The organism is Rugamonas rubra, from assembly GCF_900114705.1.
Taxonomy (GTDB): domain Bacteria; phylum Pseudomonadota; class Gammaproteobacteria; order Burkholderiales; family Burkholderiaceae_D; genus Rugamonas; species Rugamonas rubra.
The window spans coordinates 224,923-281,103 of sequence record NZ_FOTW01000007.1 but is presented as its reverse complement, the minus strand read 5'-3'; the positions used below and the strand labels follow the sequence as shown (position 1 = coordinate 281,103).

Genomic DNA, 56,181 nt, shown 5'->3' with positions numbered 1-56,181 from the left:
GCATGGCAACCAAAAAACTTAAAGGCCTGGGTCGCGGCCTCGACGCGCTGCTCGGCGGCGACGGCGACCTGAACAATCCGGCGCTCGGCACCCCGTCCGAACTGCCGGTGTCGCAGATGCAGGCCGGCAAATACCAGCCGCGCACCCGCATGGACGAGGGCGGCCTGCAGGAGCTGGCCGCCTCGATCAAAACCCAGGGCATCATGCAACCGATCCTGGTGCGCCCGATCGGCAGCGACACGCTGACCGGCGCCGTCAAGTACGAGATCATCGCCGGCGAGCGCCGCTTCCGCGCCGCCCAGTTGGCCGGCCTGGACAAGCTGCCGGTGCTGGTGCGCGACGTCGACGACCAGGCCGCCGCCGCCATGGCGCTGATCGAGAACATCCAGCGCGAGGACCTCAACCCGCTGGAGGAGGCGCAGGGCATCCACCGCCTGATCACCGACTTCAGCTTCACCCACGAGCAGGCCGCCAACGCGGTGGGCCGTTCGCGCAGCGCCGTCTCCAACCTGTTGCGCCTGATGAACCTGGCCGGCGCGGTGCAAACCATGCTGATGGCCGGCGACATCGACATGGGCCACGCCCGCGCCTTGTTGGCGGTCGACGCCGCCAGCCAGATCAACCTGGCCAACACCGTCGTCGCCAAGCGCCTGTCGGTGCGCGAGACGGAAAAGCTGGTGCAGCGGACCATGGAGGAGCTGAACAATCCAGTTTCCGCAAAGCAAAAGGAAAAGTCGGGCGACATCGTCCGCCTGGAGGAGGAGTTGTCCGACGCGCTGGCCACGCCGGTGGTGTTCAAGATGGGCAGCAAGGGCCGTGGTCAAATGATCATCGACTTCGCCGACCTCGACATCCTCGACGGCGTGCTGGCCCGCCTGCGCGCCTGAGGCAAGCGGGCAGCGACCGACTTCGGTCGCCGCCCGGCCACCCCGTGTTGACAGAGCGTCAACACCACCTCAAGCCGAAGGGCTTGTCATTCCGGCAAGCCCCGATCCCCGCCGCCACCCGGCCTTGCCATCCTGGCAAACCGTGCGATATAACCACAGATGATAAGTCTCGGCCCGCCGACAGCCCCGCGTAAGTAATACTGCGTATCATTACGGCACGTCTGAAGCACACTTGTCGGAAAATCCACCCTGCCACAAAATGGTGCAAGTATTAGGGATTGGGCTCTAAAAGCGTGTCATTCGTGCAGCATTTGCTCTGCTGCAGTGCAGCAATGTTTGACTGGAGTCAGTAAACACACTTATAATCCCGTGTCTTTGGGTATATCGGCTTTTCTGGGAACTTGGCAAGTGAGTGATAAAACACAAAGTATCGCCCAGCCAGTCTTTCGAGTCGTTGCCCTCCAGTTCGCCATCGTCACTGGATTTGCGTTGCTTGCATGGAATATCGGCGACGCGAATAAAGCCTGGTCAGCCGCCTATGGCGGAGCGATCGCAGTCATCGGGAGTCTGATGTACGCGATTATTGTCGCGGGCGGAACAAATGACGCCAAAAAAGCGTTCCGGACGCATGTGCGCGCCGAAATGTTAAAAATATTTATCACGGTAGTGCTGTTCGTGTTGGCACTAGCGCTGTTTCAGTCGGCCGCATGGTTATGGCTGATCTTGGGTTTCGCGGTGGCAACCTTGGCATATTGGTTCTCACTGCTCGCAGTTTAATCACCAAAATCTAAAACTTTTATGACCATAGAAAACGCTGTTGAGGCGGCCCACGAGGCGCCGACTTCCATCGAGTACATCCAGCACCACTTGAGCCACCTGCGCAATGCGGAGAACACCGTCAACCTGGACACGTTCTGGGTTTCGGCGATTCTGGGCCTGATTTTCCTCGGTGTGTTCTACATGGCCTCGCGCCGCGCCACCGCCGGCGTGCCCGGCAAGCTGCAAAACTTCGTCGAAGCCGTCATGGAGCTGGTCAACGAGGTGGTCAATTCGGCCTTCCACGCCAAGAGCAAGGTGATCGCGCCGCTGGCCATCACCATCTTCTGCTGGGTTTGGCTGATGAACGCGATGGACTTCCTGCCCGTCGACCTGCTGCCAAAACTGCTCAGCTACGTCGGCGTGCACAAGCTGCGCGTCGTGCCTACCGCCGACGTCAACCACACTTTCGGCATGTCCTTCGGCGTCATGCTCTGCATTATTGGTTTCTCGATCAAAGCCAAGGGTCTCGGCGGCTGGGGTAAAGAGTTGCTGACCGCGCCGTTCCACGCCCATGGCTTCATGGCCATCGTGCTGGCGCCGGTCAACTTCGCCTTCCAGATGATCGAGTTGCTGGCCAAGCCACTGTCGCTGTCGCTGCGTTTGTTCGGCAATATGTACGCCGGCGAACTGCTGTTTATTCTGATCGCTCTGCTGCCTTGGTGGGCGCAGTGGCTGCTGGGTGGTCCTTGGGTTATCTTCCACATCCTGGTGGTGACCCTGCAAGCGTTTGTGTTTATGGCGTTGACTGTCGTGTACCTGAGCCTCGCGGTTGAGAAGCACTAAGCAACATTGGTTTTACTTTTTTAGTATCTGTAGTCTTTTTAAAATCTTAGGAGAAATATATGCAAGCTCTGATCGCACAAGTACAAGGCATGACCGTTCTGGCCGCAGCAATCATCATCGGCCTGGCAGCCATCGGCACCGCACTCGGTTTCGCAATTCTGGGCGGCAAATTCCTGGAAGCGTCGGCACGTCAACCTGAACTGATGCCACAACTGCAAACCAAACTGTTCGTTATCGCCGGTCTGCTGGATGCGATCTCGATGATCGGCGTCGGCGTTGCCCTGCTGTACACCTTCAGCAACCCGTTCCTGGCTGCTGTTATCGCTGCTGCTGGTAAGTAATTCGCTCCCTTCTAGGAGAAACTTTTAGTTAGGAGCAAAGGTATGGACATCAATATGTCTCTCATCGGTCAGATGATCACCTTCGCGGTGTTGGTCTGGGTTTCGATGAAGTTCGTATTTCCATCGCTGAATGCAGCGTTGGATGAGCGTGCCAAGCGTATCGCTGACGGTCTGGCCGCGGCCGACCAGGGCCAGGCCGCGATGGTCGTCGCTGAAAAGCGCGCCGCCGAGGCGCTGAGCGGTGCACGCGAAGAAGCTTCGCAACGTGTTGCCGACGCTGAAAAGCGCGCGCAATTGGTCGCTGAAGAAATCAAAGCAAATGCACAAGCCGAAGCCGACCGCATCATTGCGCAAGCCAAGGCAGACGCCGATCAGCAAGTGGCCAAGGCTCGCGAAGCACTGCGCGCTCAGGTGGCTGACCTGGCTGTGAAGGGCGCCGAGCAAATTCTGAAGCGCGAAGTTTCCGCAGCGGCACACGCCGACCTGCTGTCGCGCCTCGCTGTCGAGCTGTAATCATGGCAGAAAACGCAACCGTCGCCCGTCCCTACGCGGAAGCTTTGTTCCGCGTAGCCCAAGCAGGTAAGGAATCGTTCAACCTCGCGGCGTGGTCCGAACTGGTGTCAGAATTGGCCCAGATCGGTAGCCACCCCGAGGTGCAAGCGTTCGCACGCAATCCGAAGGCCTCGGAATCCGACGTCGCCGCCGCCATCTTGGCGCTGGTCAAGTCGCCGCTCAACGCGGAAGCCAAAAACTTCCTGGCGATGCTGATCGAAAACGGTCGCATCAGCCTGCTGCCGGAAATCGGCGCCCAATTCCACACCCTGAAAAACAGTGTGGAAGGCGCCGCCGACGCAGACATCTCGAGCGCGTTCGAACTGAGCGCGGCCCAAGTGGCCGAGCTGGTCGCTACGCTGGAAAAGAAATTCAGCCGCAAGTTGAAGCCGGCCGTGACCGTCGATCCTACGTTGATCGGCGGCGTGCGCGTGGTGGTTGGCGATGAGGTGCTCGACACCTCGGTACGCGCCAAGCTGCAGCAAATGCGTGTGGCTTTGGTCGCCTGAGTCCCCGTCGGACTTCGGCCACCGCCTGCTTAGAACAGATTCTTCCCCTCGCGCAAGCTGAGAGAAACACTTTTAGGAGTTAGTATGCAACTCAACCCATCTGAAATCAGCGAGTTGATCAAGAGCCGGATCCAAGGTCTTGACGGCGGCGCTGAAGTGCGTAACCAAGGCACGGTTATTTCCGTCGCCGACGGTATCTGCCGCATCCACGGTCTGTCCGACGTGATGCAAGGCGAGATGCTGGAATTCCCGGGCAACACCTTCGGCCTGGCAATGAATCTGGAGCGCGACTCGGTCGGCTCCGTGATCCTGGGTGCCTACGAGCACATCTCCGAAGGCGACACGGTCAAGTGCACCGGCCGCATTCTGGAAGTGCCGGTCGGTCCCGAGCTGCGTGGCCGTGTGGTCAACGCGCTGGGCCAGCCGATCGACGGCAAAGGCGCCATCGACGCCAAGATGACCTCGGCGATCGAAAAAATCGCCCCGGGCGTGATCGCCCGCGAGTCCGTCTCGCAGCCGATGCAAACCGGCCTGAAGTCGATCGACGCGATGGTACCAATCGGCCGCGGTCAACGCGAACTGATCATTGGTGACCGTCAAACCGGTAAGTCCGCCGTAGCGGTTGATGCGATCATCAACCAAAAAGGTCAGGGCATGACCTGCATCTACGTCGCGATCGGTCAGAAAGCCTCGACCATCAAGAACATCGTGCGTTCGCTGGAACAGCACGGCGCGATGGAGTACACCATTGTTGTCGCCGCTTCGGCCGCCGAATCGGCCGCCATGCAGTACATCTCGGCCTACTCCGGTTGCACCATGGGCGAATACTTCCGCGACCGCGGTGAAGACGCCCTGATCGTCTACGACGATCTGTCCAAGCAAGCCGTTGCCTACCGTCAGATTTCCCTGCTGCTGCGCCGCCCACCAGGCCGCGAAGCCTACCCAGGCGACGTGTTCTACCTGCACAGCCGTCTGCTGGAACGCGCAGCCCGCGTCAACGCCGACTACGTCGAAGCCTTCACCGGCGGCGCAGTCAAAGGCAAGACCGGTTCGCTGACCGCACTGCCGATCATCGAAACCCAGGCTGGCGACGTCTCGGCCTTCGTGCCGACCAACGTGATTTCGATCACCGACGGCCAGATCTTCCTGGAAACCTCGCTGTTCAACTCGGGTGTCCGTCCCGCGATCAACGCCGGTATCTCGGTGTCGCGCGTCGGTGGCGCCGCTCAGACCAAGGTCATCAAAAACCTGTCGGGCGGTATCCGTACCGACTTGGCCCAGTACCGTGAGCTGGCCGCGTTCGCGCAGTTCGCCTCCGACCTGGACGAGTCGACCCGCAAGCAGCTGGACCGTGGCGCCCGCGTCACCGAGCTGCTCAAGCAAGCCCAGTACTCGCCACTGTCGATCTCCCTGATGGCCGCCTCGCTGTTCGCAGTGAACAAAGGCTTCCTCGACGATATCGCGGTCAAGAAGGTACTGCCATTCGAGGCCGGCCTGCACGCTTACTTGAAAACCAAGCAAGCTGCGCTGCTGAGCAAGATCGAAGAGACCAAGCAACTGGACAAAGACGGCGAAGCAGCGCTGTCGGCCGCCATTGCTGACTTCAAGAAATCCGGCGCATTTTAAGCGACACGGCGGTCCCGGCGGCAACGCGGCGGACCGCCACAACGCGCAGAAGGAGTAAGGACTCATGGCAGTAGGCAAAGAGATACGTGGCAAGATCAAGAGCGTAGAGAATACGAAGAAGATCACCAAGGCGATGGAAATGGTCGCCGCATCCAAAATGCGCAAGGCGCAGGACCGGATGCGCGCCGCCCGTCCCTACAGTGACAAGATTCGGAACATCGCCGCCAATCTGGCAAGCGCCAATCCGGAATACACCCACCCGTTCCTGGCCGAAGAAGCCAGCAACGCGGCCAAGGCAGTTGGCTTCATCGTGGTCACGACCGACAAGGGTCTGTGCGGCGGTTTGAACACCAACGTGCTGCGGATGGTGACGGCCAAGTCGCGCGAAGTCGAAGCGGCCGGCAGCAAGGTGCAAGCGGTTGCCATCGGTAACAAGGGTTTGGGATTCTTAAACCGCGTCGGCGTTCCCGTCGTCGCGCATGTAACGCAGATCGGCGACACGCCGCACCTGGAAAAGCTCATCGGACCGGTCAAGGTCATGCTCGAGAAGTTCCAGAACGGCGAGATCGACGCAGTCTATCTGTGCTACACCAAGTTCATCAACACGATGAAGCAGGAGCCGATGGTGGAGCAGTTGCTGCCGCTGCCGGCCGCCAAGAAGCAGGCCGACAAGGGTAATCACAGCTGGGATTACATCTACGAGCCGGATGCCGCTTCCGTGATCGATGAGCTGTTAGAGCGCTATATCGAAGCGCTGGTGTACCAGGCTGTGGCGGAAAACCTGGCGTCCGAGCAATCGGCGCGCATGGTCGCGATGAAGGCAGCAAGTGACAACGCCGGGAGTGTGATCGGCGAACTCAAGCTGATCTACAACAAGACCCGCCAAGCTGCGATTACCAAAGAACTCTCCGAAATCGTCGCCGGTGCGGCTGCGGTTTAAACGAATTTAACTATATTTGAAGGAACGAACATGGCTGATGGCAAAATCGTTCAGTGTATCGGCGCTGTGGTGGACGTTGAGTTTCCCCGCAACGCGATGCCTAAGGTATTCGATGCCTTGAAAATGGCCGGCTCCGAGCTGACCCTGGAAGTACAACAACAGTTGGGCGACGGCGTGGTGCGTACCATTGCCCTGGGCTCGTCCGACGGCCTGCGCCGCGGAATGATGATCCAGAACACCGGCAAGCCTATCATGGTGCCGGTCGGTAAAGCGACCCTGGGTCGCATCATGGACGTGCTGGGCAACCCGATCGACGAATGCGGTCCTGTCTCGCACGAACACGTCGCCTCGATCCACCGCGCGCCTCCTGCCTACGACGAACTGTCGCCATCGCAAGAGCTGCTGGAAACCGGCATCAAGGTGATCGACTTGGTTTGCCCGTTCGCCAAAGGCGGTAAAGTCGGCCTGTTCGGCGGCGCCGGCGTCGGCAAGACCGTCAACATGATGGAACTGATCAACAACATCGCCAAGGCGCACTCGGGTGTTTCCGTGTTCGCCGGTGTGGGTGAGCGTACCCGCGAAGGTAACGACTTCTACCACGAGATGGCCGATGCCAAAGTGGTCGATCTGGAAAACCCAGAGAACTCCAAGGTCGCCATGGTCTACGGCCAGATGAATGAACCGCCGGGCAACCGTCTGCGCGTCGCGCTGACCGGTCTGACCATCGCGGAATCGTTCCGTGACGAAGGCAAGGACGTTCTGTTCTTCGTCGACAACATCTACCGCTTCACCCTGGCCGGTACCGAAGTGTCCGCACTGCTGGGCCGTATGCCTTCCGCCGTGGGTTACCAGCCTACCCTGGCCGAAGAGATGGGCCGTCTGCAAGAGCGCATCACCTCGACCAAGACCGGTTCGATCACCTCGATCCAGGCCGTCTACGTGCCTGCCGATGATTACACCGATCCATCGCCAGCGACCACCTTCGGCCACTTGGATTCGACCGTCGCCCTGTCGCGTGACATCGCCTCGCTGGGTATCTACCCTGCGGTCGATCCACTCGACTCGACCTCGCGCCAGCTGGACCCGCTGGTCGTCGGCCAGGAACACTACGACACCGCCCGTGCCGTACAGATGACCCTGCAACGCTACAAGGAACTGCGCGACATTATCGCCATTCTGGGTATGGACGAGCTGGCACCGGAAGACAAACTGCTGGTTGCGCGCGCACGTAAGATGCAGCGTTTCCTGTCGCAGCCGTTCCACGTCGCTGAAGTGTTTACCGGTTCGCCAGGTAAATACGTTTCGCTGAAAGACACGATCAAGGGCTTCAAAATGATCGCTTCCGGCGAACTCGATCACCTGCCAGAGCAAGCGTTCTACATGGTTGGCACGATCGAAGAAGCCATCGAAAAAGCCAAAAAACTCAACTAATCGTTGAGTTTGGCGCGGCCCCGCCTGCTGGCGGGGCCGCTCAAAACCGATAGGACACACATGGCAAATACTATTCACGTTGACGTGGTTTCCGCCGAGGAGTTGATCTACTCCGGCGAAGCCGAATTCGTCGCGTTGCCGGGCGAGCAGGGCGAGCTGGGGATCTATCCCAAGCACACCCCGCTGATCACCCGCATCCGTCCGGGCGCGGTGCGCATCCAGATTCCAGGTCAAGCGGAAGAAGAGTTTGTCTTCGTCGCCGGCGGCCTGCTGGAAGTGCAGCCGAACTCCGTGACCGTGCTGGCCGACACCGCGGTTCGCGGCAAGGATCTGGACGAGGTCAAGGCGACCGCCGCGAAAAAACGCGCGGAAGAGAACCTGGCCAACAACAGCTCGGGCATCGACTACGCCAAGGCGCAAGCCGAACTGGCGGCGGCGATCGGCCAACTGGCCGCCATCGCCAAGCTGCGCGCGAAGCACTAAGCAAGATCGAGCAGGACAGCAGCAATGCGAAGAAAGGCAGCCTCGGCTGCCTTTTTTTACGCCTGCTGGTATTGGTCCGCCGGGCCCGCCGCGCGGACCTTACGTGTCAATCGCGCCCCTGCATGGCGCGCTTGCGCGGCGCGCGCATGATCGCCTTCCACTTGGCCCGCTCGGCGATGCGTTCGAGCGGGGTTTGCTCGACCAGGCGGGCCTGGCGCAGCAGCTTGTGGTAGTTGCGCAGGCGGTCGGCGTCGACCGCGCCGCGCACCGCGCAGCCGGGCTCGCCGTCGTGGCGGCAGTCGCGGAACTGGCAGCGCGCCGCCAGCGCGGCGATGTCGTCGAAGCTTGCCGCCAGCGTTTGCTCGTCGGCGTCCGGCTGCCAGCTGCGCAGGCCCGGCGTGTCGATGATGCAGGCGCCGCCTGCGCAGCGGTGCAGCGAGCGCGCGGTGGTCGTGTGGCGGCCGCGGCCGTCGTCGGCGCGCACTGCGCCAGTCGCCTGCGTCGCATGGCACAGGGTGTTGGTCAGCGTCGACTTGCCGGCGCCGGACGAGCCCAGCAGCACCAGCGTTTGGCCGGCGCCCAGCCAGGGCGCCAGCTGGGCGGCGGCGTCGCCGCTCAGGCCGTTGAGGGCGAGCAGCGGCAGATGCGCCGGCAGGCGTTGGCGCAGCTGCTGCATGCGCGCCGCCACGTCGACGCCGATGTCGGCCTTGCTCATCACCACCACCGGCGCCACGCCGGCGGCGTGCACCATGCTCAGGTAGCGTTCCAGCCGGCGCGGGTTGAAGTCGTGGTCCAGGCCCATCACCAGCAAGGCGGTGTCGACATTGCTGGCGATGGCCTGGCGCTGGCCGGCGCTGTCGCGGCGGGCGAGGTGGCTGAGCGGTTCAAGCCGGCGGGTGATCCATTGTTCGCCGTCGGCGCGGCCGTCGACCAGCACCCAGTCGCCGACGGCCAGCGCCAGGCCCCGCAGTTGTAGCTCCTTGAGCAGGGCGGGCAGGACGCGCGCGCTGCTCTCGTCGTGGCCGTCGTGGACGCCGAGGCGGTCGCGCTGGACGGCGCTGACGCGCAGCAGCCTGGCGTCGGGCGGCGGGTTGTCGAGCAGGTGGAGCTGGCTGGCGATGCTGTGGTTCAGTCCGATCAGGCGCAGGCTGGCGAAATCGATGTTAGTCATGATGTGTGTGTTCCTGGTTGCGGTATCGAAGGCGCGCCGTATAGGCGCGCGCGAACACCGTCAGTCGCGCGGCGGCGACGGACGGGAGGCAAACGGAAGTCGGCGGCGCGATGATTCGCGCGTCAACACATCAGGCTGGTGTAGCGGTCGGCGAGTAGTGCTGCCGGGATGGTGACGAGGAAATCAGGCGGCCGACAAGGGGGCAAGGTCCAGCTGGCGCATAGTGTGATCTCCTTAATATAGTGTGATTGGCAAGTGTGGCATTTCAAGCCGCACAGGTCAACGATTGTTTGCCGCTTGGCAGCTGCGGCGGTAGTCGGCCGGCGGCTTGCCGACCAGCTTTTCAAAGTCGGAGGTGAAGTGGGCCTGGTCGAAGTAGCCCAGCGCCTGCGCCAGCTTAGCCAGGTCGGGCTCGTCGCCCTTGGCCAGGCGGTCGGCGGCGTCCTGCAGGCGGTTGCGGCGGATCGCCCATTTCGGGCTGACGCCGACATAGTCCATGAACAATTGCTGCAGGCTGCGCAGGCCGAGGCCGGCCTGCTCGGCCAGCTGCTCGGCGCGGGTGATGTCCGGCCGCGCCCGCAGCAGGGCCAGGATGGCGTCGATACGCTCGACCTGGGCGTCGGCCGGCGGCAGCGCGCGGCGCAGCACGGCGCCGGCGGCGGCCAGCATGGCGGCGTCGTCGACCGCGTCGAGTACGGCGCGCTCGTCGGCCGCGCCGTCGCCGCCGAACAGGGGCGCCAGCGGCATGGTGCGGTCGGTCAAGGTTTTCAGTTTGTCGCCGAGGAAGCCGCGAAAGCCGCCGGCGCGGAAGCGCAGGCCGAGCACCTTGCCGCTGCCCTGCAAGGTGTAGTCGAAGGCGCCGGTGACGACGCCGAACACGGCAGTGCGCTCGCGGTCGAACACCAGGTTGACGCAGGGGTGGGGCAGGGTGCGTTGCACGTGCGTGACGCCCTCGGGCAGGCGCCATTCGACCAGCCAGAAGAAGTCGAGGAAGGGGGCCAGGTCGGCCTCCGGTAGATAGCGTTCCAGGCGGAAGGCCTGTTGCGCAGCGGCCGGGTTGACCACGCCTTTGGGCGCTTCGGTGAGTGCGTGCAAGGTGCTCATGGCGATGTGCGGTGCGGTGCAATTTTTTCTGCGCCGCCTTCGTGTTTTTACAAGACCGCCATCATAGCAAGAGTTAATATGGTCGTCTTGACAACGCAACGGAGACCAGCGTGACACCAGCCCTGACCCTGTTCCACACCCCCTACTCGCGCTCCAGCGGCACGCTGGCCTTGCTGGAGGAACTGCACGCCGAATACGCACTGCATCTGGTGAACCAGAAGAAGGGCGAGCAGCGCCAGCCCGAGTATCTGGCGGTCAATCCGATGGGCAAGGTGCCGGCCCTGTTGCACGGCGAGGCGCTGGTGACCGAACAGGTCGCCATCTTCATCTATTTGGCCGACCTGTATCCGCAGGCCAAGCTGGCGCCGGCCATCGGCGATCCGCTGCGCGGTCCCTATCTGCGCTGGATGGCCTTCTACGGTTCCTGCTTCGAGCCGGCGGTCTGCGACTTCTCGCTCAAGCGCGAACCGGCGCCGCAGTCTGGTTGCCCCTACGGCGACTACCAGACCACGCTCGACACCTTGACCGCGCAACTGGCCAAGGGGCCGTATCTGCTGGGCGACACCTTCAGCGCCGCCGACGTGCTGTGGGCCAGCTCGCTGTCCTGGATCGTCGCCTTCAAGATGGTGCCGGAACTGCCGCTGATCACCGCCTACATCGAGCGCGTCAACCAGCGCCCGGCGATGCAAAAGGCGGCCGCCAAGGACGCCAAGCTGTACGCAGCCCAAGCCCCGGCGTAAGCAGGCACCACAGGGGCGGCTAGGCTGACCTGCCAGCCGCCTCCGCCCGCAGGTCCCAGCCCGGAATGTTCGGATAGTATCTGGTCGAACGGCCGTTGCCTGCGCGCAGCAACAAACCCCAGTCCTCCAGTTCGCTCAGGTCGCGCGACGCACTCGCCCGCGAGGTGCCGGTGAGGCTTTCATACTTCTTGGTGCTCATGCCGCCTTCAAAGCCGCCGGGGCCGGCATCGAGCAGCACGTTGAGCACTTTGCGTTGGCGTGGCGACAGTTCCTTGTCGCCGTGGGTACGCCAGAAGCGGCCCTTCGCCATTGCCTCGTCAATGATCAGCGCGGCCTGCTCGCAGGCCGCGCGGACTTGGGTGACGAACCAGACGACCCAGGCCGTCACATCCAAGCCGCCGCTCTGCGCACGTTCCAGCTCGATGTAATAGTCTTCTCGCTTTGCCAGCAGACCTTGCGAGATGCGCATCAGTCGGCTGGTCTCGCCGCTGTCCCGCGCCAGCACCAGATCGATGATGACGCGGCCGACGCGGCCGTTGCCGTCCTCGAAAGGGTGCACGGTCTCAAACCACAGATGGGCAAGCGCCGCCCGCACCAGGCTGTCGCCGTTGCCGTCGTGGTTGAACCAGTCCAGCATGGACTCCATCTCCGCCGCCACCATGGAGGAGGGCGGCGCTTCGTAGTGCACTTTTTCGTGGCCGATGCGGCCGCTGACGATTTGCATCGGCTCGGTATGCTCGCGATAGGCGCCAACGCGGATTTTGCTCATGCCGGAGTAACCGGTTGGAAACAACGCGGCCTGCCAGGCGTGCAAACGTTCATGGCTGAGTGGTGCTGCGGCCAGGTTGACGGCGTCGTCCATGATGTCGAGCAGGCCATCGATATGTCGCGGGACACTCGGTCCCGGTTGACTGGCAACACCCAGGCGCCGGGCGACGGACGAGCGAACCGCCAACAAGTCCAGACGCTCGCCCTCGATGGCGGCTGTTGCCACCGCCTCCTGGCTCCAGGCCTCGGCCGCGAGCGTACGGCGCTGATCGAAGCCGAGCGCGCTCAGCTTTCCTTCGACCACGCCCTGGGCGCGCCGGGCGAGCGCGACTTCGGCGCCGACCACGGCGCCGTCGTAGCGCATGGCTGGCCAGTCCGGGTCCTGCCAGATGAAGTGGGGGGCGTCCATCAATTGCTCTTGAAGGGGGAGGTGAGGCGAATATAGCACATAATCGACTCATATTTTGAGTCGATTATGTCGGTCGAACGCCTCACACCTGCACCGGTTCCCTCAAGTCCTGAGGCGGTTTGACGGGCCAAGCGGCACCGTCGCGTCGCGCCTATTTGTTCTTGTTGAACACGTCGACGCAGACGGCCGCCAGCAGCACCAAGCCCTTGATGACCTGCTGGTAGTCGATGCCGATGCCCATGATGGACATGCCGTTGTTCATCACGCCCATGATGAAGGCGCCGATCACCGCGCCCATCACCTTGCCGACCCCGCCCGAGGCCGAGGCGCCGCCGATGAAGCAGGCGGCGATCACGTCCAGCTCGAAGCCGACGCCGGCCTTCGGCGTGGCGGTGTTGAGCCGGGCGGCGAAGACCAGGCCGGCGACGGCGGCCAGCACGCCCATGTTGACGAAGGTGTAGAAGCTGACCCGCTCGGTGCGGATGCCCGACAGCCGCGCCGCCTTCTCGTTGCCGCCGACGGCGTAGACGCGGCGCCCAGGCACGGTGCGCTGGCTGACGAAGGTGTAGGCCAGGATCAGCAGGGCCATCAGCGCCAGCACGTTGGGGATGCCCTTGTACGAGGCCAGCAGGTAGCTGAAGTAGACCAGCGTGGCGCCGAACACGGCCAGCTTGGCCAGGAAGAAGCCGTAGGGTTCCGTGTCCATGCCGTGGCGCTGCTGGCCGGCGCGGCCGCGCAGTTGCAGCACGAGCATCAGCACGGCGCCGGCGACGCCCAGCAGCAGCGAGCCCAGGCGCAGGTCGGCGTGGCCGAAGGGGTCGGGCAGGAAACCCGAGCTGAGCAGCTGGAAGCCGTCCGGGAAGGGGCCGAGCGACTGGCCCTCCAGCACGGCCAGGGTCAGGCCCTTGAACACCAGCATACCGGCCAGGGTGACGATGAAGGAGGGGATCTTCAGGAAGGCGACGAAATAGCCCTGGGCGGCGCCGATCAGGGCGCCGGCCAACAGGCACAGCACGCTGGCGGCGACGAAGTGCAGCTGGAACTTGACGATCAGCACCGCCGCCAGCGCGCCGACGAAGCCGACCACCGAGCCGACCGACAGGTCGATGTGGCCGGCGACGATGACCAGCAGCATGCCCAGCGCCATGATGACGACGTAGCTGTTCTGCAGCACCAGGTTGGTCAGGTTGAGCGGCTGCAGCAGGGTGCCGTCGGTCATCACCTGGAAGAAGGCCATGATGGCCACCAGCGACAGCAGCATGCCGTAGTCGCGCATATTGTTTTTCAGGAAGCCCTGGTGGCGCCGCGCCGGCGCGTCGGGGTCGTTGGCCGGCTGGCCGTGGCCACCGGCCGGGCCGGCGTCGCGGCCGGAATTGTTGCCGGAATTGTGACCGGGCTCGGCGGCCGGCGTCGCGGCCGGCGCAGCGGCCTCCGCCGGCGCGGCGGCCGGCGGCGTGCCGACCAGTTTTAAATCGAGTTGCTTACCCATCTCATTCTCCATGATTGACGATCGCGTGCATGATCTTTTCCTGCGTCGCCTCGGCCGCGTCCATTTCGGCCGCGAAACGGCCCTCGTTCATCACATAGATCCGGTCGCACATGCCGAGCAGCTCGGGCAGTTCCGACGAGATCATGATGATGCTTTTGCCCTCGGCCACCAGGGCGTTGATGATGCTGTAGATTTCGTACTTGGCGCCGACGTCGATGCCCCGGCTCGGCTCGTCCAAAATCAGCACGTCCGGCGCCGAGAACAGCCACTTGGCCAGCACCACCTTCTGCTGGTTGCCGCCGGACAGGTGCAGCGTCTTCTGCCGCACGCCCGAGCAACGGATGCGCAGGCGCTGGCGGTAGCCGTCGGCCACCTTGTACTGGCGGGCGCGGTCGATCACCTGGCGCGCCGCCACGCCGGCCAGGTTGGCCAGGCTGATGTTGCTCTGGATATCCTCCTCGAGCAGCAGGCCGAGCGCCTTGCGGTCCTCCGTCACGTAGGCCAGGCCGTGGCTGATCGCCTTGCTGACGCTGCTGACGTCGATCTCCACGCCGTTCTTGCGCACGCTGCCGCTGATGCGCCGGCCGTAGGAACGGCCGAAGATGCTCATCGCCAGCTCGGTGCGGCCGGCGCCCATCAGGCCGGCGATGCCGACCACCTCGCCCCGGCGCGCGTGCAGGCTGACCTGCTTGACCACCGCGCGGTCGCTCTGCTCGGGGTGGAACACCTGCCAGTCGCGCACCTCGAAGACGGTGGCGCCCGGTTGCCGCGGCCGCGCCGGGTAGCGCTCGGCCATCTGCCGGCCCACCATGTGCTCGATGATGCGGCTCTCGCTGATGGTGCCGAGGCGGCAGTCGTAGCTGTGCACGGTGTTGCCGTCGCGCAGCACGGTGATGGCGTCGGCGACGCGCGAGATCTCGTTGAGCTTGTGCGAGATCAGGATCGCCGCGATGCCCTGGCGCTGCAGCTCCAGCAACAGGTTGAGCAGGGCGTCGCTGTCGCTCTCGTTGAGGCTGGCGGTGGGCTCGTCGAGGATCAGCAGCTTGACCTCCTTGCACAGCGCCTTGGCGATCTCGACCAGCTGCTGCTGGCCGACGCCGAGTTGGTTGACCGGCGTCTCCGGCGACACGGCCAGGCCGACCCGGCGCAGCAGCTCGCCGCTGCGGCGGCGCATCTGCTCGCGGTCGATCACGCCGAAGCGGGTCGGCTCGTTGCCCAGGAACAGGTTCTCGGCCACCGACAGCAGCGGCACCAGGGCCAGCTCCTGGTGGATGATGATGATGCCCTGGCGCTCGCTGTCGCGGATGTCGCGGAACTCGCGCAGGCGGCCGAGGAACTCGATGTCGCCGCTGTAGCTGCCGTAGGGATACACGCCGCTGAGCACCTTCATCAGGGTCGACTTGCCGGCGCCGTTCTCGCCGACGATGGCGTGGATCTCGCCGGCGCGCACCGTCAGGTCGACGTGGTCGAGGGCGACCACGCCGGGGAAGGTCTTGCGGATGCCCCGCATTTGCAACAGTGCGTCCATGTCAGCGGATCTGCGCGTCGGTGTAGTAGCCGCTGTTGGTGACCAGCACCTCCTTCCAGTTCGACTTGTCGACCGTCACCGGTTTGAGCAGGTAGGACGGCACCACCTTGACGCCGTTGTTGTAGGTCTTGCTGTCGTTCACCTCGGGCACCTTGCCGCTGAGGATGGCGTCGACCATGTTGACGGTGACCTTGGCCAGCTCGCGGGTGTCCTTGAACACGGTGGCGCGCTGCTCGCCGCGCAGGATCGACTTGACCGAGGGGATCTCGGCGTCCTGGCCGGTGACCACCGGCATCGGCAGCGCCGGCGTGCCGTAGCCCACCCCCTTCAGCGAGGACAGGATGCCGATGCTCAGGCCGTCGTACGGCGACAGCACGGCGTCGACCCGCTCCTTGCCGTAGTAGGCGCTGAGCAGGTTGTCCATGCGCGCCTGGGCCACCGCGCCGTCCCAGCGCAGGGTGGCGACCTTCTCCATGCCGAGCTGCTTGCTGCGCACCACCAGCTTGCCCTGGTCCATATACGGCTTGAGCACCGACAGGGCGCCGTTGTAGAAGAAGTGGGCGTTGTTGTCGTCGGCCGAGCCGCCGAACAGCTCGACGTTGAACGGCCCCTTGGCGTGTTTCAGGTCGAGCGCCTTCTCGATGTAGGCGGCCTGCTGCACGCCGACCTGGAAGTTGTCGAAGGTGGCGTAGTAGTCGACGTTCTTCGAGCCACGGATCAGGCGGTCGTAGGCGATCACCTTGATGCCCTTGTCGGCCGCCTTCTGCAGCACGCCGGACAGGGTGGTGCCGTCGATGGCGGCGATCACCAGCACCTTGGCGCCCTTGGTGATCATGTTCTCCAGCTGGGCCAGCTGGTTGGGGATGTCGTCGTCGGCGTATTGCAGGTCGGTCTTGTAGCCGCGTTCCTTGAACACCTTGACCATGTTGTCGCCGTCGGCGATCCAGCGCGACGAGGTCTTGGTCGGCATCGAGATGCCGATCGGGCCCTTGGCTTGCGCCGCCGCGAGCGGCGCGGCGAGGGTGGCGGCGCCCAGCAGGGCGCCGGCGAGCAGGAATTTGAATCGGGTCATTATTGTCTCCGTATTGTTTTATTGGACTGCAGAGACGATGATAGGTATTTCATAAACTTAATCTAATAACTTTTTTGATGGAAGTGATATCCATTTCGGTATCACCCGCCCTCCATAGGGCGAAAACACCTATGGCGGCGGGGAAAACCGCGCGTCCAGGTTATCGCTTTTGGAAAAGAATTCATTACTTGTATATCACTGGAAAGGCCTGCCATGACCGTTCGGGAACAATTTAGAGTCGCCAGGGACGTCAAGCTGCGCGAACAGGACGCCGGCGACTTCCGTTTGTCGAGCCGCGTCGACGACGCCAAGCTGGGCAAGGCCGAGGCCAAGGCGCAGGACCGCGCCAAGACCGCCGGCCTGATCGCCCGCATCGCCGAGTTGCAGGTGATGCTGTACGCGCAGCGCCGACAAAAAGTCCTGCTGTTGTTGCAGGGAATGGACACTTCGGGCAAGGACGGCACCGTGCGCGCCATGTTCAGCCAGATCAGCCCGATGGGCATCCGCGCCGTCGGCTTCAAGGCGCCGACCGACATCGAGCTGGCCCACGACTACCTGTGGCGGGTGCACCAGAAGGTGCCGGTGAAGGGCGAGGTGGCGATCTTCAACCGCAGCCACTACGAGGACGTGCTGATCACCAAGGTGCAGGGCATGATCGACGCCAAGGAATGCAAGCGCCGCTACGCGCAGATCTGCGACTTCGAGCGCATGCTCGCCGAGACGGGCACCACCATCGTCAAGGTGTTCCTGCACATTTCCAAGGACGAGCAGCGCGAGCGCCTGCAGGAGCGCCTGGCCGACCCGGACAAGCAATGGAAGTTCGACCCGAACGACGTGGTGCAGCGGCAGAGGTGGGACGACTACCAGCGCGCCTACGAGCAGGCGCTGGCCGCCACCGACTGCGACCACGCGCCCTGGTACGTGGTGCCGGCCAACTCCAAGACCCAGCGCGACCTGGTGGTGGCCTCGATCCTGCTCGAAACGCTGGAGGGCATGAAGCTGGCCTTCCCGCCGGCCGACCCGAAGTTGACGGCGACGGTGGTCGAGTAGCGCCGCGCTAGGCGGCGCCCCGGCGCGCCGGCGCGGCCTAGCGCGGCTTGACGCCCATGTCGCGGCACAGCTTGTCGTAGGCTTCCGGGGCGCTCTCCTTGAGGCGGCGCATGTACTCTGCCGCCGCCCGCGCGCCGGCCATCCCATCGACGTTCAGGGGCAGCTGCCGATCACGTAGAAGTTCGGTCCAGTGCGCTTCAGTGTAGTGCGAATGTAAATATTGTCCAGCCCCATACTCTGGTTCGAGCCGTTGGCCAGCGCCGTGAAGAACTTGTCGTGGGCGCGGCCGGCGCGCACGTGGTCGTAGTTGCTCGCCGTCACGCAGGTGCCGTCGGGCGGAGGCGGCGGCGGCGGCGCGCCGGTCAGCCGGTCGACCATCAGCTTGATCGCCGCCATCTGCCGCCCGCCCTTCTGGGCGTACTTGGCGTCGTCGTAGTTGAACCAGTCCCAGCAGGCGTTCGGGTTGGCCAGCGGGTTGATCGGCGCCGTCTGCGGGTACAGCAGCACGATGCGGTTGCTGTCGGCCCAGCGGTTGTAGCCGGTGTTCTTGACGTACTTGTCGCCGATGTTGGTCGGGTCCTGCAGGCAGCCGTGCAGCACCACGTGCAGCCGGCAACCCTGGCCGGCGTTGCCGTCGCAGCCGGGCGGCACGTAGAGGAAGCCGCTGGCGGCCATGCCGTGGCTGGTCGGGTCGGCCAGGAAGGCGGTCTGGTCGAACTCGATGAACTTGCCGGCCGGCGTGGCGCCGCCGCGCGGGTTGAGCGGCGTCGGCTTGCCGTAGATCCATTGCAGCAGGGCGCCGGCGGCGTCGAAGGCGCAGTTGTTGATGTAGGGGGAACCGAGCTTGTCGCAGGCGTTGCCGAAGTCGTCGGTGGGCATCGCGTGCTGGGCCGCCAGGTCCTTCTTGTATGAGATGTTCGCGCTATTGATGTAGTGGAGGTAATAGCTTTCCAGATCGGTCATCACGGCCTGGGGCACCAGGGTGTCGGCGCTGCCGGACAGCATCCAGATGCGCTGGCGGGCCAGCCCGGCGACGGGGTCGACCGTGCCGTTGCCGGCGTTCTGGTCGGTGATGGCGATCAGTTCGCTCACCTTGGTGCCGCCCGCCTTGACCTGGCACAGGAAGGGGCTGCCGGTGCAGCTGCACACGTTGGTGGCGGTGTTGACGTTGCCGCGCGAGCAGTAGTAGGGGCCGCCGGCGATCACGCCGACACCGTCGACGCTGGCCGAGAAGGCGACGCCGTACTGCACCGCCATGTAGCCGCCCGAGGACAGGCCGGACACCGACACCTGGCCGGCCTTCATGGCCGGCAGGGGCACCACCTGCTGCGCCATGGCCGGCGCGGCGAACACCGCGAGCATGCCGAGCGCGCGCGCCAGGAGAATTCGACAATGCAATGACATGGCAGGCTCCCGTCGGTGATATTCGAGCTGCCATTTTGCGGTAACTCAGCGACAGAGGCTTAATCTGGCTCAATCGGACCGGGGTTCGCCGTCCCGCGCCATGCGCCGCCGCGCGGATAGCGGGACAGCGCCGGCACGCGCGCGCCGGCTTTGGCTTAGAATGGATTTTCTATCCATTTTCCGGCCGCCACCATGACCAACCATTTCGCCAAGCTGAGCCTTGTTTCCGCGCTGACCATGCTGGGCGCCGCGCCCGCGCTGGCGCAGACTCCCGCCGCGCCCGCCGCCCCGGCGGCGGCCCCGGCCGGCAGCTGCCCGGCCATCCTCAAGCACAGCTTCAAGCGTCTGCAGGACGAGGCGCCGCAGGACCTGTGCCAGTACGCCGGCAAGGTCGTGCTGGTGGTCAACACGGCCAGCTATTGCGGCTTCACCAACCAGTACGAGGGCCTGGAGGCGATGTACGCCAAGTACGGCAGCAAGGGCCTGGTGGTGCTGGGCTTCCCCTCGAACGACTTCGGCAAGCAGGAGCCGGGCAACGGCAAGGAGATCGCCGACTTCTGCTACAACACCTACGGCGTCAAGTTCCCGATGTTCGCCAAGTCGGTGGTGTCGGGGCCGAACCCGAATCCGCTGTACGTCAACCTGATCAAGAGCACCGGCAAGACGCCGGCCTGGAACTTCCACAAGTACCTGATCGACCGCAACGGCAAGATCCTCGCAAGCTTCCCGAGCAAGGTCGCGCCGACCGACCCGCAACTGGTCGGCGCGGTGGAAAAGGCGCTGGCGATGTAGGGTGCGCTGCCTTCCGCTCCCCCCGCCACCGCCGCAGGGGGAGCGTGCCGTTCCCTTCCACCCGTCCCGCCTCTCTGCGCCGCCGTTCCCACGGCACGGCGCCGCGCCGCGTACCTTGCCGGCACCTCCCGCTTGTCCCCAGAACTTGTGACCAGTCCATTTGGATTGTTCCAATGCAATTGAAAGCGGGTTACACTCGCCCGATATTATTGCTGGATAAGACATGTTGCCCCACGCTCAAGCCCATACCTGCGCCTACTTTACCGCGCTGCTGAACCAACATTTCCAGCTGCCGGGCAGCGAAGGCGTGGTGCTGCAACTGATCGCGGCCGAGCCGCGCGGCGCCGCCCTGCCGGGCCGCGAGGCGTTCTCCCTGCTGTTCAGCGGTCCGCAACCGCCGTTGCCGCAGCAGATCTACACGCTGCGCTCCGAGGCCGCCGGCACACTGGAGATCTTCCTGGTGCCGGTGGCCGGCGTCGGCGCCGCTATCCATTACGAAGCGGTGTTCAGTTGAGCCGCCGCGCCCGTCCGTCATTTTCCAGGAGGCCAGCATGGAACCGTTCATAGGCGAGATCCGTATCAGCTCGATTCCCTACGCACCGAAAGGTTGGGCGTTCTGCCACGGACAATTATTGTCGATCAACCAAAACCAGGCATTGTTTTCGCTGATGGGGACCACCTACGGCGGCAACGGCCAGACCAGTTTCGCGCTGCCGGATCTGCGCGGCCGCTGCCCCATCAGTTACGGCTCAGGCGCAGGCGAATACTATTCTCTGGGACAAATCGGTGGCGAGTTTGAGCACCGCTTGTCCATTGCCGAGCTGCCGAGCCACAACCACGGCCTGGCCGTCAGCTCGGCGCTGGCCACCAGCGGCGCGCCGGCCGGTGCCTTGCCCGGCAAGAAGGGCCGGCTTGGACGCGACCTGTTTGCCGCCCCGGCCAATCTGGTCGGGCTGAACCAGCAGGCGCTCAGCCAAGCCGGTAGCGGGCAGGCGCATACCAACATGCAGCCTTTCCTTGTGCTGAATTTCATTATCGCGCTGCAGGGTGTGTTCCCGTCGCGCAACTAGAAGGAGTGAACGATGGCAGATCCATACGTTGGTGAGATCCGCATGTTCGCGGGAAATTTCGCACCGCAGAATTGGATGTTTTGCAATGGCGCCGTCCTGTCGATCGCCGCGTACGACATGTTGTTCAGCCTGATCACCACCACCTACGGCGGCGACGGCCAGACGACCTTCGCCCTGCCTGATTTGCGCGGCAGGTTGCCGGTGGCGAGCGGCACGGATCGGAGCGGCCGGACGTACAACCTGGGCCAGGCCGGCGGCGTCGAGGAAGTTACCCTGGGCGCCGGGCAGATGCCCGCCCATACGCACGCGCTGGCCGCCTCGAGCGACCGCGCCACGCCGGCCGCCGGCGCCAGCACGGGCTTGCTGGCCAACACCGGCGGCAGCCTGCTCTACGCCCACCCGGCCAGCCCGGCGCCGATGCGCGACAACGCGATCTCGTCGGCCGGCGGCAGCATGCCGCACAGCAATATGGCGCCCTATCTGTGCATCAGCTTCATCATCGCCGTGTACGGTATGTATCCACAGCAGGCCTAACCCCATCGAACGGAAACAACAGCCATGGCCGACCCATTTGTCGCGGAAATCCGCATCTTCACGTTCCAGTTCGCCCCCCGTGGCTGGGCTTTTTGCGACGGTTCGATCCTGGCCATCCAGCAGAACACGGCGCTGTTCGCGCTGCTGGGCACGACCTACGGCGGCAACGGCAGCAGCACCTACGCCCTGCCCAACCTGGGCGGGCGTGCGCCGATGTTCTGGGACCAGGGGCCGGGTCTGTCCGATCACCAGCCCGGCGAAGCGGGCGGCAGCACGACGGTCGCGCTGGACGCCAGCCAGCTGCCCGCGCACAAGCACCAGCTGCAGCATGCCGGCGCTGGCGTCGGCGCCGCCTTCGCGGCGCCGGGCCAGTCCGTGCTGCTGGCCGACGCCGGCCCGGCCCAGGTCTACACCAGCGCCACCGGCGCCGACACCACTGCGCCGGCGGCCGCGTTGGCACCGGTCGGCAGCGGTTTGCCGCACAACAATATGCAACCCTTTATGGCCTTGAACTTCTGCATTAGCCTGCAGGGCGTCTTTCCGTCGCGGTGGTGAGCGTGCTGGAGCTACGTCCGGCCGGCGCCGAGGACCAGGATTTCCTGCTGCGTGTCTACGCCAGCACGCGCGCCGACGAGATCGCCCTGACCGGCTGGGACGAGGCGCAGGCGGCCGCCTTCGTACGCATGCAGTTCGTGGCCCAGCAGCACCACTACCGCACCCACGACGAGGACGCCGACTTCGCCATCGTCGAGCTCGACGGCGAGCCGGTGGGGCGGCTGTACGTGGCGCGCCGGCCCGAGCGCATCCATGTGATCGACATCGCCATCCTGCCGGCCTGGCGCGGCCATGGCCACGCCACGGCGCTGCTGCGCCAGCTGCTGGCCGAGGGCGAGCGGCGCGCCTTGCCGGTCAGCATCTACGTCGAGATCCACAACCGGGCCCAGCGGCTGTACGCGCGGCTCGGTTTCGAGGAGGTCTGCAGCGCCGGACTGTACCGGCTGATGCAGTGGCGCCCCATCGGCGCCACCCCGCCGGCAACGCCCGCCGCGTCGGCGCCGCAACCCTAACCTAGCATGGAGAAGCAACATGATGAAACGGCGCAATCTTTTGAAACTGGGCGGCGGCTCGCTGGCCTTGGCCGGACTGGGGCTGGCCGCCTCCCGCCCCGCCGCCGCCGCCGCCGACTTCGTCTGGAGCCGGGCGGCGGCGGAGGCCCTGGTGGGCCAGCCGTTCTGGCTCAACCACCCGGAACTGGGCGCCGTCGGCCTGACCTTGGAGGCGGTGAGCGGCACGCCGGCCGCCACCGCGCCGGCCGCCGCCGGCGCGACGCGCAGCGAGCAGTTCTCGCTGTTGTTCGTCGGCCCGCGCGGCCAGCAGGCGGGGCAGGGCAGCTACGAGCTGGACCACGAGCGGATCGGCCGCTTCACGCTGCTGCTGGTGCCGGCCGCGCCGCGTCCCGGCGCGAGCGTCTACCGTTCCGATTTCAACCTGCTGGCGTAACACCCCTTTAGCCCCGTCGGGTCCGCCGCGCCGCGTCGGCCTTGAACCGCTCAACCCTGTACCTCAACCCTGTACGGAGCAACCATGCACAAACACGCCTCAGCCAACCGTTTCTACCGCCTCGTCTGGAGCCATGTGCACGCTTGTTGGGTCGCCGTGGCGGAGGGGGCGCGTGGACGCGGCAAGGGCGGCTCCAGCGCGCGCGCCGCGCGCCGCCTGGCCCTGGCGACCTTGGCCGGCGGCCTGGCCGGCGCCGCTGCTGCGGCGCCGCCGCCCAACGCGCTGCCCAGCGGCGCCCAGCTGGTGGCCGGCCAGGCCAGCGTCGCCAACAACGGCGCGCAGATGACGGTGACGCAGGGTTCGCAGCAGGCGATCCTCAACTGGCAGCGCTTCGACATCGGCGCCAACGCCGCCGTGCGCTTCGACCAGCCGTCGGCCGCCGCCGTGGCGCTGAACCGGGTGGTCGGCAGCGACCCCTCGCAAATCTACGGCAAGTTGTCGTCGAACGGCAGCGTGTTCCTGATCAATCCGCAGGGCGTGTTGTTCGGCGCCGGCGCCCAGGTCAACGTCGGCGCGCTGGCGGCCTCCTCGCTGGGCCTGTCCGACCGCGCCTTCCTCGACGGTCAATACGAGTTCAGCGGCGCCGGCGCGGCCGGCGCCGTGCGCAACGCCGGCAGCATCGCCGCCGCCACCGGCGGCTATGTCGCGCTGATCGGCCCCTCGGTGGCCAACAGCGGCAGCATCCACGCGCCGCGGGGCGGCGTGGCGCTGGCGGCCGGCGAGCAGGTCGCGGTCGACCTGCGCGGCGACGGCCTGGTCGGCGTGCGCGTCACACGCGGCGCGCTCAAGGCGCTGGCCGACAACGCCGGCCTGATCGCCGCCGACGGCGGCCGGGTGGTGCTGACGGCGGCCGCCGCCGACGCCCTGACCCGTTCCAGCGTCAACAACAGCGGCGTGGTGCAGGCGCGCGGCCTGCTGGCCGACGGCGGCAGCATCCGCCTGGTCGGCGACGGCGAGGTGTACGCCGGCGCGCTCGACGTCTCCAGCGCCCACGGCGCCGGCGGCCGCATCGCCGTCGCCGGCGCCTTCGTCTCGCTCGACGGCCGCCTCAACGCCGACGGCGCGCGCGGCGGCGCCATCGACGTCGCCGCCGGCGGCAACCTGTCGGTGGCGGCCGCCGCCAGCGCGGCCGGCCTGGCCGGCGACGGCGGCGCCATCGCCTACCGGGCCGGCGCCACCTTGCTGGAGAACGTCAACGCCAGCAGCAGCGTCGACGGCAGCGCCAACGGCGGCAGCACCGCGTTGGCGGCCGGCGCCGGCGTGCTGTCCTCGGGCCGCCACACGGCGCGTGGCGCGGCCGGCACGGGCGGTCGCATCGACGTCTCCGGCGCCGACGTGCGCCTGCTCGGCGCGCAACTGGACGCCTCGGGGCAGGGCCAGGGCGGCCTGGTGCGCGTCGGCGGCGCCTTCCAGGGCGGCGCCGCGCGCGCCGACGCGCCCGACGCGGCGCGCTTCGTCGCGCGCTGGGGCGACACCGCCGCCATCGGCAACGCCCAAGCCAGCTTCGTCAACGACGGCAGCGTGATCGACGTCTCGGCGCGCGGCGCCGGCGGGCAGGGCGGCACGGCGGTGGTCTGGTCGCAGCAGCAGACCACCATGCTGGGCGCCATCCAGGCCGGCGGCGACGGCGCCGGCGGCACCGTGGAGATCTCGTCGAAGAACGACCTGCGCCACGTCGGGCTGGACAAGATCGTCGCCGGTCGCGGCGGCCGTCTGCTGTTGGACCCGAAGAACATCACCATCGGCAGCAACGCCACCAGCTGGACCTACCAGGCCATCCTCGGCAACGGCTACGGCAACGTCAGCGGCAACGCGCCGCTCGCCGATCCACTCTCCGGCGAAGGCTACGGCAGCGCCGTCGCCCTCAACGGCGCCGGCGACGTGCTGGCCGTCGGCGCGCCCTACAGCGCCGACGCGACCGGCGCGGTGCGCATCTACGGCTTCAGCGGCGGCAACTACGCCAACGCCGTGCTGCGCTCGACGCTGGGCCTGGGCTACAGCGGCACCGGCAACCTCAACGTCGCCCTCGATCCGGGCGCGCAGTTCGGCGCCAGCGTGGCCTTGAACGCCGACGCCAGCCGGCTGGCCGTCGGCGCGCTCGGCGCCAACGGCGGCGCCGGCCAGGTCAATCTGTACATGCTGGGCGCCACACCGGTCGGCTACGCCGTCATCAACGGCGGTAGCGGCAACCAGGCGAGCAGCGGCGCCTTCGGCTCGGCGGTGGCGTTCAACGGCGCCGGCGACCTGCTGGCGGTCGGCGCGCTGGCCGACCAGGGCAGCAACTACCGCGCCAACAGCGGCGCGGTGTACCTGTACAGCGGCGCGAACGGCGCCGGCCCGGTGTTCAACAAGGTGCTCAGCAGCGGCGCCGGCGGCGCCGCGTTCGACACGGGCATGGCCGCCGACGCCCAGTACGGCAACGCGGTGGCGCTCAACGCGGCCGGCGACAAGCTGGCCGTCGGCGCCGTCGGCGCCGACAACTCCAAGGGCGCCGTCTACCTGTACAGCAATCCCTTCGGCGCCATCGCCAAGGTGGCGACCCTGGGCGCCGGCTACACCGGCGGCAGCAATATGGACATCGCCTTGCAGGCCGGCGCGATGTTCGGCTCCTCGGTGGCGCTGAACGGGGCCGGCACCATGCTGGCGGTCGGCGCCGCATCCGACGGTGCCTATGGCAGCAACACGCTGGGCGGCGGCAGCGTACGCATCTTCAACTTCGCCAACGCCAGCTTCGCCACGCCGACGCTGGGCGCCACGCTGGGCGCCGGCTACACCGGCAGCAACGACGTCGACGTCGCGCTCAACCCGTGGGACAATTTCGGTTTTGCGCTGGCGTTCAACGCGGCCGGCGACAAGCTGGCCGTCGGCGCGCCCTACAGCAACAGCGCCAACGGCAGCGTCGCCGGCAGCGGCAACGTGCGCATCTTCAGCATGGGGGCGCCGGCCGCCGCCAACGTCGGCTACGGCAGCGGCGCCGGCGCCAGTTCCCTGCTCGACGCCGCCGCGCTGGCGGCGGCGCTGCGGGCCGGCACCTCGATCACGCTGGAGGCCAGCAACGACATCACGCTGCTGGCCGCCAACCCGGTCGACGCCAGCGCCGGCGGCGGCAACGGCTCGCTGACCCTGTCGGCCGGCCGCAGCATCGCGCTCAACTCGGCCGTCAAGCTGGCCGCCGGCGGCACGCTGACCCTGAGCGCCAACGACAGCCTCGCCCACGGCGTCGTCGACAGCCAGCGCGACGCCGGCGCCGCCACCATCACGCTGGCGCAGGGCGCCGACGTGACGGCCAACAGGGTCGTCATCACGCTCGGCGGCGATACCGGCAAGACCAACAGCGCCACCGGCGCCATCACCATCAACAGCAGCGTCAGCGCCGGCTCGGTGTCGGTCAAGAACCTGGGCGCCAGCAACGGCAGCGACGTGCTGCTGGGCAGCGCCGGCGCGCTGCGCGGCAGCGGCGCCGGCACGACGATCGAAGTGGTCGCCAACGGCAATTTCAACAACGGCAACAACACGGACAACGTCAAGCACGGCCTGGACGCCGGCAGCGGACGCTACCTGGTCTACAGCGCCAGCCCCAGCCTGACCAGCGAGGGCGTCAGCGGCTACAACAAGCACTACGGTGTCGCCTACAGCGGCGCCGCGCCGGCCTACGCCGCCAGCGGCAACTGGTTCCTCTACTCGGCCACGCCGACGCTGACCATCAGCGCCAACGCCGCCGGCAAGACCTACGACGGCCTGGCCACGGCGCCGGTGCTGGGCTACGGCGTCGGCGGCCTGATCGACGGCGACACGGCGGCCATCCTCAGCGGCGCGCTGGCGGTCGGCAACCTGTCGAAGAACGCCGGCAGCTACGCCATCCAACTCGGCACCTTGGCCAACTCGCTGGGTTACACCGTCAACTACGTCGGCAACAACCTGGTGGTGGCGCCGCGCACGCTGACGGCCAGCGTCAGCGGCGTGGCCAAGGTCTACGACGGCCAGACCGGCGCCAGCGTCAGCTTCGCCGACGACCGCCTGGCCGGCGACGTGCTGACCTTGGCCGGCAACGCCAGCTTCGCCGACAAGAACGTCGGCAGCGGCAAGGCCGTCAGCGTCAACGGCATCGCCGCCAGCGGCGCCGACGCCGGCAACTACACGCTGGGCAGCAGCAGCGCCAGCACCAGCGCCGACATCACCCCGCGCGCGCTGACGGTGGCCGCCGCCAGCGCCGGCAAGGTCTACGACGGCCTGAGCGACGCCGTCGTCACGCTGAGCGACGACCGCGTCGCCAACGACAGCCTGACGCTGAGCAGCGGCGCGGCCAGCTACGCCGACAAGAACGCCGGCGCCAACAAGACCATCAGCGTCGGCGCCATCGCGCTGGGTGGCGCCGACTCCGGCAACTACACGCTGAGCGCGACCACGGCGAGCACCCAGGCCAGCATCGCGCAACGCACGCTGACGGCCACCCTGGCGGCCAGCGACAAGGTTTACAACGGCCTGGCCGACGCCAGCGCCACGCTGGGCGACAACCGCCTGGCCGGCGACACGCTGGCGCTGAGCGGTGCCGCCGCCGTCTTCAACGACAAGAACGTCGGCAACGGCAAGACCGTCACCGTCGGCGCGCTGGCGCTGAGCGGCGCCGACGCCGGCAACTACACCTTGGCCTCGACCAGCGTCAACGGCCAGGCCAGCATCACGCCGCGCGCGCTGACGGTCGGCGTCAGCGGCGTCGACAAGGTTTATGACGGCGCCACCTCCGCCAGCGTGACCTATGGCGACGACCGCGTCGGCGGCGACAGCCTGAGCTTTAGCGGCACCGCCAGTTTCACCGACAAGAACGTCGGCGCCGGCAAGGCGGTCGGCGTCAGCGGCATCACTCTGGGCGGCGCCGACGCCGGCAACTACACGCTGAACACCAGCAGCGCCAGCACCAGCGCCACCATCACGCCGCGCGCGTTGACGGTCAGCGCCAGCAGCGCCGGCAAGGTCTACGACGGCCTGACCGGCGCCGTCGTGGCGCTGGGCGACGACCGCGTCGGCGGCGACCTGCTGGCGCTGGCCAGCGCCAGCGCCGCCTACGCCGACAAGAACGCCGGCGCCAACAAGGCCATCACGGTCGGCGGCATCACCCTGTCCGGCGCCGATGCCGGCAACTACACGCTGGCCTCGAACGGCGCGACGGCGCACGCCGCCATCACGCCGCGCGCGCTGAGCGCCAGCGCCAGCGGCGTCGACAAGGTCTACGACGGCCGCACCGGCGCCGTGGTCGCCTTCAGCGACAACCGCCTAGCCGGCGACGTGCTGGGCTACAGCGACGGCGCCGTCTTCGCCGACAAGAACGTCGGCAGCGGCAAGGCCATCAACCTCGGCGCCGTGGCGCTGAACGGCGCCGACGCCGACAACTACACGCTGGCCATCGCGCCCGGCGCGGTCAGCGCCAACGTCACCGCGCGCAGCCTGACCGCCAGCGCCACCGCGAGCAAGGTCTACGACGGCCTGGCCACGGTCACCGCCAGCCTGGCCGACGACCGCGTCGGCGGCGACGACCTGGTGCTCGGCGTGGCCAACGGCGCCACCAGCTTCGCCGACAAGAACGTCGGCAACGGCAAGGTGCTGACGCTGACCGGCGTCACGCTGTCCGGCGCCGACGCCGGCAACTACGTGCTGGCCTCGACCACCGCCCACGGCAGCGGCAGCATCACGCCGCGCACGCTGACGGCCACCATCAGCGCCGACAACAAGGTCTACGACGGCCTGGCCACGGCCGTGGTCCACCTCGGCGACGACCATCTGGCCGGCGACGCGCTGACCCTGGCCGGCAGCGCCAGCTTCGCCGACAAGAACGTCGGCAACGGCAAGACCGTCACCCTGGACGGCGCGACGCTGCGCGGCGCCGACGCCGGCAACTACGTGCTGGCGGCCGCCCCGGCCACCACCACCGCCTCGATCACGCCGCGCGCGTTGACGGTGGCCGCCAGTAGCGCCGGCAAGGTCTACGACGGCCTGACCGGCGCCGTGGTGACGCTGGCCGACGACCGCGTCGGCAACGACGTGCTGGCGCTGGCCAGCGCCAGCGCCGACTACGCCGACAAGAACGCCGGCGCCAACAAGGCCATCAGCGTCGGCGGCATCACGCTGTCCGGCGCCGACGCCGGCAACTACACGCTGGCCTCGACCAGCGCCACGGCGCGCGCCAGCATCACGGCGAAAACCCTGACGGTGACGGCGCTCGGCGCCAGCAAGGTCTACGACGGCCTGGCCGACGCCAGCGCCACGCTGAGCGACGACCGCGTCAACGGCGACGCGCTGAGCGTTAGCGCCGGCAGCGCGCGCTACGCCGACAAGAACGTCGGCGCCGCCAAGGCGCTCAGCGTCGGCGGCCTGGCGCTGTCGGGCGCCGACGCCGGCAACTACGTGCTGGCCTCGACCAGCGCCGCCGGCCGGGGCGCCATCACGGCGCGCGCGCTGCACGCCACGGCCAGCGGCGTCGACAAGGTCTACGACGGCCAGACCACCGCCGTCCTGGCCTATGCCGACGACCATATCGCCGGCGACGCGCTGAGCTACAACGCCAGCGCCGTCTTCGCCGACAAGAACGTCGGCAGCGCCAAGAGCATCACCATGGGCGGCGTGACATTGGCCGGCGCCGACGCCGGCAACTACACGCTGGCCTTGGCCGGCGGTCCGCTCAGCGCCAACATCACGCCGCGCACCCTGCAGGTGGTCGCCTCCGGCGCCAGCAAGGTGTACGACGGCGGCACCGGCGCGTCCGCCTCGCTGAGCGACAACCACCTCGCCGGCGACCGCGTCAGCGTGGTCGGCGGCGCCGCCTCGTTCGCCGACAAGAACGTCGGCAACGGCAAGGCGCTGACGGTGCAGGGCGTGACGCTTGCCGGCGCCGACGCCGCCAACTACCGGCTGGCAAGCAGCAGCGCCAGCGGCACCGGCAGCATCAGCGCGCGCGCCTTGAACGTCAGCGCCAGCGCCGCCGACAAGGTCTACGACGGTGGCACCGCCGCCACCGCCACGCTGAGCGACGACCGCCTGTCCGGCGACAGCCTGAGCGTCGGCAGCGCCGCCGCCCGCTTCGCCGACCAGAACGTCGGCAGTGGCAAGGCGGTCAGCGTCGACGGCCTGGTGCTGGCCGGCGCCGACGCCGGCAACTACACGCTGAGCTCCACCAGCGCCAGCGCCACCGCCAACATCACGCCGAAGGCGCTGAGCGCCGCCATCAACGGCGTGGTCGTCAAAAACTACGACGGCACCACGGCGGCGGCGCTGGCCGCCGGCCAGCTGACCCTGTCCGGTTTCGCCGCCGGCGAGGGCGCCAGCGTGCTGCGCGCCAACGGCGTCTACAACAATGCCAACGTGGTCGGCGCCAGCAGCGTCAGCGCCACGCTGGCGGTGGGCAACGTGGCGGCGGCCGCCGGCACGCTGCTGTCGAACTACCTGCTGCCGAGCGGCGCCAGCGGCGCCGGCGCCATCGTGCCGAGGGCGCTGAGCGTTGGCGGCATCGTCGCCGCCGCCAAGACCTACGACGGCGGCGTCGCCGCCACGCTGAGCAACAACGGCAGCCTGAGCGGCCTGGTGGCCGGCGAGTCGCTGACCCTGGGCGGCAGGCTTAACGCCAGCTTCGACAACCGCAACGCCGGCAGCGGCAAGCTGGTCACCGTCAACGGCTACACGCTGGCCGACGGTGCCAACGGCCGCGCCTCGAACTACCGGCTGGCGGCCGGCGGCGCCACCACCAGCGGCGTCGTCAACCAGGCCGCGCTGACCGTGCGCGCCAACGACGCCGCGCGCGTCGCCGGCGCCGCCAATCCGCCGCTGGGCTACAGCGTCAGCGGCCTGGTCGGCGGCGACGACGACCGCCTGGTCAGCGCCACCGTCAGCACCGCCGCCACGGCGCAGTCGGCGGCCGGCGTCTACGGCATCAAGGTGGCCGGGGCGGAACTGGCCAACTACAAGACCAGCTGGGTGGACGGCGTGCTGACCGTCGCCGTCGCGCCCGGCCCGACGCCGGCAGAGCAGCAGCTGGCCGGCGCCATCACCAGCATCGTCCGTCCCGTGCCGATCTCGACGCCGACCGCGGTTGCTGGCGGCGCCAGCGCCATCAGCGCGGCCAGCGAGCCAGCCGCCACGCCGGCCAGCCTGACCGCCATCGTCGCGCCGGACGGTACGGACCGCGCCAACGCCAACGCCAACGCCGACGCCAACGCCAACGCCAACGCCAACGCCAACGCCAACGCCAACGTCGGCGGCAGCAGAATCGGCGTCGGCATCGCCAGCGCCGGCGCCGGCGGCAACTTGCCGAATCTGGTGTTGCCGTCCGTCACCACCAGCATATTGCCGGGCGGAACCCAGGTGCTGGCAATCAACGGCGGCATCCGCACGGAAGAATAATGCAGCCGACTCCATTTCATTTGCGCCAGCAAGGTAAACCAGTGCCCCAACGATACAACACCGCCGGCCATGCCGGCCTTCCCGACCACCGCGCCGGCGCCCAGCGCGCCGCCCCTTCCATGCGGGCGGCGCAGCGCGGCGCGCTGGCCCTGGCCATCCTGTGCAGTCCCGCGCTGGTCTACGCCCAGGCGCAGAATCCGCCGCCGGCGCAAGTGCCGGACGCCGGCCGCCTGCTGGAAACCTACCGCGCGCCGGCCTTGATCGCGCCGCCCAAGGCCGGCGGTCCGGTGCTCCCCGACAGCAAGGCGAACAACGGCGTGCAGCTGGCCGGCGCCCAGCGCGTGATGGTGCGCCGCTTCACGCTGCAAGGCGTCGGCGCGGTACCGGAGGCGGCGCTGCAGCAGTTGTTGCAACCCTACACCGGCCGCGAGCTGAGCTTCGACGAACTGAACCAGGCCGCCAACGCCGTCAGCACCTACTACCGCCAGCAGGGCTATTTCCTGGCCACGGCGGTGCTGCCGGCGCAGGAGCTGGGCGAGGGCGAGGTGCGCATCCTGGTGCTGGAGGGACGTGTCAGCGAAATCCGCCTGGTGCCCGACGCCACCGTGCGGCTGAAGCCGGCGCAGGCGCGCCGCTACCTCGACGCCCTGGTGCCGCTCGGCCAGGCGCTGCGCGCCGCGCCGCTGGAACGCGCGCTGCTGCTCACCGACGACTTCCCCGGCATCAGCGCGCGCACCGAGCTGAGCCCCGGCGCGCAGCGCGGCGAGACGGCGCTGGACGTGGCGCTGAAGGAAGGCCCTCTGCTCAACGGCAACGTCGGCCTGGACAACTCCTCCAACCGCTACACCGGCCGCGTGCGCCTGCAGGGCGGCCTGAACCTCAACGACATCGGCGGCATGGGCGGCCAGGCCTCGCTGCTGGCCTCGACCACCGGCAAGGACTTCAACTACGGCCGCGTCGGCTACGTGATGCCGCTGGGCGACCACGGCACCCGCGTCGGCGCCGCCTACTCGCACCTGCGCTACCGGCTGGGCGCCGAGTTCGCCGCGCTCAACGGCTTCGGCGGCGCCGGCGTGGCCCAGCTGCTGCTGACCCATCCCTTGCTGCGCTCGGGCGACACCAACGTGCAGCTGCGCGCCGGCTACGACGACAAGCGCTACACCAACGACGCCAACGGCGCCCGCACCAGCGACAAGCGGGTGCGGGCGCTGCCGCTCGGCCTCAGCTACACCCGCCAGGACGCGCTGTTCGGCGGCGGCTACAGCATCGCCGCGCTCGACGTCACCGTCGGCCGGGTCGACCTGTCGGGCAACGCCGCCGCGCTGGCGGCCGACGCGGCCAGCGCCGCCACCCACGGCCACTTCACCCACAGCAACTACCAGCTCGGCCGCTACCAGCGGGTCGGCGCCGGCCTCACCGCCATCGCCAGCCTGAACGGCCAACTGGCCACGCGCAACCTGGAGTCGGGCGAGAAGATGTCGCTCGGCGGCCCGGGCCGCGTGCGCGCCTACCCGGCCGGCGAGGCCAGCGGCGACGCCGGCTACGTCGCCACGCTGGAGGGCCGCTACGAGCTGGCGGCGCTGAAGTCGGAGCTGGCCGCCTTCTTCGACTACGGCCACGTCACGCTCAACCACACGGTGTACCCCGGCGCGCTGGCCGTCGGCGGCCCCGGCAACAGCTACAGCCTGAAGGGCGTCGGCCTGGGCTGGACCTGGCGCCCGCTGCCGCGCACCTCGCTGCAAGTGCAGCTGGCGCGCAAGCTCGGCAGCAATCCCGCCCGCAGCGCCAAGGGCAACGACGCCGACGGCAGCTCGGCGCGCAGCCGCGCCTGGTTCCAGATCTCCAGCTACTTCTGACCACTTGCCATTCCCGCGCGCGGCGCTTGTCAGCGGCGCCGCAGTTGGCTACTCTGGACGCCTACGGCGCTGCGCCGGTGTGTCGAGTCAACAACGGAGGATGTCATGGCCTATGTCGATGGTTTTGTGGTTCCTGTACCGAAGAAGAATCTGTCCGCCTACAAGGAAATGTCGCTCGCCTGCGGCGCCGTCTGGAAGGAGTACGGCGCGCTGGAGTTCCGCGAGTGCATAGGCGACGACGTGCCGCCCGGCAAGGTCACTTCCTTCCCCCTCAGCGTCGACCTGCAGGACGGCGAGGTGGTGGCGTTCTCCTGGATCGTCTACGCCTCGCGCGCCGCGCGCGACGAGATCAACGACAAGGTCATGAAGGACGCCCGCGTCAAGGCCTTCATGGACCCGGCCGCCATGCCCTTCGACGGCAAGCGCATGATCTACGGCGGCTTCGAGATGCTGGTCGACCTGTAACCATGCCGCGAAAGGGCCGCTTCCGATGAGCAACAAGCCTTCCCACGCGGCCGATTTGCGCGGCCTGTCGCAACTGACCGTGAGCGCCGTCACCGGCGTGGCCGAGCTGGCCGAGGCGGTGCATCTGAACATCCTGCAGCAGGTGCCGGCGCCGGTGGCGCAGCCGCTGTCGCGCGTCACCTCGCTGGTGTATCGCGGCGTGCGCGGCGTCACCAAGCTGGTCGGCGGCGGCATCGACAGCGTGCTCGGCAAGCTGCAGCCCCTGCTCGGCGAGCAACAGGGCTGGGCCGGCCGCGAGGCGCTGCTGGCCGCCGTCAACGGCGTGCTGGGCGACCATCTGGAGCACAGCGGCAACCCGCTGGCCATCCCCATGCGGTTCCGCCGCGACGGCAAGCCCTTCGTGGCCGCTGCCGGCGTTGGCGGCGCCGTCACCGGCCGCGTGCTGGTGCTGGCGCACGGCCTGTGCATGAACGACCTGCAATGGCGGCGCGACGGCCACGACCACGGCGCCGGGCTGGCGCGCGAGCGGGGCTATAGCAACATCTATCTGCACTACAACAGCGGCCGGCATATCTCCAGCAACGGCCGCGAGCTGGCCGAGCGGCTCGAGGCGCTGCTGGCCGACTGGCCGGTGGCCGTCGAGGAGTTGGTCATCGTCGGCCACAGCATGGGCGGCCTGGTGGCGCGCAGCGCCATCCACTACGCCACGCAGGCCGGGCTGGACTGGCCGCGCCATGTGAGCAAGCTGGTCTGCCTGGGTTCGCCGCACCACGGCGCGCCGCTCGAGCGCGGCGGCAACTGGTTCCACGTCATCACGGACGCCAGCCGCTACACGGCGCCGTTCTCGCGCCTGGGCAAGATCCGCAGCGCCGGCATCACCGACCTGCGCCACGGCAGCGTGCTCGACGAGGACTGGAACGGCAAGGACCGCTTCGCCCACGGCGGCGCGCTGCCGCAACCGTTGCCGCTACCGGCCGGCGTGGCCTGCTACGCGCTGGCCGCCAGCATCAGCCGCGAGAACGGCGGCCGCAACGGCCGCCTGGCCGGCGACGGCCTGGTGCCGGTGGCCAGCGCGCTGGGCCGCCACGACGACGCGCGCCGCCAGCTCGCCTTCGCCGCCGACCGGCAGGCCGTGGTCCACCGCACCCACCACATGGAGCTGCTCAGCTCGCCGGAGGTCTACCGCACGCTGCTGGGCTGGCTGTAAGGCCGCTGGCGGCGTCCGCCGGCGCTTTCCCCCGCCCGGTCCGCCGGGAGCGGCGCGGCGTCGGCTAGGGGCCTCTGCAGCAGCCGGTGGACCGCCAAGCGCGCTGGCGTGGGCGGCACTGTGGCGGCCCGGGGTTCGTCTGCCGTTCATCTTGCATGGGGCGCCGGCCGGAACCGGCCATCTCTGGCAGAATGGCGTTTCCCCATACCATCGAGAGAACCGCCATGATCCAACTGCACCACCTGAAGCAATCGCGCTCGCGCCGCATCACCTGGCTGCTGGAGGAGCTGGGCCTGGACTACGAGGTGGTCTCCTACGACCGCGACCCCGTCACCCGCCTGGCGCCGCCCGAGCTGGCGCGCATCCACCCGCTGGGCAAGGCGCCGGTGCTGTGCGACGACGGCCAGGTGCTGATCGAGTCGGGCGCCATCATCGAGTATCTGGTGCGCCGCTACGGCCAGGGCCGTTTCGCCCCCGCCGTCGACACGCCGGCCTACAACCGCTACCTCCAGATGCTGCACTACGCCGAGGGCTCGGCCATGCTGCCGCTGATGCTGGCGCTGTACACCAGCCGCCTGGGCGAGGGCGCCGCGCCGCTGCAACCGCGCATCCAGAGCGAGATGAAGAACCACCTCGGCTACCTGGAGGGCGAGCTGGCCGGCCGCGACTACTTCGTCGGCGACGAATTGAGCGGCGCCGACATCCAGTTGTCCTTCATTGTGCAGATGGGCGTCAAGTCCGGCGGCGGCGCCGCCGTCTACCCGAACCTGGCGGCCTTCGTCGAGCGCATCGAGGCGCGTCCCGCCTACCAGCGCGCCAAGACGCGCCACGGCGAGTAGTTTAGCCCCAAACCCCACCCCGGGACGCATAAGCCGGGGTCTGACCCCGTGAGGGGTCAGACCCCTATGCTTGAGGGTTCAGGGCCGGCGCCCTGCCAACAGCGGCGAACCCTTAGTCTTGCAGCGTCGCGCGCACCGCGCCGCGCAGGGCGTTGCACAGCACGATCTCCTCGGCGCCCTGCAGCATGGCGCGGTCGATCACCCGCTCTTGCGCCGCCCAGGCCGGATCGTCCAACAGCACGCCGCGCATCACGCCCGGCAGCAGGCCGCAGCTGAGCGGCGGCGTGTACCAGCGGCCGTCCAGCTTGACGAACACGTTGCTGCGGCCGCCCTCGGTCAACTCCCCCCGCTCGTTGAAGAACAAGGTGTCGAAGGCGCCCTGCGCCTCGGCGGCGCGCCAGGCCGCGTCGTAGCGCGCCCGCTCGCTCGACTTGTGGCGCAGGAACAGCTCGCTGGAGCTGGTGGCGTCGGCCGCCAGCAGGGCCCGCACCGGTTCGGCCAGCGGCGCCAGCGGCGCCCGCTGCACGGCGAAGGCGCCCGACTGCGCCAGCGCCAGCCGCACCCGGTGCGGCACGCCCGGCGCCAGCTCGGCGCAGGCGGCCGCCAGGTAGGCGCGCGCCGCCGCCAGGTCGCAGGCGAAGCCGAAGTAGGCGGCCGACGCGGCCAGCCGCGCCAGATGCCGCTCCTGGTGGCGCGCGCCCTGTTCGCGGCTGGCGTACAGCGTCTCGAACAATTCGAAGTCGTTGCTCAGGCCGGTCAAGAAGCTGGCCTTGAGCTGGCATTCGGCGAACTCCTGCGCCGCGTCGCTGTCGTGGACGATGCCGGCGCCCACCCCCATCTCGCCGCCGCGCACGCCGTCACGCGGCGCGCCCAGGACCAGCGTGCGGATCGGCACGGACAGGCAGAAGTCGCCGACGGCGCCGGCCGGCGCCGGCTCGAACCAGCCGATGGCGCCGGTGTACAGGCCGCGCGACGCCGGCTCCAATTCGGCGATGATCTCCATGGTGCGCCGCTTCGGCGCGCCGGTGATCGAACCGCAGGGGTAGAGCGCCTGGAAGATCTCGGCCAGCGTGGTGCCGGGCCGCAGCCGCGCCGTCACGGTGGAGGTCATCTGCAGCACGCGGCTGTAGCGGCGCACCTCGAACAGCGCCGGCACCTCGACCGAGCCGGTGGCGGCGATGCGGCCGATGTCGTTGCGCAGCAGGTCGACGATCATCAAATTCTCCGCCCGGTTCTTCGGATCGGCCGCCAGCGCCGCCGCGCGCCGCGCGTTCTCCTCCGCCTGGTTGGCGGCGGCGGCCGGCGCCGTGCCCTTCATCGGCCGCGCCGTCAGCGCGCCGCCGGTGTGGCGCACGAACAGCTCGGGCGACAGCGACAACACGGCGCTGCCGTCGTCCAGCGCCACCAGCGCGCCGTAGGGCACCGGCTGGCGCGCCCGCAGCCGGCTGTACAAGGCGAACAGCGAGCCGAAGGCGTCGAAGCGCAGCCGGTAGGTGTAGTTGACCTGGTAGGTGTCGCCCGCCTCGATGTAGCCGTGGATGCGCGCCAGCGCCGCCGCGAAGGCCGCCTGGTCGACGTTGGCAGCGACACCGCCGATGCCGGCCGCCTGCTCCAGCGGGAAGCTGCGCGCCGCCAGCCAGTCGCCCACCTCGGCGGCGGACAGCGTCTGGCACTGCGTGAACAGCAGCACCCGGGCCAGCGGCGTGCCGTCCGGCGGCGCGCGCCGCGCCGCCGCCGGCAATGCCAGCAGCTCGCCGCCCAGCTCGTAGCTGCACAGCGCCACGGCGTGCAGGCCGTTCGCCAGCGCCTGCTGCATCTCGGCCAGCAGGGCCGGCCAGCCGGCTATGTCGTGGCAGACCAGTGTGCCGGCATGGCCGGTGTACAGGCGCGAGCGGGACTGCGTGCCGCCGTCCGGGCTGGCGTCGTCGAGCAGGGCGAAGCAGGCCTCGGTGTTCATGCGCGGGCGCGGCCGGCGGCGGCGGAGTTGGGACGGTTCAGGCGGTTCATGCAGCGGGGGTGGTTCATACAGCGTTTGCGACCTTGGTTACGACAGCAGTAGTGCGATGTGCAGCGCGGCGTCCTGCGCCGGGTTGTTCTTGAAGCCGCTCTTGGCGTAGCGGTGCCAGCGGCCCAGCACGAAGCAGACCAGCACGGCTGCGCGCGCCGCCACGTCGGCCTCGTGCGCCTGGCCCTCGACCACGGCGATGCGCAGCGCCTGCTTGAGGGCCAGCTCGACGCGGTCGTGGAACTGGTTCATGCGCTGCTGCAGCCGCTCGTCCTCGTTGACCAGGGCGTCGCCGATCAGCACCCGGGTCATGCCCGGGTTGTTGCTGGCGAACTGCAGCAGCATGCCGACGATGTCGCGCGCCTGCGCCAGGCCGTCGCTCTGCCGCTCGCTGATCTGGTTGACCAGGCCGAACACGGTCGATTCGATGAACTCGATCAGGCCCTCGAACATCTGCGCCTTGCTGGCGAAGTGGCGGTACAGCGCCGCCTCGGAAAAGGCCAGCTTGCGCGCCAGCGCGGCGGTGGTGATCTTGTCGCCCTTGGGCTGTTCCAGCATTTCCGCCAGCGCCTGGAGGATTTGAATCCGGCGCTGGCCCGGCGGTGTGCTTGCCATGTGATCTCGATAGGGACGATTGGGAAAAAACCAAAGAATTGCGGCGTTCAGCGCAAACGATGCAGGCGCGCGGGCAGCAGCCGGACAGATTTTACTTTGACATCGACCCAAGCGGGGCGATTTAGCGTCTTCAAGGGATGGGCCAGGCCGTGCGTGTCGTCGCGCCGCAGGTACTGGGTGACCCAGGCGGTGCGCATGCCCAGCGCGTGGGCGCTGCGCAGGTTGGCCAGGGTGTCCTCGACCAGGATGCAGCGGCGCGCCGTCAGCCCCTGGCGGCGCATCAGCTGGCGCAGCATCAGCTTGGACGGCTTGGGGCGCAGCTGGCGGTGCACCTTCATCGCCTCGACCGCGATGTGGTGCGAGAAGTGGCGCTGCAAGCCCAGGTGGCGCAGCACGGCGGCCGAATAGCGGTGCGGCGCGTTGGTGAACAGGATCTTGCGGCCGGGCAGGCGGCGCAGCAGCTTGCCCAGGCCGCGCTCGGCGCGCACCATCGAGGCCAGGTCGGCCATCTCGTGGGTGGTGCGCAGGAAGTGCTCGGCGCTGACGCCGTGGTGTTTCACCAGGCCCAGCATGGTGGCGCCGTAGCGCCGCCAGTACAGCGTGCGCGCCGCGTCGACCGCCGCGCTGCCGGCCGGCGTGACGCCGTCGCCGAGCACCTCGGCGATGTAGGTGTTCATGTTCGCCATCAACTGCGGGAAGATCGCGTGCGAAGCATTGTGCAAGGTATTGTCGAGGTCGAACAACCAGACCGGGGAGGAAGAGTTAATATTCACGAAATTCTCAGTTCTCGCTATCAAAAGGAAGCCATGCGCGCAAAGTTTACAGTGATCTTCCTCGGCCTGCTCTGGCTCGCCCTCGGCCCGGCCTGGGGCGCCGAGCCGGCGGCCCGGCCGCCGGCGCAAGTCCAAGCCCAAGCCCAGCAGCAGCCCAACCGTGGCGCGCTGTTCAAGGTGTCGCAGGGCGAGCGCACACTCTACCTGTTTGGCACGATCCATGTCGGCGCCGCCGATTTTTACCCGCTCGAGGCGCGTTTGGCGGCGGCGCTCGAGCGCGCCCCCGTGCTGGCGCTGGAGATCGACCCGCTGGGCGACCAGCAGGCCGTCGCCAAGGCGCTACAGCAGCACGGCATGCTGCGTCCGGGGGCCACGGCCTCGGCGCAGCTGGCGCCGGCCTGGCGGCCCCGCCTGGCCCGTCTGCTGCGCCGCTACGCCATTCCGCCGCAGTCGGTGGCCGGCATGAAGCCCTGGCTGCTGGCCAGCGTGCTGACGGTCAGCGAGTTCGCCGCCCTGGGCTACGACACCGGCCTGGCGGTCGACGCCCACCTGTCGCGCCAGGCCCACGCCCGTGGCCAGGCCATCGTCGAGCTGGAGTCGGTCAACGGCCAGATGGCGCTGTTCGACCGCATGAGCGGCGCCGAGCAGCTGCGCTTCCTGCAGGAGGGCATCGCCGCCATCGAGGACAAGGAGCAGGCCACGCAGGCGCGCCAGATCGCCGACGCCTGGCGCCACGCCGACGCCGCCGCGCTCGAGGCGCTGGCCGACAAGGCGGCGGCCGACCAGACCTTGTCCGGCCGCTTCGTGCAGAAGGTGCTGCTCGACGAGCGCAATCCGCCGCTGGCCGACGCCATCGCCAAATTGCTGGCGCGCGAAAACAACAGCGTGGCGGCGATCGGGATCTTGCATCTGGTGGGGAAAAACAGTGTGCCGGAACTGCTGCGCAAACGCGGCATGGCGGTGGAGCGTATCTACTAGGGGAGGGTGCTGCGGAGGGGGTGCTGCAAAATGGTGCCCTTTACGTGGATTGAACACGTGGCCTCTCCCTTACCAAGGGAGTGCTCTACCACTGAGCTAAAAGGGCATTGTTGTGGCGACGCTGTAAAAGCCGGCAAATACCGCGTCGCCGTTTTTTCAGTGCGAACGGATCATAGTGCCAAAAGCCTGTTCGGTCAATACCTCGAGCAATAAAGAGTGCTCAATTCGTCCATCGATGATGTGGACGGTGTTGACGCCGGACTTGGCCGCATCCAGTGCCGATGAAATTTTAGGCAGCATGCCGCCCGAAATCGTCCCGTCGGCGAACATCTCGTCGATCTCGCGCGCCGACAAGTCGGTCACCAGGTTGCCCTGCTTGTCCTGCACGCCGGCGATGTTGGTCATCATGATCAACTTCTCGGCCTTGAGGATCTCGGCGATCTTGCCGGCGACGACGTCGGCGTTGATGTTGTAGGCCTGGCCGTCCTGGCCGAAGCCGATCGGCGAAATGATCGGGATGAAGGCGTCGTCCTGCAGCGCCTTGACCACGGCCGGGTTGATCGCGTCGATCTCGCCGACGAAGCCGATGTCGAGGAACTGGCCGGGGTTTTCCTTGTCCGGCATGGCCATCTTCTTGGCGCGGATCAGGCCGCCGTCCTTGCCGGTCAGGCCGACCGCTTGGCCGCCGTAGTGGTTAATCAACATCACGATGTCCTGCTGCACCTCGCCGCCCAGCACCCACTCGACCACTTCCATGGTTTCCTCGTCGGTGATGCGCATGCCTTGCACGAAAGTGCCCTGCTTGCCGATTTTCTTCAGCGCGTTGTCGATCTGCGGACCGCCGCCGTGCACCACCACCGGGTTCATGCCCACCAATTTGAGCAAAATGACATCGCGCGCGAAGCCGTGCTTCAGGCGCTCGTCGGTCATCGCGTTGCCGCCGTATTTGATGACAATGGTTTTGCCATGAAAATTGCGGATGTATGGCAAGGCCTCGGCCAGAATCTGCGCCTTGATCTGCGGTGCCACCGCTGTCAGGTCGTCAGTCATGCCTAGGTTCAGGTTAGTCAGTTGGGTCATGGCGAGTCCGAAAATGAATTTTCTGCGATTTTACAGCCTGCAGCTGTGCTCAAGTACGCATTATAGGGCCATCTTGTTGTAATTTCCTGAGCGATCAATTAGGCTCCCAGCATATGACCGCCGACACCACCGCCATCGACGCCCTGCACCGCCAACTGGAGGCCATGCGGCCCCAGCTTGTCAGATTCGCACAATTGCAGCTGCGCAACGCGGCGCTGGCCGAGGACGCCGTGCAGGACGCCCTGATCGCCGTGCTGGAAAAGCCCGAGCGCTTCGCCGGCCAGTCCTCGCTGCGCACCTACGTGACCGGCATCCTCAAGTTCAAGATCATCGACAACCTGCGCGCCACCACCCGCGAACGGCAGATCGAGACCGCCGACGACCAGTCCGAGGACGACGCCATCGACGCCCTGTTCCACGCCGACGGCCACACCCGCGAGCAGCCGCTGGCCTGGGGCGACCCCGACCGCACGCTCGAGCAGAAGGACTTCTTCGCCGTGCTCGAGGTCTGCCTGGACAAGCTGCCGGCCAAGACGGCGCGCATTTTCATGATGCGCGAGTGGCTCGACCTGGAGACCGACGAAATTTGTAAGGAACTGGCGATCAGCACGTCTAATGCCTGGGTACTGCTGTATCGGGCCCGCATGCGCCTGCGCGAATGCCTCGACCTGAACTGGTTCGGCAAGCGCCAGGCCGGCTAACCCGACATCGAACAAAGCGACTATGCAAGCACATAAAACCGGGCTCAAACCCACCTGCCGCGAAGTGCACCGCCTGGTGTCCGAGGGGATGGACCGCCAACTCTCCGTGGTCGAGCGCATCCGCATGCGCCTGCACCTGGTGGTGTGCGACGCCTGCACCCGCTTCAACGGCCAGATGTCGCTGCTGCGCCGCGCCATGCACAGCTTCCCGCCGCTCGACGGCGACGGCGGCGGCGACGGCGATGGCGGCGGCGGCGCGCCGGGCGCGGCCGAGGCCAAGGCCGTGGCCGGGGTCAAGTACCAGCCGCACAAGCCGCCGAAGCCATGAGCGTCTGCGCGCGCTGCGGCGCCACCTTCAGCTGCGCCATGGTCGATCCGGCGCCCGGCGCCGATCCGGCCGCGCCCTGCTGGTGCACCTACCTGCCGGCCTCGCTGCCGGTCCCGTCGGCGCCCGGCAGCAGTTGCTGGTGCGCCGATTGCCTGCGGCGGCACATCGCCGCGTCCAGCGCCGAAGTGGCCAAGGCGCAGGGTAGCGATGCAGACCCCCCAAGCAAAACCTAGGGTCAGACCCTGAGGGGTCTGACCCTGGCTCTACGCCGCTGGGGTTTGCCGGCGTCCCCGGCACCTTGGCGCCACTTCACTTTGGCGCAACGGCGGCATGGACTGCGCCGCATTTTTGGCTCAGACTGCATCTTGACGCCCCCGCCACACAGAACTCCAAGCAAAAGGAAGCACCATGCGTTTTAGCGATATCCGCATCCGCGCCCGGATCAGTGTCGGCTACGGCATCCTGATCGCGCTGATGCTCGGCGTGATCCTGGTGGGCGTCAGCCGCATCTACGCCATCCGCGCCGAAAGCGACCATATCCTCAACCAGGACTGGGCCGCCGCCGCCGCCATCAACATCATCGACACCCAGTCGCGCGAGGCGGCCACCCGCGTCGTCACGCTGATCATCCAGCAGGACAAGCGCCAGCGCGTCGCCAGCTACGCCCGCATCGACCAGATCAAGCGCGACATCGACGCCCAGCTCGACAAGCTCGCCGTGCTCGACGCCACGGCCGAGGCGCGCCGGCAGATCGAGCGGCTCAAACAGGCGCGCGCCGCCTACTACGACACCTTCATCGCCGTCGCCGACCTGGTCGAGGCCGGGCTGCACGACGACGCCGAGGAAAAAATGAACCAGCTGGCGCTGCCGGCGCTGGACCACCTGCTCGACCAGATCCACCTGCTCGACGCGCTGCAGCAGCGCCAGGTGATGGCCAGCGCCGACCGCGCCCGTGCCGACATCAACTTCTCGCTGCTGCTGATGTCGCTGATGGGCGGCGCCGCGCTGCTGGTCGGCGCCGGCTTCGCCCTGTCGGTCCGCTCGATCACCCGGCCGCTCGACGAGGCCATCAAGATCGCCACCCGGGTCGCCAACGGCGACCTCAGCTCCGTCATCGAGGTCACCTCGAAGGACGAGACGGGCGAGCTGCTGCAGGCGCTGAAGAACATGACGGCCAGCCTGGCCGCCGAACAGCAACTGCGCCGCGCCGTCACGGTGGCCGAGGACGCCACCAAGATGAAGTCCGACTTCCTGGCCAACATGTCGCACGAGATCCGCACGCCGATGAACGGCATCATCGGCATGACCCACCTGGCGCTGCAGACCGAGCTGACCGCCAAGCAGCGCAACTACCTGGAAAAGGTCGAGTCGGCGGCGCGCAACCTGCTCGGCATCATCAACGACATCCTCGACTTCTCCAAGATCGAGGCCGGCAAGCTGGCCTTCGAGCAGGTCGACTTCTACCTGGAGGACGTGATGGCCCAGGTGGCCGACCTGGCCGTCATCCGCGCCCAGGACAAGGGCCTGGAACTGTTGTTCGACGTCGGCGCCGACGTGCCGGCGGCGCTGGTCGGCGACCCGCTGCGCTTCGGCCAGGTGATGATCAACCTGACCAACAACGCCATCAAGTTCACCGAGCGCGGCGAGATCGTGGTCAGCGTCCAGCTGGCCGAGCCGGGGCGCTGCTGCGGCCAGGCCGACGCGCGCGCCGACGCCATGGCGGCCGGCGCGGCGGCCGGCCCGACTCCCGGCGCGGCCGCCGGCTCGGTCTGCCTGCGCATCGAGGTGCGCGACACCGGCGTCGGCCTGAACGAACAGCAGCAGGCGCGCCTGTTCCAGGCCTTCACCCAGGCCGACACCTCGACCACCCGCCACCACGGCGGCACCGGCCTGGGCCTGACCATCAGCAAGCGCCTGGTCGAGCTGATGGACGGCGAGATCGGCGTGCGCAGCGAGCCGGGCGCCGGCAGCACCTTCTTCTTCACCGCCCGCTTCGGCCTGGCCGCGCTGCCGCCGCCGCAGGCGCTGCCCGACGTGTCCGGCCTGCGCGTGCTGGTGGTCGACGACAACGCCAGCGCGCGCGAGATCTTCCTCGCCATGCTGGCCTCGCTGCGCTTCGACGCCGCCGCCGCCGCCAGCGGCCCGCTCGCCGTCGCGGCGGTGGCCAGGGCGCGCGCCGACGGCCGCCCCTTCAACATCGTGCTGATGGATTGGCAAATGCCGGGCATGGACGGCGTCGCCGCCGTCGAGGCGATCCGCGCCGAGGCGGCCGCCGCCGGCGCCGCCGCGCCGGCCTTCATCATGGTCACCGCCTACAACCGCGACGCCCTGCTCGACGAGGCGCGCCAGCTGGCGCTGGGCGGCATGCTGAGCAAGCCGGTCAGCGCCTCGACCCTGCTCGACTCGATTTCCGTCGTCTTCGGCACCGACCTGGGACGCTGCCGCAAGACCCAGCGCCTGGTCGACTACCAGGCCGCCGAGCGCGCCGTGCGCGGCGCCCACCTGCTGCTGGTCGAGGACAACGAGGTCAACCAGGAGGTGGCGCAGCAGATCCTCGGCGACGCCGGCGTGCGCGTCGACATCGCCAGCAACGGCGCCATGGCGCTGGCCAAGCTCGCCGTCACCCAGTACGACGGCGTGCTGATGGACTGCCAGATGCCGGTGATGGACGGCTACGACGCCACCCGCGCGCTGCGCGCCGAGCCGCGCCACGCCAAGCTGCCGGTGATCGCCATGACCGCCAACGCCATGGTCGGCGACAAGGAGAAGTGCCTGGCGGCCGGCATGAACGACTTCATCGCCAAGCCGATCGACGTGGCCCAGCTGTTCACCACCCTGGCGCGCTGGGTCAAGCCGAGCCAGCCGGCTGCCGCCGAGTCGCCGGCCGGCGGCCGGGAGGACGGACGGCCGCTCGCGCAGGCGCGCGGGCAGGCGCCCGCGCTCGGGCGGCCGGACGCGCCCGAGCAGGCCGCCCCGGCCGCCGCCGCGTCGACCGCCGCCGAGCCGCCGCTGCCGGCCATCCCCGGCCTGCGCATGGAGGCGGCGTTGCAACGGGTCGGCGGCAACGTCAAGCTGATGCGCAAGCTGCTGGCGCGCTTCGTCGAAACCCAGATCGACGCCATGGCGCGCATCGCCGAGGCCGTCGAGGCCAACGACCTGGCGGCGGCGACACGCCACGCCCACACCGTCAAGGGCCTGGCCGGCAACATCGGCGCCGCCGGCATGGCCGACAGCGCCGCGCGCGTCGAACAGATGCTGGCCCAGGGCGCGATGGCGGGCCGCGACCAGGCGCTGGCCGACATGGCGCGCGAGCTGAGCGAACTGACCACCAGCATCGCGCTGGCGATGAACGACCAACCGTCCGCGCCGTCCGCGTCGGCCCTGCCACCGCCCGACCCGGCCGCGCTGAGCAGCGGCATGCAGGAGATGGCGCGCCTGCTGGCGCAGGACGACGGCGCCGCGCTCAAGCGCTTGGACCTGATCTGCCCGCTGCTGACCGCCGCCGGCCAGGGCGAGCATTCGCGCCAGCTGCGCCGCCAGCTCGAGCAGTACGATTTCGAGGCCGCGCTGGCCCAGTTGCAGGAAGCGGCGGCGGCCCTGCGGATTACCCTATGAGAGTGAGATGAGCATGGAAGCGTTCCACACCAAACCGACCATCCTGGTGGTCGACGACACGCCGGACAACATCGACCTGCTGTGCGCCGTGCTGGAGGACGACTACCGCACCAAGATCGCCGTCAACGGCGAGCGCGCGCTGAAGATCGCCAACGGCGACAGCAAGCCGGACCTGATCCTGCTCGACATCATGATGCCGGGCATGAGCGGCTACGAGGTCTGCCAGCAGCTCAAGGCCAACCCGGCCACGCGCGACATTCCCGTCATCTTCGTCACCGCCATGAGCGAGACGGCCGACGAGCAGCTCGGCCTGGGCATGGGCGCGGTCGACTACATCACCAAGCCGATCTCCGCGCCCATCGTCCTGGCGCGCATCAAGACCCAGCTGTCGATGAAGCGGGTGCACGATTTTTTGCGCGACCAGAACCAGTTCCTGGAAACCGAGATCGAGCTGCGCACGCGCGAGATCGTCGCGCTGCAGGACGTCACCATCCACACCATGGCCTCGCTGGCCGAGACGCGCGACAGCGAAACCGGCAACCACATCCGCCGCACCGCCCACTACGTCAAGACGCTGGCCGAAAAGCTGCGCGACCATCCGCGCTTCGCCGCCTTCCTGACCGACAAGACCATCGAGCTGCTGTTCAAGTCGGCGCCGCTGCACGACATCGGCAAGGTCGGCATCCCCGACCGCATCCTGCTCAAGCCGGGCCGCTTCGAGCCGTACGAGATGGAGATCATGAAGACCCACACCACCCTGGGCCGCGACGCCATTTTGGCCGCCGAGCGCGAGCTCGGCATCGAGGTCGACTTCCTCAAATACGCCAAGGAGATCGCCTACGGCCATCAGGAGAAGTGGGACGGCAGCGGCTATCCCGAAGGCCTGGCCGGCGACGCCATTCCGATCTCGGCGCGGCTGATGGCGGTGGCCGACGTGTATGATGCGCTGATCAGCCGCCGCGTCTACAAGGAGGGCATGAGCCACGAAGCCGCCGTCGCCATCATCAGCGCCGGCCGTGGCCAGCACTTCGACCCCGACATGGTGGACGCTTTCATGGCGCTGCAAACCGACTTCATCGCCATCGCCAAACGCTACGCCGACACCGACCACGACATGGAAAAGAAACGCGACAAACTCGACCTATTCACCAAGGCCGCCGATGGCAATTGACGTCGACCTGCTGGGTTTTTTCGCCGCCGTCTGCACCACCTGCTCCTTCATCCCGCAGGTGTGGCTGGTGTGGCGCCAGCGCTCCGCCGCCGGCGTCTCCAACGGCATGTACACCATCTTCAGCTTCGGCGTGTTCCTTTGGCTGTGCTACGGCCTGCAGATCTCGTCCTGGCCGGTCATCATCGCCAACGCCGTCACGCTGATCCTGGCGCTGTGCGTGCTGGGCATGAAGTGGCACTTCGAGCGCGTCGCGCCGGACGACCGCAGCGTCTGATAGGGTCAGACCCTAGGGTCTGACCCTGGATCTTGCCTTGGGGTGAGGCCGGCACTACCCGCTCAGCTCACCGTTTTGAAGAAGCGCATCATCTCGCGGCTGGCGTCCGGCCCCTTGTGGTCGGTGTAGCTGCCGCTGGTGCTGCCGCCCGACCAGGCGTGGCCGGCGCCGTGCACCACCCAGTGCTCGGCCAGCAGCGAGCCGTCGGCCTGGTTGTGCGTGGTCTGCGTGTAGCGGTGCCCGTTCGGCACGCTGCCCGACTGCACCGACGGCGCCGCCGCCGCGCCGCCGCCCAGGCCCTGCGCCATCACCTGCTCGCCGTTGCGCGGGTTGACGGTGGTGTCGCGGTCGCCGTGGAAAACGATGATCGGCCGCGAGCCGCCGCCCTTGTGCGGCGATGCCGCGCCGCGCTTCATCGCCGACAGCGCCGACGGCAGGTCCTGCGCCGAGGCGAAGGGCAGGCCGGAATGCACGCCGACCGCCGCGAACAGCTCCGGGTACAGCGTGCCGACGATCACCGCCATCGCGCCGCCGGCCGACAGCCCGGCCACATACACCTGCCGCTCGTTGACCGGGTATTCCTCGATCACCTGCTGGGCGATGCCGGCGATGAGCGACGGTTCGCCTTGGCCGCGCCGCTGGTCGATGGCGTTGAACCAGTTCCAGCAGCGCGAATTGTTGGCGCTGCGGGTCTGCTCGGGGTAGACCACCAGGCATTGCATCTCCTCGGCCACCTGGTTCATCTGCGTGCCGGCGGCGAAATCGTCCGGGTCCTGGGTGCAGCCGTGCAGCATCACCAGCAGCGGCATGGCTTGGCCGTGGTAGCTGCTGGGGATGTAGAGCTTGTAGTTGCGGCTGCCGGCGTGGTTGGCGTAGCTGCCGCTGATGAATTTGGCGCCCGGCGGCAGCGGTGCCGGCGGCGCCTTGGGGCCTTGCTGGCCCGGCAGGTCGAGGCCGGAGAAGTCGCCGCCCAGGTCGAACTTGGGCATCTCGAAGTTCTTCATGTCGAAGTTCTTCAGACCGTTTTTCATACCGGCCTGCATGCCGGCGTTGATGCTGGCCTGGATGTCGACCGGGATGCCCATGCGGTTGAGCATGTCCTGCGCCACGGCGGTGGCGTGGGCGACCGCGTCCTGGCCGGGCGTGCCGCCGCCACCCGCCGCCTCGTGGGCGCCGGCTTGCGGCGAACCCTGCGCCGCGCCGCTGGCATTGTCGTTGCCGTCGCGCCCGCCGGCCTTGGCCTGCGGCGCCTCGCGCCGGGCGCCGCCGCCGACCTTGGCCGCGTGCGCGCCGCCGTTGTCCAGTTCGATGGTGTCGCCCTGCCGCGCCGCCGGCGCGCCGGCCGGCGGCGGATTAATGTCGCGCATGGCGGAGGCCGCCGGCGCCGGTGTGGCCGGCGCGGCGGCGGCGTCCCTTAGCCCCAACTCGGCCAGGGCTTGTTGAATGGCCGCCGTGGCGGCGCTCGGGCCCTTGTCGATCAGGCGCAGCGTGGCCGCGCGGATTTGGGCAAACATCGGGTGGTTCAGCTTCATGGGCATCCTTCAATCTCTGGTGAGTCGTTGCGAGGAGCGCCCGTTGGCGTCGTCGCGGGTTAGTGGATCCGCCCCGCCAGGGCGGTCTTGAGCACGGCGCTGGCATGCAGCGCGCCCAACACGAAAATCGATTCAATCGTCGCCAGCGCCAGCTCGACCGAGACGTCGCTGGCGATGCTGGCCAGGCCCAGCACCTGGATCTGCAGGCGCTGGCCGGCCGCCTGGATCGCCTCCAGGTCGGCCCGCGAGTAGTGCTGCATGCCCAGCACCAGGCTTTTGCGCGCCACCGTCTGACGTACCACGTCGGCGTGGATGCCGAGCTGGTTGCGGATGGCCGTGCGGATCAGGTCGGTACGGTTCGAGTAGAAGCCCTCCTGCACCAACAGGTCGATCTGGCCCAGGTCGATCGGTCCCAGGTTGATGGTGATTTTTTCCGATTCGCTGGTCTTGAGTTTGAGTTCCTGCTTGGCCATAAGTCTCCGTTGGCTGCTTGCGGCATTCGCGTACCGTCTGGTTGAAACAACAGTCATACCATCCAATGACCATCTGTATGGATGGTAGTATAGGCCTGAATTAGCATAGGTCAAGCGGAATTCGGCCGTTTGCGGTAAGTTGTAGCCTTCTACAGAGGGCAGACCATGGCAAAAATAATTGGCATCGACCACGTGCAACTGGCCATGCCGCTCGGCGCCGAGGGCGAGGCGCGCACTTTCTTCGGCCACGTCATGGGGCTGGCGGAAATTCCCAAGCCGCCGGCGCTGGCGGTGCGCGGCGGCGTCTGGTTCGACTGCGGCCCGGGCCAACAGTTGCACCTGGGCGGCGAGGCCGATTTCCGTCCGGCGCGCAAGGCCCATCCGGCGCTGCTGGTCGACGACCTGGCCGGCTACCTGGCCGAGCTGGCCGCGCGCGGCTTCGCCGCCGACTACGACGAGCCGCTGGCCGACGCCCGCCGCGCCACCATCGCCGACCCCTTCGGCAACCGTATCGAGCTGATCGAGCGGCTGGGCTGATATTGCCATGGCACGGCGAACCGTGGCGGCCGATTCGCGGCATAATGTGCGCACGATCGACCACCACTGCCAGCGATGTCCACCGAATTGAAATCCGCCCCTGCCGCCGCGCCGTCCACTGCGCCGTCCGCCGCGCTGTCCGCGCCGCTGCCGTCGCCCTGCGTCAGCCTGTGCAAGATGGACCCGGACAGCGGCTTTTGCGTCGGCTGCCTGCGCACCATCGACGAAATCGTCCAATGGGCGCAGGCCGGCGACGACTTCAAACGCGCCGTCTGGGCCGAGATCAAACGGCGCGAGGAACTGATCGACTTCGATTAGCCCGCCGCCGCGCTTCCGCCCGCCGTTCCGCCCCCCTTCACCGCCAGCCAAATAAGGCCGCCATGTCCGTCAAGTCCGCCAAGCCCGCCAAGTCAGTCAAGCGTCCGTTGCCTACGACCTCGTTTTACCAACCCGCGAAAACGGTCAGCGGCCCCGCCTACGGTGGCGGCTTCAAGCTGTTCGCCACCGGCATGACCACCGTGCTGCTGGCCTACGGCGCCAGCATCGCCTGGCGCTTCCCGCTGCCGCAGTTCAGCTGGGGCGTCAAGGCGCTGTTGCTGGGCGCCGTGCTGATGCTGCTGGTGAGCTACTACTGGTTCCTGCGCGCCCGCGTCACCATCGACGCCAGCGGCATCCGCCAAACCTGGCTGTACGACAAACAGGTCGAATGGCGCGACGTGCGCGGCGCCAAGATGATCGGCATCCCCTACCTGTCCTGGCTGTTCCCGCCGCGCATGGTGGTGCGAACCGGCAACGCCTTCATGACCTTCAACGGCGGTTCGCGCGAGGTGTTGGTGGAGTTCGCCAAGATCTCGCTGGCGTTCCAGATGAAGCGATGAGCGGCCTGCTGCCGGACTCCATCCGCGTCTTCGAACGCGGCTGGCTGTCGTCCAACAACGTGCTGCTGCTGGGCCGCGACGACACCGCGCTGATCGACAGCGGCTACCAGATCCACGCCGCGCAGACGCTGGAGCTGGTGCGCCACGGCCTGGCCGGCCGTCCGCTCGACCGCCTGCTCAACACCCACCTGCACTCCGACCACTGCGGCGGCAACGCCGTCCTGCAGGAGCACTTCGGCTGCCACACCTCGATTCCCGTGGCCGAGGCCGACAAGGTGCGCCGCTGGGACGCCGAGGCGCTCAGCTTCAAGGCCACCGGCCAGCAGTGCGACCGCTTCGGCTTCGACGCCACCGTCGCGCCGGGCGACGTGCTGACCCTGGCCGGCATGGAGTGGCACGCCTTGGGCGCGCCCGGCCACGACCCGCATTCGCTGATCTTCTACTGTCCGCAGGAGCGCATCCTGATCTCCGCCGACGCGCTGTGGGAGAATGGCTTCGGCATCATCTTCCCCGAGCTGGCCGGCGAGTCCGGCTTCGCCGAGGAGATCGCCACGCTGGACCTGATCGACACCTTGGACGTGCGGCTGGTGGTGCCCGGCCACGGCCGGCCCTTCACCGACGTCGCCGCCGCCGTCGGCCGCGCCCGCTCACGGGTCGACTACCTGGCGGCCGACCCGGTGCGCAACGCGCAGAACGCCATCAAGGTGCTGCTCAAGTTCCTGCTGCTGGAGCGCCAGCGCATCGCCCTGCTCGAACTGCCGCAGCTGCTGCTGTCGATGCCGGTGTTCGCCATGGCCAACGAGCGCTTCCTGAGGCAGTCGCCGGAGGAGTTGGCGCGCTGGGCCACCAGCCAGCTGGTGCGCGCCGTGGCCGCCCGCATCGAGGGTGAGTACTTACTCAACGAGTGAGGCGGGCAGGCGGGGGAGGGCGCGCGGCGCTTCGGCACGGGCGTTCTTTTCCCGAACTATAATGATCCGATTGCGTCTGTTTTTCCACCGATCCATTCTTCGATAGCGAGTTCGTCATGGCCCTGCCCGCAGCGTTACAGAACCTCAGCCTTCCCGTCATCGCCTCGCCGATGTTCATCGCCAGCGGTCCGGCGCTGGTCGCGGCGCAATGCAAGGCCGGCATCGTCGGCTCCTTCCCGGCGCTCAACGCGCGGCCGGCCGCCATGCTCGACACTTGGCTGACCGACCTGCAGGCCGAGCTGGCCGACTACCAGCTGGCCCATCCCGAGCAACGGGTCGGGCCGATCGCCGTCAACCAGATCGTCCACCAGTCGAACGACCGGCTGGCGCACGACGTCGAGGTCTGCGTCGCCCACAAGGTGCCCATCATCATTTCCTCGCTGCGCGCGCCGCCGCAGGACATGCTCGACGCCATCCACAGCTACGGCGGCATCGTGCTGCACGATGTGATCTCCATCCGCCACGCCGAGAAGGCGCTGGAGGCCGGCGTCGACGGCTTGATCCTGGTCGCCAGCGGCGCCGGCGGTCACGCCGGCACGCTGTCGCCGTTCGCCCTGGTGGGCGAGGTGCGTAAGATGTTCCAAGGGCCGATCGCGCTGTCCGGCTCGATCGCCACCGGCGACGCCATCCTCGCCGCGCAGGCGATGGGCGCCGACTTCGCCTACATCGGCTCGCGCTGGCTGGCCACCCAGGAGTCCAACGTCAACGACGGCTACCGCGAGGCCATCGTCGAATCGGCCGCCGCCGACATCGTCTACACCAACCTGTTCACCGGCGTGCACGGCAACTACCTGAAGAAGTCCATCCTCGCCGCCGGGCTCGACCCGGACGCCCTGCCGCAGGCCGACAAGAGCGCGATGAACTTCGGCTCCGGCAGCGCCAAGGCCTGGCGCGACATCTGGGGCGCCGGCCAGGGCGTCGGCCTGATGGACGACGTGCCCACCACCGCCGAGATGGTGGCGCGCCTGCAGCGCGAGTACGCGGCGGCGCGGGCGCGGCTGCGGCTGTAGCGGTACAAGCAAACAGAAAGGCCGCCCACGGGCGGCCTTTTACTTGTGGCGTTGTGCTGGCGTTTACTTCTCGGTCTGGATCGCCCACAGGCCCGGCAGGTTGCGCCAGTAGCCGTAGGCGTCCATGCCGAAGCCGACCACGAAGCGGTTGGGGATGGTGATGCCGACGATGTCGGCCTTGACCGGCTTGGCTTTGCCGATCGCCTTGTCGGCGAACACCGCCAGGATCACCTCGGCGGCGCCCATGTCGAGCAGGCGCTGCTTGACGTGGGCCAGCGTCTCGCCCTCGTCGAGGATGTCGTCCAACACGATGACGGTGCGGCCGGCCACGTTCGAGCGCGGCACCACCTTCCACACCACTTGGCCGCCCTGGTCGTCGTCGCCGTAGCGGCTGACGTGGATGTAGTCGAATTCGAGCGGGAAGGTCAGCTGCGGCAGCAGGTTGCCGGTGAAGACCACGGCGCCGCCCATCACGCCCAGCACCAGCGGGAACTCCTCGCAGTCGGCGTGGTTGAAGCGGGCGTTGAGGGTCTCGGCCATGCTGGTGACTGCGGCGTCGACGGTCTCTTTGTTGAACAGTTCTTCCGCGTTCTCCAGCAGGGCGCGGGCGCGGTTGTGGTGGAAGTCTTGCATGGTCTTCTGCTTCGGTTGGGACGGGTGGGGAAGGCGGTATTATCCGCCATATCCCGCCCGGCCGCAGTGGAATTGCTGATACCCCGCATGCGGCGAGGATGATATCGCCGCTTTTTTTCCGATTTTTCCGCCTATTTGTAGTCGCGCTGGTCGTCGATCACCTTGCCGTCGTTGGGCAGGCTGCCCGGCGCGACGAAGCACACCTCGCCGCGCAGCTTGGTCAGGTCGCGGATGGTGGCGACGATGGCCGTGGCGTCGTTGGCGGCCTGCGGGTCGGCCACCTCGCAGTGCAGCGTCATGGTGTCGTTGGCCATGCGGCCGGTCACCACCAGGCGCGCCTTGAGCACCTCGCGGTGGCGCTTGGCGATCTCGTTGACCTGCGAGGCGTGGACGAACATGGCGCGCACCTTGGTGGTCTGGTCGGCCCGCCCCAGCCAGCCGCGGATGCGGGTGTTGCTGTGGCCGCCGGCCTGCTGCTCGCCGGCCGGCGCCGGCAGGATCGCCGACAGGTCGCCGGTGGCGAAGCGGATCAGCGGGTAGTCGTGGTTGAACAGGGTGACCAGCACCTCGCCGACCTCGCCCTCGGCCACCGGGTCGCCGCTGCCGGGGCGGACGATCTCCAGGATCACGTCTTCGTCGAGCACCATGCCGGGCTGGCGCACGCCATCGCGCGCCGTCTCGTAGGCGATGCTGCCGATGTCGGCCGAGGCGTAGGTCTGGAACACGCGCGGCACGCCGTGCTCGGCGAACCAGGCGCGCAGCGACTCGGGCAGCGCCTCGGCGCCCATCAGCGCCTGTTGCACGCTGCTGATGTCGGCGCCCATCTCGCGCGCCTTCTCGATGATCAGCTTGAGGAAGGACGGCGTGCCGACGTAGGTGTCGGGGCGCAGTTCGACCATCGCCTGCACCTGCATTTCGGTCTGGCCGGCACCGGCCGGAATGACGGCGCAGCCGATGCGGGCGGCGCCGCCCTCGACCATGAAGGCGGCCGGCGTGAAGTGGTAGGAGAAGCAGTTCTGCACCAGGCCGCCGGCGCGCACGCCGGCCGCGTGCATCGGCCGGGAGAAGCGCCACCAGTCGGCACCCTGGCCCTGCGGGTCGAAGATCGGCCCGGGCGACATGTAGACGCGCGCCATCTCGCCCACCGGGGTGGCGTTCAGGCCGCCGAACGGCGCCTGCGCCCGCTGCAGATCCTTCAGCTCGGACTTGCGCGTGACGGGCAGGCGCGCCAGCGCGGCGCGGCTGTCGATGGCGGCGGCGTCGACGCCGTCGAGGATGCGCGCCCAGCCGGGCGCGCTCTGGGCGCGGGCAATCAGGCCGGGCAGGCGCGCCATCAGGTCGCGTTCGCGCTCGGCCGGTGGGCGCGTTTCCAGGCTGTCGAGGGTGTCGGCCATTGTTCCGGTCTTTCCATAATCAGGTTGGGGATGGGGAGGTCGCTGCGTGTTGCCGTCTGCTCGGTTCAGGCCAGCCAGCGCTTGCGGCGGCGGTAGAACTTCATGTCGCGGAAGCTCTTGCGGCCGGCGCCGGAGACGCCCAGGTAGAACTCCTTGACGTCCTCGTTGCTGGCCAGGTCGGCGGCCGCGCCCTCCATCACCACGCGGCCGTTCTCCAGGATGTAGCCGAAGTCGGCGTAGCGCAGCGCGACGTTGGTGTTCTGCTCGGCCAGCAGGAAGGACACCTGCTCCTTGCTGTTGAGGTCTTTGACGATGCCGAAGATCTCGTCGACGATCTGCGGCGCGATGCCCATCGACGGCTCGTCGAGCAGGATCATCGACGGCTTGGCCATCAGCGCGCGGCCGATGGCGCACATCTGCTGCTCGCCGCCCGAGGTGTAGCCGGCCTGGCTGGCGCGCCGCTCGCGCAGGCGCGGGAAGTAGTGGTAGACCTTCTCCAGGGCTTCTTTGAGCTGGGCGCGCGACAGGTCGCGCGTGTAGGCGCCGGTCAGCAGGTTCTCTTCGATGGTCAGGTGGCCGAAGCAGTGGCGCCCCTCCATCACCTGCGACAGGCCGCGCTTGACCAGCTCGTTCGGGGTCAGCTGGTCGACCCGCTCGCCCTTGAACTGGACCTCGCCCTTGGTGACGTCGCCGCGCTCGCCGCGCAGCAGGGTGGAGATGGTTTTCAACGTGGTCGACTTGCCGGCGCCGTTGGCGCCCAGCAGGGCGACGATCTTCCCTTGCGGGACTTGCAGCGAGACGCCCTTGAGCACCAGGATCACATGGTCGTAGATCACCTCGACGTTGTTGACCGACAGGTAGGGCGCGATGGCCGGGACGGCGGCGCTGGTGGCGGCTGGGGCGCTGGCGGTTGCAGTAGTCATGTCTGTTCTTCGCGGATGCGGACAAGTTCAAAAAAGACGCGGGAAGGGAGGAGGCCCCTCCCGCGTCGAAGGCGTGCGCTTACTTCGCGCAGGCGGGTGTGATCTTCTTGTCGGCTGCGTAGGCGGCCGACGACTCCTCGAGCAGCTTGCGGGTCAGCGCCTTGTCGCCGACGATCCAGTTGGGCGTGATGGCGTTCCACTTCTTGCCGTCCCACTGCTGCACCTTGACCGCGCCCGAACCCTCGTGGTCGTCGCAGCTGGTCTTCACCGGCGGCAGCATGCCCAGCGCGCCGACGGCCTTCTGCCGCGCCTCGTCGACGTTCAGGTGCTCCAGGCCCCAGCGCATCTGCTCGCCGGTGACCGGCTTGCCCTTGCCGAACTTCTCCTGCGCGGTGCGCATCGCCTCGACCCACAGCAGGCCGGCGCTGACGCCGCGCATGTGGTAGACCGAGCCGATGCGGCCACGGTCGGACAGG

At 67.9% G+C, this 56,181-nt stretch carries 53 protein-coding genes and 1 tRNA gene (1 of these 54 only partly in view); 36 read left to right on the top strand and 18 right to left on the bottom strand.

All coding sequences use genetic code 11. From position 1 onward, the window contains the following. Window positions 1-2 precede the first annotated feature (2 nt). The 10 genes from BM252_RS07615 to BM252_RS07570 all read left to right on the top strand — a co-directional run bounded on the left by BM252_RS07615 (window position 3) and on the right by BM252_RS07570 (window position 8,371). Window positions 3-887: a ParB/RepB/Spo0J family partition protein gene (locus BM252_RS07615; protein ID WP_093385801.1), complete on the top strand. Its 885-nt coding sequence runs from the start codon at window positions 3-5 to the stop codon at window positions 885-887. A gap of 408 nt (window positions 888-1,295) precedes the next feature. After that, window positions 1,296-1,664, top strand: coding sequence for an ATP synthase subunit I (locus BM252_RS07610; RefSeq protein ID WP_093385798.1), 369 nt, complete (start codon window positions 1,296-1,298; stop codon window positions 1,662-1,664). 21 nt (window positions 1,665-1,685) lie between these two features. Next, window positions 1,686-2,489, top strand: coding sequence for a F0F1 ATP synthase subunit A (gene atpB, locus BM252_RS07605; RefSeq protein ID WP_093385795.1), 804 nt, complete (start codon window positions 1,686-1,688; stop codon window positions 2,487-2,489). 59 nt (window positions 2,490-2,548) lie between these two features. Next, window positions 2,549-2,830: a F0F1 ATP synthase subunit C gene (gene atpE / locus BM252_RS07600; protein ID WP_093385793.1), complete on the top strand. Its 282-nt coding sequence runs from the start codon at window positions 2,549-2,551 to the stop codon at window positions 2,828-2,830. Window positions 2,831-2,872: 42 nt separating this feature from the next. Beyond that, the gene (locus tag BM252_RS07595; protein ID WP_093385791.1) at window positions 2,873-3,343 is read left to right on the top strand and encodes a F0F1 ATP synthase subunit B; all 471 of its coding nucleotides are present in this window, start codon (window positions 2,873-2,875) and stop codon (window positions 3,341-3,343) included. Window positions 3,344-3,345: 2 nt separating this feature from the next. After that, entirely contained in the window at window positions 3,346-3,891 is a 546-nt protein-coding gene (locus tag BM252_RS07590) for a F0F1 ATP synthase subunit delta (RefSeq protein WP_093385788.1), read from the top strand. A gap of 84 nt (window positions 3,892-3,975) precedes the next feature. Next, window positions 3,976-5,517 (top strand): F0F1 ATP synthase subunit alpha, encoded by a 1,542-nt coding sequence (atpA, locus tag BM252_RS07585; RefSeq protein ID WP_093385786.1) that lies wholly within the window; start codon window positions 3,976-3,978, stop codon window positions 5,515-5,517. A gap of 64 nt (window positions 5,518-5,581) precedes the next feature. Next, on the top strand, window positions 5,582-6,457 hold the full coding sequence (gene atpG, locus BM252_RS07580; protein ID WP_093385783.1) for a F0F1 ATP synthase subunit gamma: 876 nt from the start codon (window positions 5,582-5,584) through the stop codon (window positions 6,455-6,457). Between the two features lie 30 nt (window positions 6,458-6,487). Continuing rightward, window positions 6,488-7,888 (top strand): F0F1 ATP synthase subunit beta, encoded by a 1,401-nt coding sequence (gene atpD / locus BM252_RS07575; protein ID WP_093385781.1) that lies wholly within the window; start codon window positions 6,488-6,490, stop codon window positions 7,886-7,888. A 60-nt stretch (window positions 7,889-7,948) separates the two neighbouring features. Continuing rightward, a complete protein-coding gene (locus BM252_RS07570) occupies window positions 7,949-8,371 on the top strand; it encodes a F0F1 ATP synthase subunit epsilon (RefSeq protein WP_093385778.1) in 423 nt (140 codons plus the stop codon). Window positions 8,372-8,477: 106 nt separating this feature from the next. On the opposite strand, the gene rsgA is transcribed toward BM252_RS07570, so the two are convergent. Both rsgA and BM252_RS07560 read right to left on the bottom strand, forming a co-directional pair. Continuing rightward, window positions 8,478-9,542 carry a ribosome small subunit-dependent GTPase A gene (gene rsgA, locus BM252_RS07565; protein WP_093385775.1) on the bottom strand — a complete coding sequence of 355 codons (1,065 nt, stop codon included), beginning with the start codon at window positions 9,540-9,542 and terminating at the stop codon, window positions 8,478-8,480. 279 nt (window positions 9,543-9,821) lie between these two features. Then, window positions 9,822-10,646, bottom strand: coding sequence for a helix-turn-helix domain-containing protein (locus BM252_RS07560; protein WP_093385773.1), 825 nt, complete (start codon window positions 10,644-10,646; stop codon window positions 9,822-9,824). A gap of 110 nt (window positions 10,647-10,756) precedes the next feature. On the opposite strand from BM252_RS07560, the gene BM252_RS07555 reads away from it, so the two are divergent. Next, on the top strand, window positions 10,757-11,386 hold the full coding sequence (locus BM252_RS07555; protein WP_093385770.1) for a glutathione S-transferase family protein: 630 nt from the start codon (window positions 10,757-10,759) through the stop codon (window positions 11,384-11,386). 19 nt (window positions 11,387-11,405) lie between these two features. Here the strand turns inward: BM252_RS07555 and BM252_RS07550 are convergent, their stop codons facing one another. The 4 genes from BM252_RS07550 to chvE form a co-directional block, all read right to left on the bottom strand. Continuing rightward, window positions 11,406-12,563, bottom strand: a complete 1,158-nt coding sequence (locus BM252_RS07550) for a Fic family protein (RefSeq protein ID WP_093385951.1) — start codon at window positions 12,561-12,563, stop codon at window positions 11,406-11,408. A 151-nt stretch (window positions 12,564-12,714) separates the two neighbouring features. Next, window positions 12,715-14,052, bottom strand: coding sequence for a multiple monosaccharide ABC transporter permease (gene mmsB, locus BM252_RS07545; RefSeq protein ID WP_245774144.1), 1,338 nt, complete (start codon window positions 14,050-14,052; stop codon window positions 12,715-12,717). A gap of 1 nt (window position 14,053) precedes the next feature. Continuing rightward, window positions 14,054-15,580 (bottom strand): multiple monosaccharide ABC transporter ATP-binding protein, encoded by a 1,527-nt coding sequence (gene mmsA / locus BM252_RS07540; RefSeq protein ID WP_093385768.1) that lies wholly within the window; start codon window positions 15,578-15,580, stop codon window positions 14,054-14,056. Between the two features lies 1 nt (window position 15,581). Beyond that, a complete protein-coding gene (gene chvE, locus BM252_RS07535; RefSeq protein WP_093385765.1) occupies window positions 15,582-16,652 on the bottom strand; it encodes a multiple monosaccharide ABC transporter substrate-binding protein in 1,071 nt (356 codons plus the stop codon). Window positions 16,653-16,865: 213 nt separating this feature from the next. On the opposite strand from chvE, the gene BM252_RS07530 reads away from it, so the two are divergent. Beyond that, complete coding sequence (locus tag BM252_RS07530; RefSeq protein WP_093385763.1) at window positions 16,866-17,702, top strand: PPK2 family polyphosphate kinase; 837 nt, start codon at window positions 16,866-16,868, stop codon at window positions 17,700-17,702. A 153-nt stretch (window positions 17,703-17,855) separates the two neighbouring features. Here the strand turns inward: BM252_RS07530 and BM252_RS07525 are convergent, their stop codons facing one another. Then, window positions 17,856-19,106: an extracellular catalytic domain type 2 short-chain-length polyhydroxyalkanoate depolymerase gene (locus BM252_RS07525; RefSeq protein ID WP_093385760.1), complete on the bottom strand. Its 1,251-nt coding sequence runs from the start codon at window positions 19,104-19,106 to the stop codon at window positions 17,856-17,858. A 192-nt stretch (window positions 19,107-19,298) separates the two neighbouring features. Here BM252_RS07525 and BM252_RS07520 point away from each other — a divergent pair, with 192 nt between their 5' ends. The 12 genes from BM252_RS07520 (at window position 19,299) to BM252_RS07465 (ending at window position 35,817) form a co-directional block, all read left to right on the top strand. After that, window positions 19,299-19,898 carry a glutathione peroxidase gene (locus BM252_RS07520; RefSeq protein WP_093385758.1) on the top strand — a complete coding sequence of 200 codons (600 nt, stop codon included), beginning with the start codon at window positions 19,299-19,301 and terminating at the stop codon, window positions 19,896-19,898. 223 nt (window positions 19,899-20,121) lie between these two features. Next, the gene (locus BM252_RS07515; protein ID WP_093385755.1) at window positions 20,122-20,412 is read left to right on the top strand and encodes a DUF6916 family protein; all 291 of its coding nucleotides are present in this window, start codon (window positions 20,122-20,124) and stop codon (window positions 20,410-20,412) included. Window positions 20,413-20,449: 37 nt separating this feature from the next. Further along, window positions 20,450-20,968 carry a phage tail protein gene (locus tag BM252_RS07510; RefSeq protein WP_093385753.1) on the top strand — a complete coding sequence of 173 codons (519 nt, stop codon included), beginning with the start codon at window positions 20,450-20,452 and terminating at the stop codon, window positions 20,966-20,968. A gap of 12 nt (window positions 20,969-20,980) precedes the next feature. Continuing rightward, complete coding sequence (locus BM252_RS07505; protein ID WP_093385750.1) at window positions 20,981-21,502, top strand: phage tail protein; 522 nt, start codon at window positions 20,981-20,983, stop codon at window positions 21,500-21,502. Window positions 21,503-21,526: 24 nt separating this feature from the next. Further along, window positions 21,527-22,057, top strand: a complete 531-nt coding sequence (locus BM252_RS07500; RefSeq protein ID WP_093385748.1) for a phage tail protein — start codon at window positions 21,527-21,529, stop codon at window positions 22,055-22,057. A gap of 2 nt (window positions 22,058-22,059) precedes the next feature. Next, window positions 22,060-22,569: a GNAT family N-acetyltransferase gene (locus BM252_RS07495; protein WP_093385946.1), complete on the top strand. Its 510-nt coding sequence runs from the start codon at window positions 22,060-22,062 to the stop codon at window positions 22,567-22,569. Window positions 22,570-22,588: 19 nt separating this feature from the next. Further along, complete coding sequence (locus tag BM252_RS07490) at window positions 22,589-23,002, top strand: DUF6916 family protein (RefSeq protein ID WP_139236334.1); 414 nt, start codon at window positions 22,589-22,591, stop codon at window positions 23,000-23,002. A gap of 84 nt (window positions 23,003-23,086) precedes the next feature. Beyond that, entirely contained in the window at window positions 23,087-31,450 is an 8,364-nt protein-coding gene (locus BM252_RS07485) for a YDG domain-containing protein (RefSeq protein ID WP_093385743.1), read from the top strand. Window positions 31,451-31,491: 41 nt separating this feature from the next. Next, the gene (locus BM252_RS07480) at window positions 31,492-33,306 is read left to right on the top strand and encodes a ShlB/FhaC/HecB family hemolysin secretion/activation protein (RefSeq protein ID WP_174900450.1); all 1,815 of its coding nucleotides are present in this window, start codon (window positions 31,492-31,494) and stop codon (window positions 33,304-33,306) included. Window positions 33,307-33,411: 105 nt separating this feature from the next. Further along, window positions 33,412-33,771: a DUF1428 domain-containing protein gene (locus BM252_RS07475; protein ID WP_093385738.1), complete on the top strand. Its 360-nt coding sequence runs from the start codon at window positions 33,412-33,414 to the stop codon at window positions 33,769-33,771. Window positions 33,772-33,796: 25 nt separating this feature from the next. Next, window positions 33,797-34,978: a PGAP1-like alpha/beta domain-containing protein gene (locus BM252_RS07470; protein WP_093385735.1), complete on the top strand. Its 1,182-nt coding sequence runs from the start codon at window positions 33,797-33,799 to the stop codon at window positions 34,976-34,978. Window positions 34,979-35,202: 224 nt separating this feature from the next. Beyond that, window positions 35,203-35,817, top strand: a complete 615-nt coding sequence (locus BM252_RS07465) for a glutathione S-transferase family protein (protein ID WP_093385732.1) — start codon at window positions 35,203-35,205, stop codon at window positions 35,815-35,817. Window positions 35,818-35,929: 112 nt separating this feature from the next. Here the strand turns inward: BM252_RS07465 and pabB are convergent, their stop codons facing one another. The 3 genes from pabB to BM252_RS07450 all read right to left on the bottom strand — a co-directional run bounded on the left by pabB (window position 35,930) and on the right by BM252_RS07450 (window position 39,204). After that, window positions 35,930-37,774: an aminodeoxychorismate synthase component I gene (gene pabB, locus BM252_RS07460; protein WP_093385730.1), complete on the bottom strand. Its 1,845-nt coding sequence runs from the start codon at window positions 37,772-37,774 to the stop codon at window positions 35,930-35,932. An 87-nt stretch (window positions 37,775-37,861) separates the two neighbouring features. Further along, a complete protein-coding gene (gene slmA / locus BM252_RS07455) occupies window positions 37,862-38,437 on the bottom strand; it encodes a nucleoid occlusion factor SlmA (protein ID WP_093385727.1) in 576 nt (191 codons plus the stop codon). Between the two features lie 47 nt (window positions 38,438-38,484). Next, complete coding sequence (locus BM252_RS07450) at window positions 38,485-39,204, bottom strand: pyrimidine 5'-nucleotidase (RefSeq protein WP_425442272.1); 720 nt, start codon at window positions 39,202-39,204, stop codon at window positions 38,485-38,487. A 39-nt stretch (window positions 39,205-39,243) separates the two neighbouring features. On the opposite strand from BM252_RS07450, the gene BM252_RS07445 reads away from it, so the two are divergent. Then, on the top strand, window positions 39,244-40,188 hold the full coding sequence (locus BM252_RS07445; protein ID WP_093385722.1) for a TraB/GumN family protein: 945 nt from the start codon (window positions 39,244-39,246) through the stop codon (window positions 40,186-40,188). A gap of 31 nt (window positions 40,189-40,219) precedes the next feature. Here the strand turns inward: BM252_RS07445 and BM252_RS07440 are convergent. After that, window positions 40,220-40,294, bottom strand: a tRNA-Thr gene (locus BM252_RS07440). A gap of 50 nt (window positions 40,295-40,344) precedes the next feature. Further along, the gene (gene argB, locus BM252_RS07435; protein ID WP_093385720.1) at window positions 40,345-41,238 is read right to left on the bottom strand and encodes an acetylglutamate kinase; all 894 of its coding nucleotides are present in this window, start codon (window positions 41,236-41,238) and stop codon (window positions 40,345-40,347) included. A gap of 143 nt (window positions 41,239-41,381) precedes the next feature. On the opposite strand from argB, the gene BM252_RS07430 reads away from it, so the two are divergent. From BM252_RS07430 to BM252_RS07405, 6 genes are all read left to right on the top strand, one after another. After that, window positions 41,382-41,969 carry a sigma-70 family RNA polymerase sigma factor gene (locus tag BM252_RS07430; RefSeq protein ID WP_093385717.1) on the top strand — a complete coding sequence of 196 codons (588 nt, stop codon included), beginning with the start codon at window positions 41,382-41,384 and terminating at the stop codon, window positions 41,967-41,969. Between the two features lie 22 nt (window positions 41,970-41,991). Further along, a complete protein-coding gene (locus tag BM252_RS07425) occupies window positions 41,992-42,297 on the top strand; it encodes a zf-HC2 domain-containing protein (protein WP_093385715.1) in 306 nt (101 codons plus the stop codon). Next, window positions 42,294-42,530: a cysteine-rich CWC family protein gene (locus BM252_RS07420; protein ID WP_093385712.1), complete on the top strand. Its 237-nt coding sequence runs from the start codon at window positions 42,294-42,296 to the stop codon at window positions 42,528-42,530. Before BM252_RS07425 ends, BM252_RS07420 begins: the two co-directional genes overlap by 4 nt. A 175-nt stretch (window positions 42,531-42,705) precedes the next feature. Beyond that, window positions 42,706-45,912 carry a response regulator gene (locus BM252_RS07415; RefSeq protein WP_093385710.1) on the top strand — a complete coding sequence of 1,069 codons (3,207 nt, stop codon included), beginning with the start codon at window positions 42,706-42,708 and terminating at the stop codon, window positions 45,910-45,912. Window positions 45,913-45,925: 13 nt separating this feature from the next. Further along, window positions 45,926-47,083 carry a response regulator gene (locus BM252_RS07410; protein ID WP_093385944.1) on the top strand — a complete coding sequence of 386 codons (1,158 nt, stop codon included), beginning with the start codon at window positions 45,926-45,928 and terminating at the stop codon, window positions 47,081-47,083. Then, window positions 47,073-47,357, top strand: a complete 285-nt coding sequence (locus tag BM252_RS07405; RefSeq protein ID WP_093385708.1) for a SemiSWEET transporter — start codon at window positions 47,073-47,075, stop codon at window positions 47,355-47,357. The genes BM252_RS07410 and BM252_RS07405 overlap by 11 nt, the downstream gene beginning before the upstream one ends. Before the next feature lie 62 nt (window positions 47,358-47,419). Here the strand turns inward: BM252_RS07405 and BM252_RS07400 are convergent, their stop codons facing one another. Together BM252_RS07400 and BM252_RS07395 are read right to left on the bottom strand one after the other, a co-directional pair. Next, window positions 47,420-48,889, bottom strand: a complete 1,470-nt coding sequence (locus BM252_RS07400) for an extracellular catalytic domain type 1 short-chain-length polyhydroxyalkanoate depolymerase (RefSeq protein ID WP_425442267.1) — start codon at window positions 48,887-48,889, stop codon at window positions 47,420-47,422. Between the two features lie 59 nt (window positions 48,890-48,948). After that, window positions 48,949-49,362 (bottom strand): CopG family transcriptional regulator, encoded by a 414-nt coding sequence (locus tag BM252_RS07395; RefSeq protein ID WP_093385706.1) that lies wholly within the window; start codon window positions 49,360-49,362, stop codon window positions 48,949-48,951. A 165-nt stretch (window positions 49,363-49,527) separates the two neighbouring features. On the opposite strand from BM252_RS07395, the gene BM252_RS07390 reads away from it, so the two are divergent. The 5 genes from BM252_RS07390 (at window position 49,528) to BM252_RS07370 (ending at window position 52,755) form a co-directional block, all read left to right on the top strand. Next, window positions 49,528-49,899: a VOC family protein gene (locus BM252_RS07390; RefSeq protein ID WP_093385703.1), complete on the top strand. Its 372-nt coding sequence runs from the start codon at window positions 49,528-49,530 to the stop codon at window positions 49,897-49,899. A 75-nt stretch (window positions 49,900-49,974) separates the two neighbouring features. Beyond that, a complete protein-coding gene (locus tag BM252_RS07385; RefSeq protein ID WP_093385701.1) occupies window positions 49,975-50,217 on the top strand; it encodes a DUF1289 domain-containing protein in 243 nt (80 codons plus the stop codon). Window positions 50,218-50,279: 62 nt separating this feature from the next. Next, window positions 50,280-50,777, top strand: coding sequence for a hypothetical protein (locus BM252_RS07380; RefSeq protein WP_093385698.1), 498 nt, complete (start codon window positions 50,280-50,282; stop codon window positions 50,775-50,777). Beyond that, on the top strand, window positions 50,774-51,685 hold the full coding sequence (locus BM252_RS07375) for an MBL fold metallo-hydrolase (protein WP_093385696.1): 912 nt from the start codon (window positions 50,774-50,776) through the stop codon (window positions 51,683-51,685). The genes BM252_RS07380 and BM252_RS07375 overlap by 4 nt, the downstream gene beginning before the upstream one ends. Window positions 51,686-51,801: 116 nt before the next feature. Next, window positions 51,802-52,755: an NAD(P)H-dependent flavin oxidoreductase gene (locus tag BM252_RS07370; RefSeq protein WP_093385693.1), complete on the top strand. Its 954-nt coding sequence runs from the start codon at window positions 51,802-51,804 to the stop codon at window positions 52,753-52,755. Between the two features lie 63 nt (window positions 52,756-52,818). Here BM252_RS07370 and BM252_RS07365 read toward each other — a convergent pair whose 3' ends face one another. The 4 genes from BM252_RS07365 to BM252_RS07350 form a co-directional block, all read right to left on the bottom strand. After that, on the bottom strand, window positions 52,819-53,388 hold the full coding sequence (locus tag BM252_RS07365) for a hypoxanthine-guanine phosphoribosyltransferase (RefSeq protein ID WP_093385691.1): 570 nt from the start codon (window positions 53,386-53,388) through the stop codon (window positions 52,819-52,821). A 131-nt stretch (window positions 53,389-53,519) separates the two neighbouring features. Next, window positions 53,520-54,782, bottom strand: a complete 1,263-nt coding sequence (locus tag BM252_RS07360; RefSeq protein WP_093385688.1) for a phenylacetate--CoA ligase family protein — start codon at window positions 54,780-54,782, stop codon at window positions 53,520-53,522. Between the two features lie 65 nt (window positions 54,783-54,847). Beyond that, the gene (locus BM252_RS07355) at window positions 54,848-55,705 is read right to left on the bottom strand and encodes an ABC transporter ATP-binding protein (RefSeq protein ID WP_093385686.1); all 858 of its coding nucleotides are present in this window, start codon (window positions 55,703-55,705) and stop codon (window positions 54,848-54,850) included. Between the two features lie 79 nt (window positions 55,706-55,784). Further along, window positions 55,785-56,181, bottom strand: partial view of an ABC transporter substrate-binding protein gene (locus BM252_RS07350; RefSeq protein ID WP_093385683.1) — the end only. It continues 926 nt past the right edge of the window; the window shows 397 of its 1,323 coding nt (coding positions 927-1,323); the start codon falls outside the window, past its right edge — the gene reads right to left on this strand; it ends in the stop codon at window positions 55,785-55,787.

Coding starts and splice junctions, on each gene's coding strand:
- atpA (WP_093385786.1), top strand. CDS start 3,976: ATGCAACTCAACCCATCTGAAATCAGCGAGTTGATCAAGAGCCGGATC.
- BM252_RS07470 (WP_093385735.1), top strand. CDS start 33,797: ATGAGCAACAAGCCTTCCCACGCGGCCGATTTGCGCGGCCTGTCGCAA.
- BM252_RS07365 (WP_093385691.1), bottom strand. CDS start 53,388: ATGCAAGACTTCCACCACAACCGCGCCCGCGCCCTGCTGGAGAACGCG.
- BM252_RS07550 (WP_093385951.1), bottom strand. CDS start 12,563: ATGGACGCCCCCCACTTCATCTGGCAGGACCCGGACTGGCCAGCCATG.
- BM252_RS07570 (WP_093385778.1), top strand. CDS start 7,949: ATGGCAAATACTATTCACGTTGACGTGGTTTCCGCCGAGGAGTTGATC.
- BM252_RS07485 (WP_093385743.1), top strand. CDS start 23,087: ATGCACAAACACGCCTCAGCCAACCGTTTCTACCGCCTCGTCTGGAGC.
- BM252_RS07465 (WP_093385732.1), top strand. CDS start 35,203: ATGATCCAACTGCACCACCTGAAGCAATCGCGCTCGCGCCGCATCACC.
- atpE (WP_093385793.1), top strand. CDS start 2,549: ATGCAAGCTCTGATCGCACAAGTACAAGGCATGACCGTTCTGGCCGCA.
- BM252_RS07375 (WP_093385696.1), top strand. CDS start 50,774: ATGAGCGGCCTGCTGCCGGACTCCATCCGCGTCTTCGAACGCGGCTGG.
- slmA (WP_093385727.1), bottom strand. CDS start 38,437: ATGGCAAGCACACCGCCGGGCCAGCGCCGGATTCAAATCCTCCAGGCG.
- BM252_RS07490 (WP_139236334.1), top strand. CDS start 22,589: ATGATGAAACGGCGCAATCTTTTGAAACTGGGCGGCGGCTCGCTGGCC.
- BM252_RS07385 (WP_093385701.1), top strand. CDS start 49,975: ATGTCCACCGAATTGAAATCCGCCCCTGCCGCCGCGCCGTCCACTGCG.
- BM252_RS07500 (WP_093385748.1), top strand. CDS start 21,527: ATGGCCGACCCATTTGTCGCGGAAATCCGCATCTTCACGTTCCAGTTC.
- BM252_RS07420 (WP_093385712.1), top strand. CDS start 42,294: ATGAGCGTCTGCGCGCGCTGCGGCGCCACCTTCAGCTGCGCCATGGTC.
- BM252_RS07525 (WP_093385760.1), bottom strand. CDS start 19,106: ATGTCATTGCATTGTCGAATTCTCCTGGCGCGCGCGCTCGGCATGCTC.
- mmsA (WP_093385768.1), bottom strand. CDS start 15,580: ATGGACGCACTGTTGCAAATGCGGGGCATCCGCAAGACCTTCCCCGGC.
- BM252_RS07395 (WP_093385706.1), bottom strand. CDS start 49,362: ATGGCCAAGCAGGAACTCAAACTCAAGACCAGCGAATCGGAAAAAATC.
- BM252_RS07355 (WP_093385686.1), bottom strand. CDS start 55,705: ATGACTACTGCAACCGCCAGCGCCCCAGCCGCCACCAGCGCCGCCGTC.
- chvE (WP_093385765.1), bottom strand. CDS start 16,652: ATGACCCGATTCAAATTCCTGCTCGCCGGCGCCCTGCTGGGCGCCGCC.
- BM252_RS07520 (WP_093385758.1), top strand. CDS start 19,299: ATGACCAACCATTTCGCCAAGCTGAGCCTTGTTTCCGCGCTGACCATG.
- BM252_RS07380 (WP_093385698.1), top strand. CDS start 50,280: ATGTCCGTCAAGTCCGCCAAGCCCGCCAAGTCAGTCAAGCGTCCGTTG.
- BM252_RS07445 (WP_093385722.1), top strand. CDS start 39,244: ATGCGCGCAAAGTTTACAGTGATCTTCCTCGGCCTGCTCTGGCTCGCC.
- BM252_RS07360 (WP_093385688.1), bottom strand. CDS start 54,782: ATGGCCGACACCCTCGACAGCCTGGAAACGCGCCCACCGGCCGAGCGC.
- argB (WP_093385720.1), bottom strand. CDS start 41,238: ATGACTGACGACCTGACAGCGGTGGCACCGCAGATCAAGGCGCAGATT.
- BM252_RS07370 (WP_093385693.1), top strand. CDS start 51,802: ATGGCCCTGCCCGCAGCGTTACAGAACCTCAGCCTTCCCGTCATCGCC.
- BM252_RS07405 (WP_093385708.1), top strand. CDS start 47,073: ATGGCAATTGACGTCGACCTGCTGGGTTTTTTCGCCGCCGTCTGCACC.
- BM252_RS07595 (WP_093385791.1), top strand. CDS start 2,873: ATGGACATCAATATGTCTCTCATCGGTCAGATGATCACCTTCGCGGTG.
- BM252_RS07505 (WP_093385750.1), top strand. CDS start 20,981: ATGGCAGATCCATACGTTGGTGAGATCCGCATGTTCGCGGGAAATTTC.
- pabB (WP_093385730.1), bottom strand. CDS start 37,774: ATGAACACCGAGGCCTGCTTCGCCCTGCTCGACGACGCCAGCCCGGAC.
- BM252_RS07475 (WP_093385738.1), top strand. CDS start 33,412: ATGGCCTATGTCGATGGTTTTGTGGTTCCTGTACCGAAGAAGAATCTG.
- BM252_RS07425 (WP_093385715.1), top strand. CDS start 41,992: ATGCAAGCACATAAAACCGGGCTCAAACCCACCTGCCGCGAAGTGCAC.
- BM252_RS07530 (WP_093385763.1), top strand. CDS start 16,866: ATGACCGTTCGGGAACAATTTAGAGTCGCCAGGGACGTCAAGCTGCGC.
- BM252_RS07615 (WP_093385801.1), top strand. CDS start 3: ATGGCAACCAAAAAACTTAAAGGCCTGGGTCGCGGCCTCGACGCGCTG.
- atpG (WP_093385783.1), top strand. CDS start 5,582: ATGGCAGTAGGCAAAGAGATACGTGGCAAGATCAAGAGCGTAGAGAAT.
- atpD (WP_093385781.1), top strand. CDS start 6,488: ATGGCTGATGGCAAAATCGTTCAGTGTATCGGCGCTGTGGTGGACGTT.
- mmsB (WP_245774144.1), bottom strand. CDS start 14,052: ATGGGTAAGCAACTCGATTTAAAACTGGTCGGCACGCCGCCGGCCGCC.
- BM252_RS07415 (WP_093385710.1), top strand. CDS start 42,706: ATGCGTTTTAGCGATATCCGCATCCGCGCCCGGATCAGTGTCGGCTAC.
- BM252_RS07390 (WP_093385703.1), top strand. CDS start 49,528: ATGGCAAAAATAATTGGCATCGACCACGTGCAACTGGCCATGCCGCTC.
- atpB (WP_093385795.1), top strand. CDS start 1,686: ATGACCATAGAAAACGCTGTTGAGGCGGCCCACGAGGCGCCGACTTCC.
- BM252_RS07515 (WP_093385755.1), top strand. CDS start 20,122: ATGTTGCCCCACGCTCAAGCCCATACCTGCGCCTACTTTACCGCGCTG.
- BM252_RS07430 (WP_093385717.1), top strand. CDS start 41,382: ATGACCGCCGACACCACCGCCATCGACGCCCTGCACCGCCAACTGGAG.
- BM252_RS07590 (WP_093385788.1), top strand. CDS start 3,346: ATGGCAGAAAACGCAACCGTCGCCCGTCCCTACGCGGAAGCTTTGTTC.
- BM252_RS07510 (WP_093385753.1), top strand. CDS start 20,450: ATGGAACCGTTCATAGGCGAGATCCGTATCAGCTCGATTCCCTACGCA.
- BM252_RS07410 (WP_093385944.1), top strand. CDS start 45,926: ATGGAAGCGTTCCACACCAAACCGACCATCCTGGTGGTCGACGACACG.
- BM252_RS07560 (WP_093385773.1), bottom strand. CDS start 10,646: ATGAGCACCTTGCACGCACTCACCGAAGCGCCCAAAGGCGTGGTCAAC.
- rsgA (WP_093385775.1), bottom strand. CDS start 9,542: ATGACTAACATCGATTTCGCCAGCCTGCGCCTGATCGGACTGAACCAC.
- BM252_RS07400 (WP_425442267.1), bottom strand. CDS start 48,889: ATGAAGCTGAACCACCCGATGTTTGCCCAAATCCGCGCGGCCACGCTG.